Source organism: Streptomyces lothianensis (assembly GCF_047779955.1).
Lineage (GTDB): Bacteria > Actinomycetota > Actinomycetes > Streptomycetales > Streptomycetaceae > Streptomyces.
Genome location: NZ_JBLMKT010000038.1, coordinates 1 through 56,522, shown reverse-complemented (window position 1 = coordinate 56,522; position 56,522 = coordinate 1). Strand labels below are relative to the sequence as shown.

Below are 56,522 nucleotides of genomic sequence, written 5' to 3'. Positions count from 1 at the left end.
GGCCCTCGACCGCCGCGTACAGCCAGAGCCCGGCCGCGAGGGACGGGACGCAGACCGCGACGACCGTGAACACCGGGGCGTGCGTGCCGACCTGGTCCGCGCCCTCCTTGAGGGAGAGCACCACCATGAGGAGCGCGCCCAGGATCGCCGCGATCGCCCAGCGTTCGCGACCGCTGGTCCGCTCGCCGAGCAGCCGCGCCGAGAGGATCACGAGCAGCACCAGACCGGAGACGAAGATGCCCTGGGCCGCCGCGATGGGCAGCGTCCGGTAGACGAGGAGCTGCGCCCCGAACCCGGCGGCGAGCGCCACCGCACCGCCCACCCACAGCGGGTTGCCCAGGACGTGCGCGAGGAGGCGGAACGGCTGCTGGACGGAGAGGGACGGCATCGACGTCAGGGCGCGTTTCTCCAGGACGAAGCCCACGCTGTAGAGCGTGTTCGCGAGCAGAGCCGCAGCCACCCCCCACCACATCGCTAGCTCCCGGGGCCGGGTTTGCGGGCGTGGACGAGGAGGATCGAGGCGGCACCGGGGCGCAGGGATGCCGCCCGGTCGAGTGCCCGCAGCGGGCGCGGTACGCCGTGGAAGGGGGCGCCCGCCATGCGTACGACCTCGAAACCCGATGCCGTCAGGAACTCCCGCAGCGCACGGGCCGTGTACAGGCGCAGATGGCCGACGACCTCCTTGCCGGGGCGGCCGTGGATGCCGCGCAGACTGACCTCCGAGAACACCGGCTGGACGCCCGCGAGGAGCAGCGCGCGGTTGTACCAGGCGGCGAGGTTCGGGGTGGAGAGCATCAGATGGCCGCCGGGGCGCAGCACGCGGCGCAGTTCGTCGAGGGCCGCGTCCGGGTCGACGAGATGCTCGATGACCTCGCTGAAAAGGACCGCGTCTGCGCAGTTGTCCGCCAAGGGCAGCCCGCCATCGGTCAGTTCACCCCGTACGACATCTGACATCAGCGAACGCGCCCGGCGCAGGGCGTCCTGCGACCAGTCGACGCCGATCACCCGGTGGCCGGCCAGGACCGGCGCGGCGGTGCGGGCGGCCGAACCGTCGCCGCAGCCGATGTCGAGCACGGTCGAGGGCCCGGCGGCGGAGTCCGCCGGGCCGAGCGCGGCGGCGAGCATCCGCGCCTGACGCAGGCTGCGGGCATCGCCCGAGGCGACCGGGACGGCCGGATTCTCGTAGAAGTCCCGCAGGCCCGGGGGCTCGGGTGCCGCGGAGGTGGTGGAGGAGGCCGCGGTCGTCGTGGCGCTCGTGGTGTCGGTGGAGGCAGCCGGGGATGTTCCGGTGGAGGTCACGACGCATCACGCTTTCGCTCGCCGGCCGCGGGCCGCCCTCCCGGCTCCGTCGCCCGCAGACAGTGCTCGAACAGATCCCGCAGACGCTCCCCGTCCCCCGCGCCGAGCAGCGTCTTCGACCAGCGCAGCGCCACATGCAGCCGCCCCGCCGTGGACGCGGTGGTGACCGTCAGGCCGCGCGGGACGCGCGCGGGCGCCGAGAACCACACCGCGTGCGCCCGGCCCGCGTCGCCGAAGTCCAGGGCGTACGGGATGCGGCCGATGTTGCTGAGCAGGGTCGTCGAGGTCCACGGCCGGACCGCCTTGCGCAGCCCGCGGGTGAGAGCCGCCCGCCATGCCACGGGGACGACGGGCGCGGTCAGGAGCGCGGCGCCGTGGCCGAGTTGGGGCCGGGCGAGGGACTTCAGGGCGCGGGTGCGCTCCGAGGTGAGCCGCAGCAGCTCGTCCAGGCGGGAGGCGTCCAGCTCCTGGGCCGCGAAGGGGACTTCCACGAGCCGTGTCCCGTTCCCGATCGGCATCTCCGCGCCGCGCGGACGGTCGTCCACCGGCATGGTGATCCGCATGGGGCGCGGTGCCTTGCCGTGCTCGCGGTTCCACTGCGCGATCATCAGCGCCGTCGCCACCATCAGCTGGTCGTTGACGGTGTACGGGGCGCCCTCGGCGCGGCGCGGCACCGCAAGCTCGGTGACGAGCAGGCCGTTGCCGGGCGAGGGCTCGGGGCGGCCCGCGGCCACATGCGCGGGCGGCGACCAGCTGCTCGGCATGTCCACGGTGGGTGCCGCGGCGCTCTCCGTACGGACCGGGGGCGCCGCGGGCGTGTTGTCGCGGCCGCCGTACAGCTCGGCCGCCGTGGCCAGGACGCGCAGACAGGCCGGACCGTCGAGCGCGGTGTGGTTGACCGTCAGGAACAGCACGCTGCCGCCCGCCACCGCTGGATCCGCGACGAGTTCGAGGCGGACCGGTGGCGAGGCGGTCAGTGGAGGCGCGTCGGTCAGGGCCCGTACACGGGCGCGTACCAGCGCGTCGGGACCGGGCGGCGGGAAGCTCACCACCGGTACGTCGGGCGATTCGGTCAGCTCCCACTCGTAGCGCCGCCGGTACCAGCGCCCCGCCGCCTGCCGCATCAGGATCCGTGGATGCAGCCGCAGCGCCTCGCCGAAGGCCGCGCGCAGCCGCTCGGGGTCCGGGTGCCCGGGCAGGTGCACCTCGATGTGTACGGTCTCGGGCTCCTCCTCCTGCAGACAGTGCCGCGCGACCTCGTCGACCACCGGGAACGGCACCCGGCGCGGGACGGGAACGGGTCCGTCGGCGGAGCGCGAGGGAGGCTGCTGCACTGCGGTCATCGCTCCTCCGGGGGGTTGTACGGCTCCGGGGCCGCGGGCTTCGCGGTCCCCGGCTCCGGCGTGGCGGGCTTCGCCGTCCCCGGCCCGCGCGCCGAGAACGTGGGACTCGCCGCATACGGGGCTGGAGCGACCGGGGGCGCACCAGGGGCGGGGCCGAACGCGGGCGCACCCGGGTCAGGGCCGGCCGTGGGCGCACCCGGGTCCCCAGGCGCGGCCGGTGCGGCTCCCCGGCGCCGTAGGCCACCACCCGAGCCGATGCTCACGAGCGCCGCGAACAGCGCCGTCAGCGCGAGGAGTTGAGCCGCGGGCGAGAACGCGCCCTCGTCCGCCACCGCCGCCTGCCCGGCCCCGATGCTCGCCGCGATCCCGGCCCCCGCCATCGCGAGGAACGCGAGCGGTACGAGCAGGGCGTGCCGCCACCACGCGAGCAGTGCGAGCGCCGGTACGAGCAGCGCGAACGGGCCCGCGATCACCGCGCCCACCAGCGTGAGCACCACGACGCCGAGCACGGGACCGGCGTCCGGCGGGCCGGGGGGCGAGGTCTCCTGCGAACCGGCCTCACGGCGCCAGACCACCAGCCCGAGCAGCAGGAGCAGCATTCCGACACCGGCGGCGATGATCCCGATCTCGTAGGTCGCCGCGGGCTCGAACTCGAGGGTGATGGTGCCGCTCTTCCCCTCCGGCACCAGGAAGCCCTGCTGCCAGCCGTCGAGCCGTACGGGGGAGAGCTCCTCGCCGTCGAGGCTTGCCGTCCAGCCGTCGTTGAAGTTCTCGTACATCGTCAGATACGAGGCCTTGCCCGGCCCGACCGTCACCGAACGCCGGTCGCCCGCCCAGTCGTCGATGCTCAGCTCGCCCTGGCCGGAGTCCGGGGCGGACGGTGTGCCGCGGGTGAGCGCGATGTCGGTGATGGCGAGCGGACCCTCGTCACCGGCCTGCACCCGGTGCGTCCCCGTACTGAGATCCACGGCGGCAGCCGGAGCATCCTCCGAGCCCGCCGCGTCCTCCGCGCCCGGAGCATCCTCCGAGCCCGCCGCGCCCTCCGCGCCCGCCGTACCCCCACCGCCGCACAGCTCGACCTCGATCGGCCGCCGCTGGACCAGATCCCGTACCGTGCCCGCGGCGCGCGTCTGCTGCCGCACCCCGTCGACCGTGAGCTCCGGCCCCTCACCGCACGCCAGCTCGAAGCGCTCGTCGGCGTCGGGCTGCTCGGTGCGGTAGGCGTCGAGCGCCGGGATGTAGATCTCGGTCAGTCCGACGGGCAGCTGCAGCTTCGCGTCGGCGAGCGGGTTGTGGACGGTCACCGGCGCCGTCTCGGTGACGGTGATGTCGATGCGGTCGGTCTCGATGGTGTCGAAGCGGGCCCAGCCGTTCTCGTCGATGCTGACGGTCCGCGCGCCGTCCGGGGAGCTGATCTCCGCCTTGACCGGCCGGGTGGACAGGCCGCCGGCGGCCGCGAAGACGATCCGGTCGATCTCCTGCTTCCCGGGCCACTTCAGGTGCAGCACCGTGGAGTCCCCGGCGATCCACGCCGTGGTGAGATCGCCGTCGGTGAGGTTGCGCGGCGAGAGCCCGCGGCCGAGCGCCGCCGTCGAGTCGGCGCTCGCGATGATCTGCCGGGTCTGTTCGGGCGCTACCTTGTACAGCAGCTCGTCGTAGGCCTCGCCGGGCACGGCGAGCGCGCTCGCCCGCAGCGTGTACGCCCCGCCTTCGGTGACCTCGAACTGCCGGTTGAGGCCCGCCTCCGCGGACACCGGCGCGAGGCCGCCCGGGTCGGCCGAGCGGTGCAGCGCGTACGTGGTGGCGTCGGCCTCGACGTCCGCGGCGTCCGCGGGAAGCTGCAGCATCCGCGTGACCTCGACGCCGGGGATGCTCACCTCCGAGAAACCCGCACCGGCCAGTCCGGGACGTGCCCGCTCCACCGAGAGCACCGTGATCCGCAGCCACTTCGCCGCCCCCTCGGGCGCGGCGACTTTTTGTGTGCTGCCGTCCGGCCGCAGCGCGCTGATCTCCTCGCCGCGGTCGGTCTCGACCAGGACCCGGGTCGGGGCGGCCCGGACGCCGTGCTGCGCGAGCGGGGTCACCTCGATCGTGTCCGGGACGGTCTGCCCGCCGTCGAAGTCGATCCGTAGCCATTCGCCTTCCGGCACTCCCGCGCTGCCCTCGGCCCAGGCGGTCGAGGGGTCGCCGTCGAAGGCGTTCACCGGGTCGTACTGCGGCAGGTGGAAGAACCAGTTGCCGCTGGAGGAGGCGGTGACCTCCCGCGCGCCGCGCAGCACGGCCGTCGTCTGGTGCTCGATGCCCTCCTCGGGCAGGATCTGCCGCGGGTCCTGCCCGGGTTCCTGCAGGCTTCCGCTGTGGTTGCGCTCGTCTTTCGTGTACGTGTACGAGGTGTTGTTGTTGACGAGGCCGAAGCGGGTGTCCGCACGGCGCAGCCCGTCGCCGACGGCCTTGAGGCCCGGGGTGGCGAAGCCGGGGTGGTGGTCGCCGGCCAGGACGGCGGGCCGGTCCCGCATCGTCGGATCGGCCGACAGCGCAAGCAGAGCCTCCGGGCCGCCGCTGACCACCGTGGTGTCGGCGACCGGCTTGAGCCCGGCCTGCCCGGGCCGCTCGGTGCCGCCCGTCGGCTGGTAGATCTCCACGGCGCGGCTGCGCGGATACAGGCCCTCCACCTGCACGGGCGTGTCGTCCGCGATCCGCCCGCCGGTGGTCTGCGGCCCGTATCCGGTGACCCGCTCGTAGCCGGACTCCTCCAGGGTCCGTTTGACCGTCGCGGTGGGTACGTAGCCGATCTGGTCGGGGTCGAGATCGTTGCGTACGACCACGAAGTGCAGGCCGGAACGGCTCAGGAAGTCCCGTAGACCCCGCACCGCGCCACCGGTCATCAGGGCCTGCTCGACCGCGTCCATCGCGCGCCGGTTGCCGGGCTGGCCGAAGGGCACGAAGTCCCGTTGGGCGACCCGGGTCTCGGCGAGCACGTCGAGGGGCTGGTCGATGGGGGAGCCCCAGGTGTAGATGCCGTGCGCGGTGGCGGGCACGACCAGGGCGCGCGAGTCCGGGGAGTACTTCTTCAGCCAGTCGGCGGTCGCCTGCCAGTACTCGGGCAGCTGACGGAACGAACCCGGCTGCAGCACATGGCCGTTGAGATACGGAAGGGCCAGCCCCGGAAGCACGAGGACCGCCGCGAACGCGGGCGCGAGCCGCCTGCCGCGTACGGGACGGGCGCCCCGCGCCACCGAGGCGACCGCGACGAGATGCATCAGACCGAAGGCCAGCGCGAGCGCGAGACCCGTCTGGAACTTGTAGACGTTGCGGAAGGGCACGAGCCAGCCGTCCAGCCAGCCCTGGAACGTCTCCGAGAACGGAGCACCGAACGCGCCCCCGTACCCGGCCATCGTGACCAGGACGACCGAGACGACGGTCAGCAGCAGCCAGCGCCGCTCCGGCAGATCACGCCGCGCGAGACCCGCGAGCCCGAGCCCCGCGGCGAGCGCCGAGCCGACGATCACGAGCACCGAGCCGGACACGTCGGCGCCGGCCGGGAGCCAGGGTTCGCCGAAGTTCAGATACGCCACCCAGTTGCCGCCGCCGCGCAGCACCTCGGTGGCGGACATCGTGGCGGTGGTGGCCTCGGAGGTCTCCACGTACGGCAGGAAGTTCTCGCCGTGGATGCCGAGCAGCAGCAGCGGGATGATCCACCAGGCGGTGGCGAGGACGACGCCCGGCGTCCACCACAGGATCATGGCGCGCTTGCGCGGTCCGGGCGGGCGCGACAGGAGGTACAGGCCCACGGGCAGCAGCGAGGCGAGCACGGAGGCCGCGTTGACGCCGCCCATGAACGGGATGACCGCCGCCGAGCGCAGCGCCGCGAGCCGCGCACTGGAGCGGTCGTTGGTGAGCGGCAGCAGCACCCAGGGCAGTACGGCGCCGGGAAGCGCCGCCGCGGAGGTGGAGCCGACGACGATCGTGTACGTGGGCCACAGGGCGTAGACCATGGCGCCGAGCAGCCGCGACCTGCCGCTGCCGATGTCCAGGCGCTCGGCCAGACGCAGCGCGCCCCAGAACGCGGTGGCGACGATCAGCGAGAGCCAGAGCCGCTCGGTCAGCCAGACCGGTATCCGCAGCAGATGGCCGAGACCGTAGAACGGCAGCTGCGGGAAGACATAGCCGATGTACTGGTCGGCGATCCCGCCGAAGCCCGAGCGGTCATGCCACAGACCGCCGAGATCGCTGAGGAACTTCCCCGGATCGACGTTCACGCCCAGCTTCGTCTCGAACGTCATCCGGCCCGGCGCCGCCGCGACGAACAGGGCGAACACCACGGCCCAGAACCCGAGCAGCACGCGCCGCGAGCGCGGCCCGTCGGGCCCTCCCGCGGCCGGTGGCGCGCTGGGCGCCGGCGCCTGGGGCGGGAGCTGCGGGGACTGGACCGTGCTCGTCATGGACACCGCCGGAGAATGAGGAGGAGATTCCAGGTGGCCAACTCGCGCAGACCGGGCACCCTGGTGACGGCGTGGGCGAGGAACGGCCAGTAGCGGGAGCGGGCCGAGACGATCTCGACGTCCCTGCGGGCCCGTACCCGGCGCAGCGTCGTACCGATGTGGATGGCGTGCAGGTTCTCGCCGAGCGTGTGCTTCGCGGGCCGCCCGGTGCGCCGCTCGTAGCGCCGCCGGGCACGTTCGGCGCCGAAGTAGTGCCAGGGCGCCCATTCGTGGCCGCCCCAGGGGGAGTACCAGTTGGTGAACGAGACGTAGAGCAGCCCACCCGGCTTGGTGACCCGGACCATCTCGCTGAGGAAGGTGTCCGGATCGGCCACGTGCTCCAGGACGTTGGAGGAGAAGGCCACGTCCGCGACCGCGTCCGTGAGCGGCAGCAGATAGCCGTCCGCGAGCACCGTCCCGGTGGGCGGGCTGCTGCCCAGCTCGGCGGCATCGGGCTCGAAGAGATGGCTGCGCGCGCCGCGCCTGCGGAACTCCTCGGTGAAGTAGCCGCCACCGCCGCCGATGTCGAGCACCGTACGGCCCTCGATCCGGCCGTAGGCCTCCACCTGGTCGGCGGCATCGCGGGCGAGCAGCCGGTAGCAGTGCGCGGCGGCTTCGGGGCCCTGCTGCTCGCGCAGGAATGCGCGGAAGAGGGCAAGGGACCGCCGTAGGGAAGGATCTTTGGGGCTCTCGGGGCTCTTGGGTCTCCTGGCCTTCCGCGTACCCGTGGAACTCACCGCACCGCCCGCCCCACGGCGACGGCTTCGGCGGCGACGGCCTGGAACCGGCGCACCGTCTGCGACCAGCGGTAGCGCGCCGCGCGGCCGGCGGCCGCCTTGCCGTAGGCCCGGCGGCGCTCCGCGGACAGCGCGAGCGTGCACCAGGCCGCGGCGAAGGAGGACTCGCCGCGCGCGAGGATCCCGGTCACCCCGTCCTCGACGGAGTCCCTCAGCCCGGGGATGTCGAAACCGATTGTCGGAGTGCCTCGGGTGGCCGCCTCCGTGACCACCAGACCCCAGCCCTCGACCGCGGAGGGGTGCAGGAGCAGCCAGGATGCGCACAGCAGCCGGTGTTTCTCGGCCTCGGAGACCCGGCCCGCGAACTCGACGCCGGGACCCGCGAGTTGTTCGAGCCGCCCGCGCTCCGGGCCGTCGCCGACGATCACGAGCCGGCCGCCGGTCACGGGACGGACCCGCTCCCACAGCCTGAGCAGCAGATCGATCCGCTTGTACTCGACGAGCCGGCCCATCGCGAGGAACAGCGGCTCCTCGCTGCGTGGTTCGAGCGGACCCGGCTCCTCCACACCGTTGTGCACGACCCGGATGCGCTCGCGCGGCACCCCGATCTCCTGCAGTGCGCTCGCCGTCGAAGGGGAGACGGCGACCATGAGATTGCCGCGCTGGGCGCCGGAGAGCGCCCAGTGTTCGAGTCTTCGGCCGAGCTCGGCGGCCGGGCGCGGGAAGCGCATCGCCCACTGGTCGGTGTGGACGTGGTTGACCAGGCACAGCGTGGGACCGCGGTGCCACAGCGGGGAGAGGTACGGCATGCCGTTGCACACCTCGACCAGGAGGTCGCAGTTGCCGACCTGCCGGGCGAAGGCCGAGCGGGCCCGCAGATGGTGGGCGAGATCGCCGCCCGCGGAGACCACGCGGTAGTCGCGGTAGGCCGCGGGGCCCCCGCACAGGAGGGTGACCTGGTGGCCGGAGCGCGTCAGGCCCTCGGCGAGCTGGTCGACGAGGAGTTCGCTGCCGCCCGCGGCCGGGTTGCCGAGGTCGCGGCGGGCGAGGAAGACGATACGGCGTGGGTCCCTGGGGGCCGGGGCGGCCGCCGCCGCACCGCCGCCGAGGACGGCGCGCAGGGCGTCCTGCGGTGAGGTGCTGTGCAGGGAGGGGGGTACGTGCTGGGGCATTCGAGCTCCAACTCGTCTCGGGGTGCGGAACGGCTGTGGGGAGCGGGGAGGTGCCGGGAGGTGTGGGGAGGTGTGGGGAGGGTTGGGGGACTGTTTGCGACCGGAACCATGTGGGGGAGTTCCGGCCGCGGACCGGCTGTGCGCATTCGGTGGTGCGCTCAGGTGGGGAGACAGTTTTCGCCCCTGTGTTCGCTGTCGCTACTCACCGGGGTGACAATTTCCGGCCCGATTGAGTCCGACGGCTCATCACTTCATGAGGAAGCGCGGCATCGCGGCCGGACACCCCGGGGACCGGTCAGACCGGTGCCGATACGGGCGCGGGCGCCGGTGCCTGCGGGTCCGGGCCCGCGGGCGGGCCGGCGTCCGGCCGCTCGCGGCCGCGGACGACCAGGAAGGTGCCGGCCGCGAGCAGTACGAGGCCGAGCACCCCGGAACCGACCGGCAGGGTCCCGCTGACCAGCTTCAGCCGGTCGTTGTCGGCCCGGGCCAGCTCGATCTGCTCGGCGCGGGTCCTGTCGGTGAACACGAGCTTCTTGCTGTCGAGCAGCACCACCGCTTCCTTGCTGGAACCGGGCGCCCGCAGCGTCTTCTTCGGCCCGATCCGCGCGTCGAGGATCCGGCCCGTGCGCTCGTCGACGACCAGCTCGATGCCCTGGTTCTCGTACCACTCCTCGGCGAGCACCTGGTCCGCCTCCGAGCCGACGAGCGAGCCCGGCACCTGCCGCGTTCCGGTCCGCGTCTCGTCGACCTTCCCGGTGAAGAGCATGCCCTCGTGGCTCAGATCGACCGTGCCGTCGCGGTCCTTGTCCACCTCGATGGTTTTGCGCTCCTCGTACTCCAGCACCACCGTCGCCCCCAGCGTGCCGTCCCACCAGGTGTACGAGCGTTCCTGCACGTCGAAGGGGAACTTCAGGTAGGCCTCGCCCTCGAAATAGGGCTCCTCCTGGCAGCAGTGCACCGGCCGGTTCGTTCGCCGGTCGGTGACCCAGCGCTCCTGGGTCCACTGCAGTGCGTCGTGCGGCGAGGAGGCAGGCAGCGACTTGTCCGGGTCGATCGAGGTGACCACGTCCCAGGCGGCCAGCTTCTCGCTGCTGTCGGCCACATCGCCGCGTACCTGACGGGTGACCGTGAGATTGCCGTCCACGGGCCCCACCGGCACCTTCTCGGTGTCGAAGTACGAACCCGTTCCGGTGAGCACGGTCGTCGAGTCGATGTCGATCGGATTGACCTTGGCGCGCGGGGTGACAAACCACGCGAGCATCGGGGCCAGGACGAGCAGGAACACGCCCAGACCGAGGATGACCAGCGATAACGGGGAAGCAGTACGGCGCATCCGGGTACTCCGATGAGTCGGGGGGAGGGGAATCGAAGACCTGCGAGGCTCGTACAAGGCTCGTATGAGGCTCGTATGGGCCGGGAACCGTAGGCGGACTCTTGACGCACTGTCAATGTGCAACAGACACTGGCCACTTGCCGGGTGGGGCCGGCGAGGGACCGGTTGGGCGCTCTCATCGACCGAACAGTTGAGAGGCGGACCACCTCATGCACCGACTGCTCGCAGCCGCACTGACCGCGGCCGCGGCCGCGGCACTCGCCGTGGGCGCCGCGTTCGGCATCGTGGCACTCCTGAACGCCACACCCGAGCAGCCCAACACTCCACTGATCAGTTACGAGACGCCCCAGGACCGCTGATGTCGGCGGGCAACGGGGCGGGCACGGGTACAGGCGCAGGCGCAGGCGCAGGCGCAGGTTCGGGTACGGGTGCAGGCGCGGGGAGCGGGGGAATCGGCCCGGGAGACGGGGCGGGCTCCGGGAGCTCGGCCTGGCGTCAGGTACCGCGTCTGAAGGTCAAGGTCTTCGCCGAGCGCGCCCTCGAAGAGGTGCCGCAGCTCGCCGCCGACATCCTGCGCGAGATCCGCCGCGAATACCCGCAGCTGCAGCTCGTCCTCGATGAATCGGGCGAGCCGATGGCCCTCATCGGTATCCGGCGCGCCCTCGAAGGCTTCGTGCGCCGACTCGCCACCAGCGAGGACCGGCCGCGCTACCACCTGGAGATCTTCCAGGAGTTCGGCCGCGGCGAAGGCCTGCACGGCCGCACCCTCGACTCCCTGCAGGCCGTCTACCGCCTGGGCGTCCGCCTCGCCTGGCGCCGGCTCACCCAGATCGGCCAGGAGGTCGAGATCCCCCCGCCCGCCATGTACGAGCTCGCCGAGGCGGGCTTCGAGTATCTGGACGGCCTCGTGGACTTATCGGTACGCGGCTACGCCGAGGCAGCGGCCCGCGAGGCCGGCGAACGCCTGCGCCTGCAGCGCAAACTGATGGAACTGCTGCTCGCCGAACACACCGAACACGCCGAACACCGCGGCGACCCCCTGGCACCGGCACCGGGCCCCCGGCTCCGTACGGGCAGATCGGACCCCGTCGCCGACCGCGCCGCCCGCGTCGGCTGGGCGCTGCCCGGGACCGTCGCCGTGGGTGTGCTGCTGCGCCCGGCCCGGGAGGCCATGGCCCCGCCCGTCGGCCAGGGCGTGCTGCTCGACATGGAGAGCGAACAGCCCCGCATGATCGTCCCCGACCCGGACGCCGCCGGCCGCGCCGAGCATCTGCGGCGCGCGATGACCGGCTGGTCGGGCGCGATCGGACCGCCCGTACCGCTGCAGGACGCCGCCAAGTCCCTGCGCTGGGCGGAGGCCGCGGTCTCCCTGATGGAGAGCGGGCTGCTCCCCGCGGGCGACGTGCTCTTCTGCACGGAACACACCGAGGCGCTCGTCCTCCTCCAGCCCGCCGAACTCCTCGACGACCTGGCCCGCCGATGCCTCGCCCCGCTCGCCCACTGCGGCCCCTCGCACGCCCGCCGCCTGGCCGAGACCCTGCTCGCCTGGCTGGAGACCCGCGGCGGCGCACCGGAGGTCGCGGCCCGCCTCGGCGTCCACCCGCAGACGGTGCGCTACCGGCTGCGCCAGATACGGGAGCTGTGGGGCGACGAGGTCGACGATCCGGACCGCCGCTTCGAACTGGAGCTGGTGCTGCGGGCCCAGAGGTTACGGGGAGGGCTCGGTGGGTGAGCGGTCCGGTGGTTGAGCGGGTCCGGTGGTTTGGCGGGTCCGGTGGTTTGGCGGGTCCGGTGGTTTGGCGGGTCCGGTGGTTGAGCGGGCCCGGAGGCCCGGCGATGCCCCGGGCGCGTCCGGGGCCCGGGAGACGGCGCTCAGTCTTCGAGCAGACCGGCCAGGTCGATCTCCACCGGGAACGGGACATCGGTGATCAGACGGTCGGTGTGGACCGGGGTGCCGGGGCGCGGCACGAACACGCCGCTGGCCTCGTCGCGCCAGAACTCGTGCACCTCGGGCACATCCTTCTCGCCCCGCTCGACGCGCCAGTAGGCGGCGACCTCGGCCTCGGCGTAGAGCCCCGGCTTGCGGAAGCGGTCCTCGCTGCGGGATCCCGGGGAGACGACCTCGACGGCGAGGACGACGCTGCTCATCGGGGTGCAGTCGAGAGTTTTCACATTGAGACCGGTTTTGTCGTAGACGATCACATCCGGGTTCGGTGCGTCACTGGGGCCGATTTGGGTCCAGCGTTCGACACTGGCCTTGTACGGCGGACGTTCCGCAAGGCGCAGCGAGACGTACAGCTCGTTCCTGACCTGGTCGTGCCACCACGACGTCACTCCACGTACCACGATGTTCCCGTCCACGAGTTCCCAGTCGAAGGGGAGGTCCAGCTCCTTGACCTGGTCCCAGGTCCAGCCCTCCTCGGGCGGATACATCCAGGTCTCGGAGGTGGCCCGCATCGCCTGTTCTTCGGTGTGTGCCTCTGCGGCCGTGACTGCTCCCATGGAGGAGATCGTGAGTGGTGGCGTTCACATCTGTTCCCCTCATGACGGTAGCCTCACTCGCCCGAGTGAGGATGTGACGTTCCTGCATCGGGTGTCGGCAGGGCCGCGGGAGCCGTACGCCGGTCAGCCCAGCATCCGCGCCAGCAGATCCCGCAGCACCACCCGCTCCTCGTGCGAGAGCTCCGCCAGCGGTTCGCGGGCGAACGACAGTCCGTCCCGCAGCTTCCGCGCCGTGGCACGGCCCTCGGCGGTGACCGCCGCGAGCTTCACGCGCCGGTCCTGGGGGTCCGGGCGGCGCTCGACGAGCCCCCGTGCCTCGAGGCGGTCGACGATGCCCGTCACATTGGACGGCTCGCACTTCAGACGCACCGCGATCTGCCGCATCGGCAGCGCTTCGAGCGAGAGCAGGGCGAGGACCCGCGCCTGCGCGCCGGTCAGCGCGTGGGCGGAGGCCTCACGCTCGTACTCCTCGTGGTAGCGCGCCACCACGGTGCCGATCAGCTCGACGACCTCGATGGTCAGGGGGTCGATTCGGGGGCTTGGGGTCGTGGCCATGGACACCAGCGTACCCAGTTACTTGACAACATGAAATATTCAGTCGCATGGTTGTTTCATCAAGTGAAGTAATTCGCCCCGTCGGCGGACGCACACCGTCGGCGGATCGTTGAAGGGCAGGCCTCATGTCCGCACTCCCCACCACCTCCCGCGCCTGGCACCTCGTGGCCCGCCCGCACGGCTGGCCGAAGCCCGAGGACTTCGCGCTGCGTGAGATCCCGCTCACAGCGCCTGCCGAGGGCCGCATCCTGGTGAAGAACCTGCACTTCTCGGTGGACCCGTACATGCGCGGCCGGATGAACGACGTGAAGTCGTACACCCCGCCGTTCCAGCTCGACGAGCCGATGGACGGCGGCGCCGTGGGCGTCGTCATCGCCTCCAACGCGGAGGGGTTCGACGAGGGCGACCACGTCCTGCACGGCCTCGGCTGGCGTGACTACGCGGACGTACCGGCCCAGCACGCCAAGAAGGTCGACCCGGACGTGGCCCCCCTCTCCACGTACCTCGGCGTCCTCGGCATGCCCGGCCTCACCGCGTACTCCGGCCTGCTCGACGTCGCCTCCTTCAAGGAGGGTGACGCGGTCTTCGTCTCGGGTGCCGCGGGCGCCGTCGGCAGCCAGGTCGGCCAGATCGCCCGGCTCAAGGGCGCCTCGCGCGTCATCGGCTCGGCGGGCTCGGACGAGAAGGTGAAGCTGCTCGTCGAGGAGTACGGTTTCGACGCGGCCTTCAACTACAAGAACGGCCCGGTCGCCGAGCAGCTCAAGGAGGCTGCCCCCGACGGCATCGACGTCTACTTCGACAACGTCGGCGGCGAGCACCTCGAAGCGGCCATCGGCCGCCTCAACGTCCACGGCCGGATCACCGTCTGCGGCATGATCGCCCAGTACAACGCCACCGAGCCGCCGGCCGCCCCGCGCAACCTCGCGATGGTGATCGGCAAGCGCCTGCGCATGCAGGGCATGCTCGTCATGGACCACCAGGACCTCATGCCCGAGTTCATCCGGGAGACCGCGGGCTGGATCGCCTCGGGCGAGCTCAAGTACCGCGAGACCTTCGTCGAGGGCATCGAGAACGGCGTGGAGGCGTTCCTGGGCGTCCTGCGCGGCGACAACACCGGAAAGATGATCGTCAGCCCGGTCAAGTAATCTCAGGACCAGTAGTCCGTCAGGGTCGTGGGCGCGAGCCCGACGGGCACACAACAGGAGGAAACGCTCTTTCATGGCTATACAGCAGTCGGACGTCAAGTACACCGCCGTCGCCACCGCCGAGGGTGGCCGTGACGGCCGCGTCGCCGCCACCGACGGCCAGCTCGACGTCGTGGTCAACCCGCCCAAGGAGCTGGGCGGCAGCGGTGACGGCACCAACCCCGAGCAGCTCTTCGCCGCCGGTTACGCGGCCTGCTTCCAGGGCGCCCTCGGTGTCGTCGCGCGGACCGAGAAGGTCGACATCACGGGCTCGCTCGTGACCGCCGAGGTCGGCATCGGCCAGAACGACGAGGGCTTCGGCCTCATCGTCGCCATCAAGGCGACCATCCCGACCGTGGACGCCGCCAAGGCTCAGGAGCTCCTGGACAAGGCCCACCAGGTCTGCCCGTACTCCAAGGCCACCCGCGGCAACATCGACGTCACGGTCGCGGCCGCCTGACCAGCCCGGGCACCGCACCGCTTCGTACGGCGAAGGCCGCTCCCGTGTACCGGGGGCGGCCTTCGCCGTGCCCGGTGTCAGTGGCGCGTGGTCTCATATGCGTACGAGAGAAAGCCACTTGTGTACGTACATGAGCCGGCGACCTGAAGGGGGACCCATGACCACCTTGCGCATCAAGGCATTCGACCACCTGGTGCTCAACGTCTCGGACGTCGAGCGCTCCCTGGCCTTCTACACGGGCCCGCTCGGCCTGGAGCCCGTCCGGGTGGAGGAGTGGCGCGCGGGCAAGGTCCCGTTCCCCTCGGTCCGTATCGACTCCTCGACGATCATCGACCTCTTCGCCAAGCCGCGCGGAGAGTCGAACATCGACCACATCTGCCTGGTCGTGGACCCGCTGGACTGGCAGCAGGTCATCGACGAAGGCACCCTCAAGGTCCTCGAAGGCCCGGTCTCCCGCTTCGGCGCCCGCGGCACCGCCCAGTCCGTCTACATCGAGGACCCGGACGGCAACATGATCGAACTGCGCTGGTACCCCCAGGACAGGAAGGACTGACGCACCAGGCCCCGGGACCCGGCGCCGGAGCGGCCCCGGCCCCGTACGCTGTCCGCCATGCGTGATCTGGGGGCCGGGTTCGGCTATCTGCTCAAGGGCCAGCGGTGGGTGATGGGACACGGGCGCTGGTTCGGCTTCGGGCTGATCCCGGGGGTCATCACCCTCGTCCTGTACGTTGCCGCGCTGGTCGGCCTGGCCTACGGGGCCGATGACTTCGTGGCCTGGGCGACACCGTTCGCCGACGGCTGGTCGGAGGCCTGGCTCGCCGTCTTCCGCGGTTTCCTGGTCTTCCTGGTGTTCGCCCTCGGCCTGTTCCTCGCCGTGATCACCTTCACGGCCATGACGCTCCTGATCGGACAGCCCTTCTACGAGGCACTCTCCGAGCAGGTCGACAAGGACATGTCGCCGGACGGGACCGCGCCCGAGTCGGGGCTGCCGCTCCTGCGCGAGCTGTGGATCTCCGCGCGCGACAGCCTGCGCGTGCTCGTACGGGCCCTGGGCTGGGCGGTGCTGCTCTTCGCGCTCGGCTTCGTCCCCGTCCTCGGCCAGACCGTCGTGCCCGCGCTCGGCATCGCCGTCACGGGCTTCTTCGTCACCCAGGAACTGACCTCGGTCGCCCTGCAGCGCCGCCGCGTCGAGGTACGCGAGCAACTCGCCATGATGCGCGGCCGCAGAATGCTGATCTGGGGCTTCGGCACCCCGCTCGCGCTGTGCTTCCTCGTGCCGTTCCTGGCGGTGTTCCTGATGCCGGGCGCGGTGGCGGGGGCGACGCTGATGGTGCGGGACCTGCGGGGTGAGACCGAGGCGGCGGACGAGGCCGAGCAGGCCGAGGGGAGCGACAGGTGGCCGGCCGGTTGAGCTGAGCGGAGGGGCGCCGGCGTTCTCACCGGCAGAGCTGCGCGCCGGACTCCCGCAGCAGCCGTACGAAAGCCCCTGCGGCCGCCGGAGCGGAACGGCCGCGCAGGGTCGCCGCGTACACGGCGCGCGGCGGGATGTCATCGCCGTGCACCGGGAGCAGCCGGATGTCCGGCCGTACTCCGTCGGCCGCCAGCGCGGGGATGAGCGCGACCGCGAGCCCGGCGGCCACGTATCCCTGCTTGGCGATCCACTCGCCGGCGACGTAGGCGACCCGCGGACGGAAGTCCTCGCGCACGGCCGGGTGCAGCAGGCTGCGCTCGGTGCTCGCACTGCCCGACACCCAAGCGTCCCCGGCCAGTTCGGCCAGGCGCACCAGCCGCCGGCGGGCGAGCGGGTGACCGGCGGGGACGGCCACGTACATGGCTTCGTCGAGGACCTTCGTCAGCTCGTATGCCTCCGGCAGCGCACCGGCCGTCGACGATACGACCGCCAGGTCGAGTTCGTCGCGGTCCAGCCGTCCGAGCAGCGCATCCGTCAGCCCTTCCGCACAGTTCAACTCGACGGACGGATGACGCTCCTGGAACGCCGCGACCGTCCGCGGCAGGAGCGCGGCCCCGGCGGTCGGGAACGCCCCTACGCGCAGCCGTCCGCCCGTCATCTCCCGCAGCGCCACCAGATCGCCGCGTACGGCGTCCAGCTGTGCCAGCACGGCCTCGGCGCGCGGCCGCAGCACCCGTCCGCGCTCGGTCGGCGTGACCCCGCGCGCCAACCGGTCGAACAGCGCACCCTCGCCGAGCGCCGACTCCAGCGCCTGGATCTGCCGTGACACGGCGGACTGGGTGTATCCGAGGGCGCGCGCGGCTTCGGTGAAGGAGCCGAGCCGGGCGACCTCCAGGAAGACGCGCAGCCAGGCGGTGGAGAGGTCCCGGGCGTCCGAGGGCGTGCGCGAGGACTGCGGGGGCGAAGGGGGCGTGTTCGACGGCATCATCGGCATCATCATCCATGCCAGTTTCGCATGGATGCCATGCTGGACATTCGCTTGTCGCATCCCAGGCCCACGCCTAGCGTCGAGGCATGGAACAGATCGACTGCAGGGAACAGGTCGCCTTTCTCGGCCTCGGCCGCATGGGTGCACCCATGGCCACCCGACTCCTGGGCGCGGGCCACCCGTTGACCGTCTGGAACCGCACTCCGGCCCGCGCCGACCCGCTCGTCGCCAAGGGGGCCCGCCTCGCCGCCTCGCCCGCCGACGCGGTGCGCGACGCCGGCATCGTCCTGACGATGCTCGCCACGCCCGATGCCGTACGGGACATGGCCCGGCGGATCGGTCCCGCACTCCGGCCGGGGGCGCACTGGGTGGAGATGTCGACCGTCGGTCCCGATGTCGTACGGGAGGTGGCGGCCGTCCTGCCGAAGGAGGTCACGCTCGTCGACGCCCCCGTGCTGGGCAGCACCGACAAGGCGGAGGCCGGCACGCTCGGCATCCTCGCGGGCGGCGAAGCAGAGGCCGTCGAGCCGCTGCTCGGCGAACTCGGCACGGTCACGCGCACCGGCCCGCCGGGGACGGGCGCCGCCCTGAAACTCGTCGTCAACACGGCCGTGCTCGGGGGAGCCGCCCTGGTCGGCGAGGCGATGCGGCTCGCCGACGCGCTCGGCGTCCCTGAGGGGACGGCCAAGGCCGCGCTGGGCCGCAGCGCCCTCGGCGGCGCGGTGCCGAGGGCCTTCGCCGAGGGCGTCCACTTCGCCACCGGGCTGGCGGTCAAGGACATCGAGCTGGCCACCGCCGTCACCCGGCTCCCCGCCATGGAGGTGATCCGCGGCCACTACGCGGCGCACCCCGACCTCGCCCAGGAGGACATCGCGGCCGCGGTGGCCCGGATCCGACGCAACGATCCCGCAACGCCGCCCCTGTAGCGCCGCCCCCGTGACGCCGATCGCGCAGCACTGATCGTCGCGCAGTACTGATCGCGCAGTACTGATCGCACAACACCCGTCCCGCAGCACCTGTCCCGCAGCACCCGAAGGAGCCTTGTCCCATGCGCATCAGCCTCGGCAGTCCGCCTTCCGCGCCCGCCCCGCTCAGCCCGGCCTACTCGCAGGTCGCCCGCGTCGAACTGCCCGGTGGCGGAGCGCTGTTGCAGCTGTCCGGCCAGGTGGCCGAGGGCGAGGACCTCGCGACCCAGAGCCGGGGGATCTTCGAGGCGATCGCCGCGATCCTCGAAGCGCACGGCGCGAGCCTCGCGGACGTGATCAACGTCCGTACGTATCTCACGGACATCTCCCGTCTGAGCGAATACGGCGCGGTCCGCCGCGCGTGCTTCCCCGGCACACCGCCGACGAGTACGACGGTCGAGGTCTCGAAGCTCTTCCTGCCGTGGGCGCAGATCGAGGTGGAGGTGGTGGCGGCGGTTCCGGCGGGACGGGGGTCACTCCCCGAGCAGAGTGACGAAGTCCCGGAAAGCGCCCGGCATGTCGATGCTCTCCGGGTCCAGGAGCCACTGGTACTGCAGGCCGTCGAGCACGGCCACGAGCAGGGGTGCGGCGCGCTCGGGGGTGAGCCCGGACGGGAGGCGGTCGCCGTACTCGGCGCGCAGGAGGGCCGCCAGGTCCTCCCGTACGTCCGTGTAGCGCCGGGTGAAGTACGGGCCCGCCGGGTGCCCTTCCGTGACCGCCTCGCCGAGCAGCGCCGAGAAGGTCTGCACGATGCCGCGGCGCATCGCGTTGTACTCGACCAGGGACGTGAGCAGTTCGAGCCGCCAGTCGCGGCTGGGGACGGCAGCGTCCCACCGGTCGCGGTCCTCCAGGACGGCGATGAGCAGCGCCTCCTTGGTGGGGAAGTGGTGCAGCAGGCCCTGCTGGGTGAGCCCCACGCGTTCGGCCACCGCCGCGAGGGAGGTGCCGCGGTAGCCGCGCTCGGCGATCACTTCGAGCGCGGCCCGCAGGATCTCCGCGCGCCGCTGGACGCTTCTGGTTTTCGCCGTCATGCCGTCACCGTACGGCGTCCCTCCCGCCTGATGGTTACTAAAGGGTAACGAAACCTACCGTGTTACAGGTGATCGTGCAGGATGGGGAGAGGGCTCGGGCGGGGGCAGGCAGGAGCACGTCGATGCGGAGGCGCACAGTGACCGATCAGCACAGCGACGGATACGAAGCGGTCGTCGAGGCCGCGCTCGGCAGGCTCGACCTCGACACCAAGGCCCGCCTCCTCGCGGGCCGGAACATGTGGACACTGCCCGCGCTGCCGGAGATCGGGCTGGCCTCCCTGGTCATGTCCGACGGCCCGATCGGGGTACGGGGGGTGCGCTGGAGCGCCGACGACCCGTCCGTCGCCCTGCCCTCCCCGACCGCGCTGGCCGCCGCCTGGGATCCGGAACTCGCCCACCGGGCCGGTCGGTTGCTGGCCCAGGAGGCCCGCCGCGAGGGCGTGCACGTCCTGCTGGCCCCGACCGTCAACCTCCAGCGCAGCCCGCGCGGCGGCCGGCACTTCGAGGCGTACAGCGAGGACCCGTATCTGACCGGCGAGATCGGCAGCGGCTATGTGCGCGGTGTGCAGTCGGGCGGGGTGGGCACCACGGTCAAGCACTTCGTCGCCAACGACGCCGAGACCGACCGCTTCACCGTCGACAACCGGGTCTCCGGGCGCGCCCTGCGCGAGCTGTACCTGGCGCCCTTCGAGGCGATCGTCCGCCAGGCCGCGCCCTGGGGCATCATGACCGCCTACAACGCGGTCAACGGCATCACGATGACCGAGAACGCCGCCCTCGTGAACGGCGTCCTGCGCGGCGAATGGGGCTTCGACGGGTTCAACGTCTCCGACTGGATGGCCGCCCGCGACACCGTGGGCGCCATCGACGGCGGCCTGGACGTGGCGATGCCCGGCCCGATGACCGTGTACGGACCGGCGCTCGCCGCGGCCGTACGGGAGGGCCGGGTCGACGAGCCGACCCTCGACCGGGCCGTACGCAGGGTCCTGCACCTCGCCGCCCGCGTCGGCGCGCTCGAAGGCGCCGAGCCCGCCGTCACGCGGCTGCCCGAACCGGTCGACGGCGAGGCCCTGGCCCGCGAGATCGCCCACCGCTCCTTCGTCCTCGTACGCAACGAGAACGGCATCCTGCCGCTCGCCCCCGGGCGCGGCGACGCACCCTCCACCGGTCGCCTCGCCCTCATCGGCGCCGCCGCCCGCGATGCCCGCGTGCTCGGCGGCGGCTCCGCCACCGTCTTCCCGCGCCGGATCGTCTCCCCGCTCGACGGGCTCACCGCCGCGCTCGGCAAGGAGGCGGTCTCGTACGCGGTGGGCGCCGAGCCGAGCGAGGAACTGGGCGTCGCCACGGCCGGGTTCGCGCTGCGTGCCCGCTGCCGTGACGCCGAGGGGCGGCTGCTCGGCGAGGTGCCGCTGGCCGACGGCGCGATCCAGTGGTTCGGCGGCGGCTTCCCCGAGGGCGTCGGTTTCGACGCGCTCAGCCGCGTAGAGATCACCGGCACCTTCACCCCGCGCGTCACCGGCGCGCACCGCTTCGGCACCCGCGGCCTCGGCGACCTCAGGCTCACGGTCGACGGGCGCCGACTCTTCGACGGCGAACAGCGGATGGCGGCCGGCGGCGACCCCTTCGAGGCCTTCCTCGGCGCGCCCGTGGAGCGCGGCAGCGTCGACCTGGCGGCCGGGGTGCCCGTCGAGGTCTCCCTCGACGTGGCCGTGCCGAAGATCGAGGGCATGCCGATCGAGGTCGTCGCGCTCAGCCTCGCCCACGCCGAACCCCGCCGCGACCCGGATGAACTGATCGCCGAGGCCGTGCGCGCGGCACGCGAGGCCGATACCGCGGTGGTCGTGGTCGCCACCACCGACCGGGTGGAATCCGAGGGCTTCGACCGCCGCGACCTACGGCTGCCCGGCCGCCAGGACGACCTCGTACGGGCGGTCGCGGCCGCCAACCCGCGCACCGTCGTGGTCGTCAACTCGGGTTCCCCCGTCGAACTTCCCTGGCGCGAGGACGTGGCCGCGGTACTGCTCAGCTGGTTCCCGGGGCAGGAGGGCGGGGCCGCGCTCGCCGACGTCCTCACCGGAGCCGAGGAGCCCGGCGGCCGGCTCCCCACCACCTGGGGTTCGCTCGCCGACGCCCCCGTCACCGAGGTCGCCCCGGACGCCGAGGGCCGACTCACGTACGGCGAAGGCGTGTTCATCGGCTACCGCGCCTGGGACAAGGCCGGCGCCACCCCCGCGTACCCCTTCGGGCACGGCCTCGGCTACACCGACTGGGCGTACGAGAGCCTGCAGGCCACGCCCGAAGAGGCGAGCGTCCGCATCCGCAACACCGGCGCACGGACCGGCCGCGAGACCGTCCAGCTCTACCTGACCCCGCCCGCCGACGGCACGGTCGAACGCCCGGCCCGCGCGCTCGCCGCCTTCGCGAGCGTCACGGCGGCGCCCGGCGAGAGCACCGAGGTACGGATCCCGCTGCCGCGCCGGGCCTTCGAGACCTGGGACGAGGACGCGGGGCAGTGGGTGCACCACAAGGGCCAGTACGCGCTCGTGGCGGGGCGCTCGCTCACGGACGGCAGGCTGCGGGTGACGTTCGAGGCCTGAGGGCGCCTCGGGGCCGCGGTCGGGGGTCGTGCTCGGCTGCGGTGAGGGGCGCGCTCGGTTGTGGTCGGGGAGCGCGCCCCGAGGTGCGTTCAGGGGGCGGGTGACTTCTCCGCCGTGACGGCCGTGAAGGCCAGCTCGGCCAGGCGGGCCTGCCCGTCCCTGCTCGGGTGGAACCAGTCCCACCTGCTCAGCTGGTTCCGCCCGAACTCGTACGCGAAGACCGAACCGCCGTCGTGACGGCAGTAGTCGTCCTGCGCGCACACCTCCTTGAGAACCTTGTTGTACTCCGTGACCCGGGCGGCCACGCGCTCGCGCCGGCCGACGGTCGCGGCGTCCATGGCCTCGGGCTCGGCCAGCATCGACGGGCAGATGCCCAGACTCCAGATCCGCCGGGCCATCGCACTGCCCTTGCCCTGCGACCACAGCCGTGACAGGTCCGGGATGCTCGCCACGAACACCTGGGCTTTGGGCCGCTCCTTGCGCAGGACGCGCAGGGACTTCTCGAAGTCCGCGCGGAACGAGGCGACGGAGGTCATCGACGAGGCCGCGGGGCGGCAGGCGTCATTGGCACCCATCAGGACCGTCACCAGGTCGGGTGACTTCCCGGCCGCCTGCTCCATCTGGCCGGGCAGCGCGCTCATCCGCGCGCCCGTCCGGGCGAAGTTCCAACTGCGCGCCGCCGCCTCCTCCTTGCCGAGCAGCCGCACCGCCAGGCTGTTCACCTCCGGATCGGTGCCCGTCGCCCAGGAGGCCTCCGGGCAGTCCGAGAGCACCGTGCAGGCGTCGAAGCCGCGGGTGATCGAATCGCCCACGGCGGCCACGGACTGCGGGCTGGTGTCCCAGGAGGGCGTGGGGGAGGGGCTCGGGCGTGCGCCGGCCGGGGCGCCCTTCGGGGCCGGGGCGTTGCCGCCGGTGGCATCGCAGGCGAGCAGCGCGGCCGCCAGGGCCGCGGCGGCGGCCGAAGCGGCGGTGGTGCGGCGACGGCTTGTCCGAATCCGGGCCATGGTCGTTGCCCCCTCCCTCGTCCTGTGCCGCGCAGGATTCCGTGCTCTCCCGCGCACGGACCGGCGCTCGGCGGGGTGAATGCCCGCCGTTTGTCGGACCTGGACCCGACCGTACGTCACACTCGGGCCCGCACCGCACGGTAGTTTTGCAGCGGTCGACCCGGACGCAGGACGCTGTCCCGGTTCCGGTAAATTACATCACGTCAGAAATGTCCCCTTTCGGGGAGTTTCATCGATCCCGTGGATGTCCTGGATTTCCTCGGGAATCTTGGCGAAACTCCCGCCAACAGCCCGGCCAGGCGCGAGGCCCCATCCCTCGCCCGACCCTGGAGGTCCCGGTGACGACACGTGGAGTCCTGTACGTGCACTCAGCACCGCGCGCGCTGTGCCCGCATGTGGAGTGGGCGGTCGCGGGGGTGCTGGGGGGCAGGATCACACTCGACTGGATCAGGCAGCCCGTGGCGCCGGGGGCCTGGCGGTCGGAGTTCTCCTGGCAGGGCGAGGCGGGGACCGGATCCAAGCTGGCCTCGGCGCTGCGCGGATGGCAGCAACTGCGCTTCGAGGTCACGGCGGAGCCGTGTGCCGCGGCGGAGGGCGAGCGGTACAGCTCCACGCCCGCGCTCGGGCTGTTCCACGCGGTGACCGGTATGCACGGGGACATTCTGATCCCCGAGGACCGGCTGCGGGCGGCGCTCGCGCGCTCGCGCGGCGGCGAGAGCGACCTGGAGGCCGAGCTCGCCCGGCTCCTGGGCAAGCCCTGGGACGACGAACTGGAACCGTTCAGGCACGCGGGCGAGGGTGCCCCGGTTCGCTGGCTCCACCAGGTCGTCTGACCCCACCCCACCCCACCCCCCACCCAGCTGTGGGCAGTCGTGCCGCAGGGCGGCACGGGTGGGCACAGCGGCACCCCGGCCGGACGGCACTCTGAAACCCGACCCGCACCCCCACCCACCCCGCACACACGCGAGGGCCCACCCGGACGAACCGGGTGGGCCCTCGACGTACGAGCTGAAGAACTCAGACCGTGCGGAACGCGAGCACGACGTTGTGCCCACCGAACCCGAACGAATTGTTGATCGCGGCGATCGTCCCGCCCGGCAGTTCCCGGGCCTCTCCCCGGACGATGTCCGCACCGTCCGCGACGACATCCTCGTCGAGCTCGTCGACGTTGATGGTCGGCGGTGCGACCCGGTGCTTGAGCGCGAGCACGGTCGCCACCGTCTCGATACCGCCGGCCCCACCGAGCAGATGCCCGGTCATCGACTTCGTGGCGGAGATCGCGACATGGTCGAGATCCTCGCCGAGCACCTTCCGCAGCGCCTTGATCTCCGCGATGTCACCCTGCGGCGTCGAGGTCGCGTGAGCGTTGAGGTGCACGAGCTCGGTCGGCTTGAGGTCCGTGGTGTCGAGCAGGTTCTGCACGGCCGCCGCGACACCCCGCCCGGTGGGCTCGGGCTGCGCGATGTGGTGGCTGTCGGCGGACAGACCCTGGCCGAGCACCTCGCAGTAGATGTTCGCCCCGCGCGCCTTGGCGTGCTCCTCGGATTCGAGGATGACGACACCCGCGCCCTCACCGAGCACGAAGCCGTCACGGCCCTTGTCGTAGGGGCGGGAGGCCTGCTCGGGCGCGTCGTTGTTCTTGGACATCGCCATCATGTTGGCGAAGGCGGCGATGGGCAGCGGGTGGATCGCCGCCTCGGTGCCGCCGGCGACGACGACGTCGGCACGGCCCGCGCGGATCATCTCGACCGCGTAGCCGATCGCCTCGGCGCCGGAGGCGCAGGCCGAGACCGGGGTGTGCACGCCCGCCTGGGCGCCCACTTCGAGGCCGACGTTGGCCGAGGGGCCGTTGGGCATGAGCATGGGAACGGTGTGCGGGGAGACGCGGCGTACGCCCTTCTCCTTGAGCACGTCGTACTGGTCGAGCAGTGTGGTCACACCGCCGATACCGGAGGCGATGACGGTGCCCAGACGCTCGGGGGCGATGCTCGCGTCCTCACCGGCCGGGCCCTCGTAACCTGCGTCCGCCCAGGCTTCCCTGGCCGCGATCAGCGCGAACTGCGCCGAGCGGTCGAGCTTGCGGGCCAGCGGGCGGGGCAGGACCTCGCCCGGGTCGACCGCGACGGGCGCGGCGATACGGACCGGCAGTTCGGCGTAGCGCTCCTCCTCGAGGGGCTTGACCCCGGAACGGCCCGCCACGAGGCCCTCCCAGGTCGAGGATGCGTCGCCACCCAGCGGTGTGGTTGCGCCGATACCGGTGACGACCACGGTGCGATTGGTCGGGCTCACAGGAATTCTTTCTCCACGTGTAGACGGTCGTGAATCAGCGCGCCACCGGTCGGATGGCGGCAGACCCCTGACGGGGCGGCCCGCGACGGGCCGCCCCGGGGGCACAGGAGGTCAGTCCTGGTGCTTCAGGATGTAGTCCGCGGCGTCGCCGACGGTCTTCAGGTTCTTGACGTCGTCGTCCGGGATCTTGACGTCGAAGCGCTCTTCGGCGGCGACGACGACCTCGACCATGGACAGCGAGTCGACGTCCAGGTCATCGGTGAAGGACTTGTCCAGCTGGACGTCCTCGACCGGGATACCGGCGATCTCGTTCACGATCTCGGCGAGACCGGCGACGATCTCTTCCTGAGTGGCGGCCATGTTGGCGCTCCTTCTTGTGTATCAGTGAAATGGCAGGGTCCCGTACGGAATGTTCCGCGCGGACTGCCTAGGGGAGGGTAACGACGGTGGCTGCGTAGACGAGACCCGCCCCGAAGCCGATGACGAGCGCGGTGTCGCCGCTCTTCGCTTCCCCGGTCGCCAGAAGCCGCTCCATCGCGAGCGGAATCGAGGCGGCCGAGGTGTTGCCGGTGGTCTCGACGTCACGCGCGACCGTGACATGCTCCGGCAGTTTGAGGGTCTTCACCATCGAGTCGATGATCCGCATGTTGGCCTGGTGCGGGATGAAGACATCCAGGTCGTCCGCGGTGATGCCGGAGGCGTCCAGGGCCTCCTTGGCGACCTTGGCCATCTCGAAGACGGCCCAGCGGAACACCGCCTGGCCCTCCTGCGTGATCGCCGGGAACCGCTCGACGGCGCCGTCGCGGTAGTCCGTCCACGGCACGGTCTGCTTGATCGTCTCGGACTTGTCGCCCTCCGAGCCCCAGACCGTCGGGCCGATGGCCGGAACATCGGAGGGGCCGACGACGACGGCGCCCGCGCCGTCACCGAACAGGAAGGCCGTGGCACGGTCCTCACGGTCGGTCAGGTCGCTCAGCCGCTCCACGCCGATGACGAGGACGTGCTGCGCACTGCCCTCCACGATCATGCCCTTGGCGAGCGTGAGCGCGTAGCCGAAGCCCGCGCAGCCGGCCGAGATGTCGAAGGCGGCGGCCTTCTGCGTGCCCAGCCTGTCGGCGATCTCGGTCGCGACGGCCGGGGTCTGCTTGAAGTGCGAGACGGTCGAGACGATCACCGCGCCGATCTTGTCGGCGGTCAGTCCGGCATCGGCGATCGCCTTGCCGGAGGCCTCGATGGACATCGCGGCGACGGTCTCCTCGTCGCTCGCCCAGTGCCGGGTGGCGATGCCCGAGCGCGAACGGATCCATTCGTCGGACGAGTCGATCGTCTCCAGGATCACGTCGTTGGGCACGACCCGGGTGGGCCGGTAGCCGCCGACGCCCATGATCCTGGCGTACGGCGCGCCCTTGCTGGGCTGGATCTTCGACATTGCTCGGGGGCTCCTTCGTCAGGCAGCATGCTCGGCGATGAGCTCGCGAGCAGCGTCGAGGTCGTCGGGGGTCTTCAGGGCGAGGGTCTTGACGCCGGGCAGCGCCCGCTTGGCCAGGCCCGTGAGGGTGCCGCCCGGGCACACCTCGATGAGTGCCGTGACACCGAGCTCCTTGAAGGTCTCCATGCACAGGTCCCAGCGGACCGGGTTCGCGACCTGGCCGACCAGGCGCGCGATGACCTCGTCACCGGAGGCGACCGCGCGGCCGTCCTTGTTGGAGACGTACGTGACGGCGGGCTCGGCCGGGGTGAGCTCACCGGCGGCCTTGCGCAGGGTTTCGACCGCGGGCGCCATATGGTGCGTGTGGAAGGCGCCGGCCACCTTCAGCGGGACGACCCGCCGGGTGCCCTCGGGCTTGTCGGCCTCCAGGTCGGCGATCTGCTCCAGGGTGCCGGCGGCGACGATCTGGCCCGCGCCGTTGACGTTGGCCGGGGTCAGGCCGAGCTTCTCCAGGTGCGGAAGCACGACGTCCGGGTCGCCGCCGAGCAGCGCCGCCATGCCGGTCTCGGTGACCGCCGCGGCATCGGCCATGGCCAGACCCCGCTTGCGTACGAGCTGCAGGGCGGCGGTGTCGTCGAGCACGCCCGCGAAGGCGGCGGCGGTGAACTCGCCGACGCTGTGACCGGCGACGGCGGCGGGCTTCACCTCGCCGAGCGCCGAGGCGGACAGCAGTCCGGCCGCGACGAGCAGCGGCTGCGCGACAGCCGTGTCACGGATCGCGTCCGCTTCGGCCTGGGTGCCGAAGTGGGCGAGATCGAGGCCGATGGACTCGGACCAGGCGGCCAGCTTGTCGGCGGCGCCGGGAAGGTCGAGCCAGGGAGTCAGGAAGCCGGGCGTCTGAGCGCCTTGGCCGGGAGCGACGAGTACGAGCACTCTCACACTCTCTCTTGTGGACGGTGGGCGACGCCCGTGGGGACAGGGACGAAGAACAGTCGGGGTAATTGTCGAGGATCGACAAAAGTCTAGGACTGCGGATCTCCGTCGGCCAGGCGCCCCAGGATCAGGGCGATCCGCAGCGTGAAGGCCGAACGGACATCCGAGGGGGACCAGCCGGTGACGTCCGTCACACGTCGCAGCCGGTAGCGGACGGTGTTGGGGTGCACAAAAAGCATCCGCGCCGCGCCTTCGAGACTGCTCGCCTGTTCCAGATAGACGCTCAGCGTCTCCAGAAGCGCCGAGCCCGCCTCCTCCAGCGGTCTGTAGATCTCCTCCACCAGCTGCTCCCGCGCGGCCGGGTCGCCGGCGATCGCGCGCTCCGGCAGGAGATCGTCCGCGAGCGCGGGCCGCGGGGCGTCCTGCCAGGCCGAACAGGCCTTGAGCCCGGCGGCCGCGGCCTGCGCGGACCGCGTCGCGGCGAGCAGGTCGGGCACCACGGGCCCGGCGACCACGGGACCGGCCGCGTACGGGCCGATCAGCGCCTTCGCCACGCCCAGCGGATTGTCGCTGCCGCCCGCGATGACGACCAGACGGTTGCCGAGCACACCGGTCAGGACCTGCAGTTTCGCGTGCCGGGCGGCGCGCCGGATGGCCTCCACGGTCAGCTCGCTGTCCCCGTCGGGCGCGGTGCCGAGGACCACGCAGACATGGTCCGGGGAGTTCCAGCCGAGCGCCGCGGCCCGGCTGACCGCGCCCTCGTCCGCCTCACCGGACAGCACGGCGTTGACGACCAGCGATTCGAGCCGCGCGTCCCACGCACCGCGCGCCTCCGCGGCCTGCGCGTACACCTGGGCGGTCGCGAAGGCGATCTCGCGGGCGTACACGAGCAGCGCCTCGCGCAGCACCGACTCGTCGCCCGGCGCCGCGACCTCGTCGATCGCTGACTCCATCACCTCGATCGTGGTGCGCACCATCTCCACGGTCTGCCGCAGCGTGATCGCCCGCGTCAGCTCGCGCGGTGCCGTGCCGAAGACGTCCGTGGAGATCGCCTGCGGCGCGTCCGGATGCCGGAACCACTCGGTGAACGCGGCGATACCGGCCTGCGCCACGAGCCCGATCCACGACCGGTTCTCCGGCGGCATCGCCCGGTACCAGGGCAGCGTCTCGTCCATCCGCGCGATGGCCTGCGCGGCCAGGCTGCCGGAGGACTTCTCCAGCCGCTTGAGCGTGGCGGGATGCGGATGCGGCGGGGTCGCCCCGGCGCCTGGATTCGGGTTCGCTGCGGATTCGGGCACGGGACAAGACTGCCTTATCGGGGCGGCCCGGCTGAGTGGCGGGTCCGAAGGACCCGAAACGTCCAGGTGCCGGACGGTCCGCCCTACACGGCCCTGCCCGTGCTCCCGGCCGTCTACGGTGGGGGTGTGATGGATGTAAGACGCTCAGGCGACCGGTACCGCGGCGGGGAACCGGCCGACGGCATCGAGTCGCTGCACGCGTTCTCCTTCGGGCCGCACTACGACCCGGACAACCTCCGCTTCGGACCGGTCATCGCCTGCAACGAGGAGCGCCTCGCGCCCGGCGCCGGATTCGAGGAGCACACCCACAGCCATACGGAACTGGTGACCTGGGTCGTCGAGGGTACCCTGACCCACCGCGATTCGACGGGCCACGAGTCCGCCGTGCACGCCGGCGATCTGCAGAGGCTCAGCGCGGGCGGCGGAGTGCGGCACGTCGAACGCAACGACGGCACATCGCCCCTGGTCTTCGTCCAGATGTGGCTCGCCCCCACGGCCGCGGGCGGCGCACCCTCGTACGAGATCGTCCGCGGGATCGCCGACTCGACGCCCTACGCCGTACCGGCGGCCGGCGCCCTGCTGCACATCCGCCGCCTGCGCCCCACGGAACGCGCCGCGCTGCCGGAGGCCTCCTTCGTCTATGTCCATGTCGTACGGGGCGAAGTCACCCTCGGCGACACGGAACTGTCGGCCGGCGACTCGGCACGGCTCACCGCGGAGGCCTCCCTGGAGGTGGTCGCGATCCGGGGTCCTGCCGAGGTGCTGGTGTGGGAGTTCGCGGCGGTGGGCTAGGGGGTGCCCGGGGTGGCTTCGCGCCACATCCGCCACATCGGAGGGCTCGACCGGTAGGTCATCTCCTCCTGCACGGTGAAGCCGTGCCGCTTGTAGAACGTCAGGTTCCGCTCGTTGCTCGACTCCAGATACACGGGCTTGCCCGACGCGTCCGCCTGCTCCAGGAGCGCCCCGAGCACCGCCGAACCGTGCCCGGTGCCACGGGCCTTGGAATGCGTGCCGATGAACTCCAGGTACCAGTGGCCGGGTTCGACGGGATGCTTCTGCTCCATGCGCTGCAACATCCCGAGCAGCAGCGGCAGCCGGGCCCGCCCGGTCCGTACGAGCACCGGCATGTTCCGCACGATGTCGCCCGCCCCGACCTTCCACTGGCCGGGCGGACACCACACGGCGGCCACGGTCCGGTCGATATCGGTCCAGACCCGCCCACGCCCGGCCTGCATGGCCAGCAGATCCCGGAACAGCACACGCAGCCTCGTCACCCGCTCCCGCGGCACGAGCCACTCCCAGACCGGATCGTCCTCGTAGGCATCGGCCAGTACATCGGCCAGCGCATGAACATCGGCCCGGGCGGCACGCACTATGTCAGCCATGCCGGCCAACGTACCGCCGGGGCCCCTCGGCGCGTGGGGCAACTTTCAGCCTGGCCGGCGTTCGAGGCCGAGGTCTCAGCGAACCTCACCCAGCACCGCATCCGTGAACGGCGGCCACGCCGCGACGGCCCACGGCCCGAAGTCCCGGTCCGTCAGAGCGACGCAAGCGACCCCCGCGTCCGGATCGATCCACAGGAACGTGCCCGACTGGCCGAAGTGCCCGAAGGTCCGCGGCGAGGAGGAACTCCCCGTCCAGTGCGGCGCCTTGGAGCCCCGGATCTCGAAGCCGAGCCCCCAGTCGTTGGGCTTCTGCTGCCCGTACCCGGGCAGAATCCCGCCGAGCCCGGGGTGCACCACCGACATCGCTTCGAGCACGGTCCGCGGATCGAGCAGGCGCGGCGCCTGCACCTCGGCCGCGAAGCGCAGCAGATCCCCGACCGTCGACACCCCGTCCTTCGCGGGCGAGCCCTCCAGCGAGGTTTCCGTCATCCCGAGCGGTTCGAGCACGGCCTGGCGCAGATACTCCGCGAAGTCAATGTCCGTCGCCTTCGCGATGTGGTCCCCGAGCACCTCGAAGCCGGCGTTGGAGTACAGCCGCCGCGTTCCGGGCGGCGCCATCACCTTGTGCTCGTCGAAGGCGAGGCCGCTGGTGTGCGCGAGCAGATGCCGCACGGTCGACCCCTCGGGCCCGGCCGGCTCGTCGAGCTCGACCGCCCCCTCCTCGTACGCGATCAGCGCGGCGTACGCGGCGAGCGGCTTGGTCACGGAGGCGAGCGGGAACCGCCGCGTCACGGGCCCGTGCGTCCCCAGGACGCTCCCGTCCGCGCGCACGACTCCGGCGGCCGCGGTGGGAACGGGCCAGTTCTCGATGAGGCTGAGGCTGTGCATGCCCCGACCCTACAAGCGCCCGCGCGGCGCGCCCGATTTCGCTTGCCTGGAGTGCACTCGAAGCACTTAGCGTGGAGGACATGACGGTGATGGACAGCAATCCCGTACCCACACTTGACCCCGCACTCCCGCAGCACGTCTGCACCACCGAGCCCCGCCCGCACCCGCGCCCCGACGGCCAGGACCGCTACACGATCAGCGAGGTCGCGGCGTACACCGGACTCACCGCACACACGCTGCGCTGGTACGAGCGGATCGGTCTGATGCCGCACATCGACCGCTCCCACACGGGCCAGCGCCGCTTCACCAACCGCGATCTGGACTGGCTCGACTTCGTCGGCAAGCTCCGCCTGACCGGGATGCCGGTCGCGGACATGATCCGCTACGCCGAACTGGTCCGCGAGGGCGACAGCACCTTCGAGGAGCGCCAGGCCCTGCTGACCAGCACCCGGCGCGATGTCCTCGCACGGATCGCGGAACTCCAGGGGACCCTCGCCGTCCTCGACTACAAGATCGCCTTCTACGGGGGCGCGCACGACGCGCCGGAGAGGTCCTGAACCTGATGAGCAGCATCGCGAAGGCACAGCTCGGCACCGAAGGACCCGAGGTCTCCGTCCAGGGACTCGGCTGCATGGGCATGAGCTTCGCCTACGGGCCCACGGACGCCGACGAGGCACGGGCCACCCTCGACCACGCCCTCGACCTGGGCGTCAGCTTCTTCGACACCGCGGACATGTACGGCTTCGGCGAGAACGAGACATTCCTCGCGCCGTTCGTGCACAAGCACCGCGAGGAGATCGTCCTCGCCACCAAGTTCGGCATCGTGCTCGACCCCGAAGACCCGTCGAAGCGCGGCATCGACAACTCGCCTGCGTACATCCGCAAGTGCATCGAAGGCAGCCTCACCCGCCTCGGCGTGGACAGCATCGACCTGTACTACATGCACCGCAGGGACGTGAACGTTCCCATCGAGGAGTCCGTCGGCACCATGGCCGAACTGGTCGCCGAGGGCAAGGTCAAGCACCTGGGGCTCAGCGAGGTCACCGCCGAGGAGCTGCGGGCCGCGCACGCCGTGCACCCCATCGCCGCCGTGCAGTCGGAATGGTCGCTGTTCAGTCGGGACATCGAGGCGCGGGTGGTGCCCGCGGCCGCCGAACTCGGCATCGCCCTCGTCCCGTACTCGCCGCTCGGCCGCGGCTTCCTGACCGGCGCGTTCGCCGATGCCGACAGTGACCTCGGCAAGGACGACTTCCGCCGTACGATGCCGCGCTTCACCGGTGAGAACGCCGCCGCCAACGCGGAACTCCTCGCCCCGATCCGCACGGTCGCCGCATCCCGCGGGGTGAGCCTGGGGCAGGTCGCCCTCGCATGGGTGCAGCAGCAGGCGCAGGTGCACGGCCTGACCGTGGTGCCGATCCCCGGCACCCGCAGGCGCAGCCGCATCGAGGAGAACACGGCGGCGACCCGGCTGCTCCTCACCGAGGCAGAGCTGGAACTGCTCGAACCGATCGCCGCGCAGGTCGCGGGCGGCCGGTACGCGGACATGTCGTTCACGTCGGCGGGCCGCGAGTAGGCCGCAGGGCCGTACGGCCGAAGGCTCCGCGCCGTACGACCGAAGCGCCGTACGGCCGAAGGCGCCGCCCCGCCGGCTGCGGGACGGCGCCTTCGGCTTGGTGGGGCGCGGGGGCGGCCCGGCGCGGACCGCAGGCGAGGCCGGTGGTGGCCGCCGCCACCGGACCCCGGCTCCTCGGAGGCGCTCACGCCAGTCCGAGCGCGAACACCGCGAATGCAGCCGCGAGCAGCCCGGCGAGGGCCCTTCGCGCCCGGGCGGCGCGGGTGCCCGTCTGCCACGGCGTCTCGAAGCGCCGCGTCCAGCGGCCGAGCACGATCAGGAGCGCGGCGAAGACCGGCAGCCAGGCGAACCGGGCCGCGATCCAGCCGAAGGTCTCCGGCGCGGTGGTCAGACCCCCGATCTGCCCGAGGAACGAGGCGGGCGCCGCCGCCGCGAACATCGCCGTCTGGTGCCAGCACAGGATCGTCATGGCCGACAGGTTGATGACGACGACCGGCGCCCACAGGGCGGGCCGCCGCAGGATCCGCCCGAGCCGCTCGCGCAGCAGGATCGCGGCGCCGCTCTGCGCCGCGGCGAGCGCGAGGACCAGCAGCGACGGCGGGTGCGAGTTGGTCCGGGCCTCACCGGGGACACCGACCATCGACGACGGGTAGGCGAAGACGACAAGCAGCAGCGCGAACAGTGCCGCACCGCCGACGAGCAGCAGCCACGCGCCCCGCCTGCCGAGCCTCTTCTCGCCCCAGCTGACGCCCAGTTGGTAGGCGAACATCCAGCCCGGCAGGATGTTCAGCACGCTCAGCCAGGACGGCATCTCCGCGGCGAAGGGTCCGTAGCGCAGGAAGTCCACGACCGCGACCGAGGCGAGCAGCGGAGCCGCCGCCCAGGCGCCGAGCCGCTCGGCGGCGCGTACGCAGTACGGGGTGAGCGCGGTGATCACCGTGTACACACCCACGAACCACAGCGGCTGGATCACCAGCGTCGCCCCGGTGCGCAGACTCGTCTCCGGCACGCCCATCGCGTACAGGACCGGGACCGCCAGCGCCCACACCGCCGTCACCCCGAGCACGGGACGGCCAAGCCGCGCCACCCGGCCGCGCAGCCAGCCGCCTTTTGATGCGCCGCGCGCCATCGAGCGGCGGTAGGAGAGCACCGAGGCGTAGCCGCCGACCAGGAAGAAGATGCCGAGCATCTGCAGCACCCAGCTCACGGGCGCGAAGAAGCCGAACGCGGAGAGCGGGCTCGCATTGTGCAGCGCACCTTCGCCGTCGAGGCGGAAACCACCGAGCAGCCAGTGCCCGACCGGCACGGCGAGCAGCGCGAGCGCGCGCAGCCCGTCGATGGCACGGTCCCGGTGCGCGGGGGTGCGGGCCTCGATGCTCGCGGCGGCCTTGCGCAGGCCGCCGAGGGCGTTGGCTGGTCGGGGGGCGAGTGCCGTGCTGGTCATGGTGGGGTCCTCGAATCCTGGAGAGGTACGGGATGCAGGCGGGCGCGGTGTGCGGGCGCGGCGCCCGCGGAGGTGGTGTGCGCGAGAGCGCCGCGAGGGCGGCGGCGCGTATGCGGCGACGGGGTGTGCGCCGGCTCAGGGACGCTCGCCCAGGGCGATCCGTGCGAAGGCGCGCAGGGAGTCGGTGCCGGGTTCGAAGTAGCCCGTGTGGCCCTCGACTCCGCCGGTCGGCACGGAACGGGCGCCGAAATCCGGGTCCGCCGGATCGGCGCCATGGCCGAGCCCGAGGAACTCCACGTTCGGTACGTCGTCGATCCAGTCGCCGGGCGCCTTGGCCGCCCAGACCCGCGCCCCGGTGCCCAGGTCCGCCACGTCGTCGGCCCGCATCCCGGGCGAGCCGGCCACCACCAGATCGGCGGCGGGCATCTCCGGCGCGGCCTCGCCGCAGACCACCGAGCCATAGCTGTGGCAGAACACCGAGGGCTCGGGTGCGCCGGTCGCCGTCAGCCCCCGGACGAAACGGGCCAGCCGGGGAGCGCCCGCCTCGGCCAGACGCCCGGTCGCCGCGTCCGGTCCGATCCCGACCGGTGTGGTGTACCCGGCCCAGGCGATGACCGCGGTGCGCCGGTCGGTGGCCGCGTACAGGGAACGGGCCATGCCGGCGGGGGTGCCGTACCGGTCTCTCGTACGGTCGAAGCTCTCCAGATCGATATCGGAACCGGGCACGATCACCGAGACGTGCTCCGTCCTCGCCAAGTCCCCGTAGACCTCGGCGACCTGACCGCGGCCGCGCGGATCGAAGGCGAGGATCTGCCGCCCCGGCGCGAGCAGGGCCTCGTACCGCCCGGCGCGCTCCCGGGCGGCCGCACGATCGCGCCCGGGCAGCGACTCGTCCTGCGACCGCCTCAGCTCCTCGGCGCGCGCGGCCTGCAGTGCCCGGGCGTTGGCCTCGTAGCGCAGCGCGACCGGGGCGCCGTCGAGATTCCCGAGAACGAGCGGATGCCGCCGAAGCAGCTCCTGCTGCTCATGCCCATCCAACGCGGCGAAGAACGCGGCCACTTCGGCGGGCCTCGCCCCCGCCGGATCCGGCAGCCGCTCCCCGAGCGACAGATTCTCGCGCCACGCGCCGACGCCCGGCACGGGGCCGGTGACCGGCGTCTGCTGATTCCCCGCGGCCCAGCCCGCGGTACCGGCGACGACCGTCACCCCGAGCATGGCCCCCACGAGGGCCCTTTTCCCCCGCGCCTTCCAACCCCGACCCCGCATACCGGCCACACCTCGACTTCCATCCGCCGCCTCACTGACGGAGGGAAGTTAGAAAGCCGGCTTGCGAAGGCACGTCACACCACAGAGCCAACCTGCAGGTGATACCTGGGTATTACGACAGCTGAACGCAGGCGCACGGAGCCCACCCACCCAGCTGTGGGCAGTTGCGCGGACCCCACCCACCCCCTCCCCCCACCAAGCTGTGGGCAGTCGTGCCGCAGGGCGAGTGGGGTATCCCCTGTTCGAGCGGAGTCGAGAGCTTGGGGAAGGGTGGGCACAGCGGCACCCCCACCGGCGGTGAGCCGACTGAACCACCCGCACCACCCGCACCACCCACCCACCGGTGCACCCGGTCGCACCTCGCCCCGGCTCAGCCCAGCCGGAAGGCTTACTGGTCCCCGGGGACCACAACCCCCGCCTCGTACGCAAAGATCACCAACTGGGCCCGGTCCCGCAGCCCCAACTTCGCCAGCACCCGCCCCACATGCGTCTTCACCGTCTGCTCGGCCAGCACGAGCTCCCCGGCGATCTCCTGATTCGACAGCCCACGCGCGATCAGCGAAAGCACCTCCGCCTCCCGCGGCGTCAGCCCCTTCAGGCGCAGCGCCGGATCCTTCCGCCGGGCCGGCCGCCGCTCGGCGAAGTCCGCGATGAGCCGCCGCGTCACGGAGGGCGCGAGAAGCGCCTCCCCGGCCGCCACCACCCGCACCGCCGAGATCAGATCCGCGGGCGGCGCGTCCTTGAGGAGGAAGCCGGACGCCCCGGCCCGCAGCGCCTCGTACACGTAGTCGTCCACATCGAAGGTGGTCAGCATCAGCACCTTTGGCACATGCGTCACCCCCGGCGGCGGATCGAGCAGCTGCCGCGCCGCCTCCAGACCGTCCATCACGGGCATCCGCACATCCATCAGCACGACATCGGGATGCGTGGAACGCCCCTGCTCCACCCCCTGCTTGCCGTCCTCGGCCTGCCCCACCACATCGATATCGCTCTGCGCCGAGAGCAGCGCGGCGAACCCCGCGCGCACCATGGCCTGGTCGTCGACGATGAGCACACGGATGGTCACGAGCTGCCTTCCCAGGACTATGGAGCGCCGTCTTCGGACAGCGGTATCCGGGCCGAGACCCGGAAGCCGCCGTCGTCCCGCGGACCCGCGTCGAGCGAGCCACCGGTCAACCGTACGCGTTCGCGCATGCCGACCAGGCCGTGTCCGGTCCCGGAGCTCTCGAGCACCGAAAGCGGCTTGCGCGCGGGACCGTTGGTGACGCTCACCCGTAGCTCCTCGTCCGCACGCGCCACGTCGATCCGCGCATGCGCTCCCGGCGCATGCCGGATCACGTTGGACAGGGCTTCCTGCACGATGCGGTACGCCGACAGGTCCACGGCCTGCGGCAGCCCGCCGACCAGCCGCGCGAGCTGTTCCTCTCCGACCGCGAGTTCGACCTCCACCCCGGCCCGCCGGGTCGCCTCGGCCAGCTGGCCGAGCCGGCCGAGCCCGGGCTGAGGGGCGCGCTCGGCCTGCGTGTCCTCGTTGCGCAGCACCTTGAGCAGCCGGCGCATCTCGGTGAGCGATTCCCGCGCGGCCGAGGCGATTTCGGCGAACTCTTCGGTGACCTCGGGGGAGAGGCCGTGCAGCCGGTACTGCGCGGTGTCCGCCTGCACGCTGATCACCGACATGTGGTGGGCGACGACATCGTGCAACTCGCGGGCGATCCGGGCCCGTTCCTCAAGGAGGGTGCGCTGTGCGCGCTCGGCCTCGCTGATCGTCTCCTGCTCGGCGAGCTTCGCCTGAGCCTCGCCGCGCAGCCGCAGGGTGTACGTGACGACGAGGCTCACACCCGCGAGTACGAGCATCAGCACCCACGAGCCGTCGCTGTCCTCCTGCGAGAGCTGTTCGAAGAACACCCCGGCCGCCGCGGTGACCAGGAAGACCGCGATGAGCGTACGGCGGCTCTCGCGCAGGCCCAGCAGCACCATCAACAGCACGTAGCCCACGACGGCCATGGGGGTCCACGGCCACGGCCGCCCGTCGACCTGGCCGTCCGCGTACAGCGCGAACGCGCCGATCACATGCGCGGGGAAGATCACCCACCAGGCGTGCAGCGGGCGGATCAGGGCGAGCAGCAGCGGTACGGTCTGGGCCACGGCGAGCCCGCCCGCCAGACCGCCGCCCAGCCCGTAGTCCTTGACGAGCACGGTGACGGTGACCGGCAGGAGCGAGGCCACGAAGGCGAGCACGAGCACATACGGGGCGGCCCGTACCCAGAGCCGGTCCGCCTGGGCGAGGGGCGGCCGGCCGGCCGCCGCCGGGGTGGTCAGGGCCCGGCCGAACTCCCTGAGCCCCTCCCGGAGCCCCTCCCGCAGGGCACTCCGGCGACCGCCCGGGGCCTCGGGGGCCGCTTTCCGTTCGGGCGGGGGTGCCGGTGTGGGCTGTGTCTCGTTCATGGCCTGGCCAGCGTAGACAGCCGACCACGCCTGCCGCGTCATACTGCGGGTGCGTACGCGGATTCATACCCCGGTATGACTCCCCGGCCGAAGGACAGAGCCGCCCGCCCCCGCCCCCGCCGCTCGCCCACGGCCGCATCTGCCCACACCCGTGCCCAGATCTGCCCGCACCGCGCCTGCCCGCGGCCGGATCTGCCCGCACCGCGCCCTCCCACGGCCGCAGCTGCCCGCAGCCGCGCCCGCCCGCACGCTCACAACTGCGCCAGCAGCTCCGCCTTCTTCGCGGAGAACTCCTCGTCGGTCAGCAGTCCCGCCCCGTGCAGCTCGCCGAGGTGCCGGATCCGTTCCGCGATATCCGCCGGATCGCGCCGCCCCGGGAGGACCGCCTCCTGGGCCGCCGGGGCACCCTGCGCCCGCGCGGCCGTGAGCACCGCCGCTGCGAACGGCAGCGATTCATGCACCGGCCCGTAGCCGAGCCCGAAGACCACCGCGGCCGGATCCTGGTCGGCCTGCGCGGGCTGGATGCCCGCCCCGGGGCGCCGCAGCAGCCGCAGATACCCGTCGAAGACCTCCGGCGAGCGCCACTCCACCCCGCTGAGACCGCCCACGGGGAACGTCTGGTCGCCGGCCTTCCACTTCGCGGAGGAGGCTCCCGTCCAGAACCAGCGGAAGCTAACCGCCTTGCCGTCGAACGAGGCCTTGCCGTCGTAGGCCTTGAACTGCCGTGGGCCCTCGGGCGCGGCGACCAGGAAACGCTCGGCGGGTCCGGCCGCGGCGGGCAGCAGGGCGCGCAGCTCGTCGCGGTAGTACTCGGCGAGCGTGGCGCGCTCGGCGGAGAGCACCAGGCGGTAAGGATCGGAGCCTTCCTTGAGCTGTCCGGCCGCGGCCTCCAACAGCGGATCCGCGCCGGGTCTGGGCACGGCGCGCAGGACCACCGTGCCCCGCTTGCCGGGGGTCAGGGTCGCATCCGCCAACGCGGCATGCGGGATGCGCCGTTCACCGAGCGCCTGGAACAACTTCGGTGTTCTGATCCCCCGTTCGAAGCGGATGAGCACGGAGTCCGAGTCGAACTCCCAGGTGGCATGAAAACCGGCCAGTACGTCACCCATGCGGCTCATCGTATGCGGCATGCGCCCGTACGTCCCCCCTCGATACATTCCGGCATCATCCGGTGACGGCGGGCGTCTACGCGCGTCGGACGGTCGGCGGACCGCAACCTTTGCGCCTGGAACCGCTTACACCTGTTACACCTGGCCCCGGGAACGGCAGCCCTCCCCGCCGTCCGCGCAGCTGACCTCGTCGACACGCCCGAGTCCGATGCGCGCGAGATTGCGCACGCTCTCGGTGCCCGGCTCGAAATAGCCGGTGTGTCCCTGTGCGTCCGCGGCGGAGAGCACCCGTGCGCCGAAGCCTTCCGAGACGGGGTCGGCGCCGAGACCGAAACCGCCCACCTCCAGATGCGGGACATCCCCGATCCAGTCGTCCGCATCGCGCATCGCCCACACCCGCGCCGCGGTGCCGAGGCCGGAGGCCGTGTCGGCGCGCATCCCGGGGCTGCCGGCGACCGCTATGTCCCGGACCCGGGAGGGAAGTTCGGGCGCCGCGAGCCCGCAGACGACCGAGCCGTAGCTGTGGCAGTACAGGGCGACGGGGGCCTGCCCGGGCAGGGCGCGGATCAGGGAGGTGAGCCGCAGCGCGCCGTCCTCGGCGCGCCGTACGGTGAAGGCGTCCATGCCCACACCGGCGGGCGCCGTGTAGTCGGCCCAGGCGATCACCGCGGTCCGGGTGTCGCGGCTCTCCTCGCGCTGGGCGCGGTACAGGGAGCGGGACATGCCCGAGGTGGCGCCGTACTTCCCCCAGGTCTTCTGGAAGGTGAGCAGATCGGTGTCCACGCCGGGCACCACGACCGAGACCCGCTCGGCCTTGCGCAGATCGCCGAGCACCTCGGCGACCCGCCCGCGCCCCGTGGGGTCGAAGGCGAGGATGCGGCGGTTCGGCCGCAGGAGCGACTCGAAGCGGTTCACCAGGCGACCGGCCACGCGTCTGCCCGAGCGGGACAGGCGGGCGTCGTCCATCCGCTCGCGTTCATGGGCGATCGCGTCCCGCAGGGAGTGCCGGTTCGCCTCGTAACGCAAAGTGAGCGGCGCTCCGTTGAGATTTCCGACCACGAGGGAGTGGCGTTCGGCCAAATGCTGTTGCTGAGCGTCACTGAGGGTGGCGAAGAAGCGGGCGATCCGGTGCGCCGACGCGTCCGGATCGGGCAGCTCCCGGCCGTCGATCCTGCCGCGGTCCCAGGCCGTGAGCGCGGCCTCCATGGGCGTGGACCTGCCCTTGTCGCGGATGGCGGTCCAGCCGGTCAACGTCAGCATGACGAAGACGACGGCAAGGGCGAGCAGCGCGCGCCAGACATTGACCGAGGGCGAGGAGTCGAAGGAAATCACGATTCGGCCACCCTAGGAGACCCGGAGTACCCACTGCACCCTCCGTGGCGCGGATCACGTTACATAGGGGGCGAATCAGTCAACGCGGGCACTTTACGGGGTGGTTGGTCACCGAGTGTAAGCGGAAGTTCCGGTTACACGACAGGCTGCGCAGCCGGCTGGTCAACTCCCCGGCTCCGCGGGCCCGCTACGTGTTCGGCACAGGCTCAGAGGGCGTCGGCACCCCGGCCGCCACGGCACCGGAAGAACCGGAAGAGCCGGCGGAGACGCCGGAGTCGCCGGAGACCTGCGTGCCGTTCGCGCCGCCCGACAGTGCCGCCATCTCAGCCCGCAGCGACCTGACCTCCTCGGCGAGCTCCTGGATCGCCGCCGTCTGCCGCTTCTCCTCCGCGTCGTCCTGCTCGAAGCGCGAGATGAACCAGGCGGCGATGTTCGCCGTCACCACACCGAGCAGCGCGATCCCGGAGAGCATCAGCCCGACCGCGAGCGCCCGGCCCGCACCGGTGGTCGGTGCCATGTCGCCGTAGCCCACGGTGGTCATCGTGGTGAACGCCCACCAGACCGCGTCGCCGAACGTCTGGATGGTGGCCCCGTCGCTCTTCCGCTCCACTTCGAGCACCGCCAGTGCGCCGAAGATGAGCAGCCCCAGACAGGAGCCCGCGACATACGTGGTGATCCTCACCTGGGTGGCCATCCGCGCCCGCTGCCCCACGAGCAGCAGCAGGGAGACCAGCCTGAGCAGGCGCAGCGGCTGCAGCAGCGGCAGGATCACCGCGAGCAGGGCGAGGGGGTTGTCCCGCACGTAGCGGGCCCGGTGCTCGGTGAGGAACAGGCGGATCGCGTAGTCGGCGGCGAACGCGGCCCACACGGCCCAGTTGACGATGTGGCAGGCCGATTTCAGGGCTTCGGAAGCGTGCGCGTCCACGATCGGCACGGCGTACGCGAGGGCGAAGAGCACGGCGAGGAGCAGCAGCGGCCCCTGGGTGCGCCGCTCCCAGCGTGCGAGCGCGGGCTGGTCAGTCATACGGGCCATCGTAGGGAACGGCCGCTGTCACGAAGAATCGCGTCGGGGGCGGCGGGACCACCAAGGGTCCCGCCGCCCCCGACGCGCGGTGGCGGTACTACGCGTCGCCGCCCGCGGCTCCCGGGTCGGCGGCCGAGACGTCGAGCAGCTGGTAGCGGTCGATGGCCTGCTTCAGGACCGAGCGGTCGATCCTGCCGTCCTTGGCGAGCTCGGTGAGCACACCGAGGACGATCGACTGCGCGTCGATGTGGAAGAAGCGCCGGGCCGCACCACGCGTGTCCGCGAAGCCGAAGCCGTCCGCGCCGAGCGAGGTGTAGCGGCCGGGCACCCAGCGGGCGATCTGGTCGGGAACCGAGCGCATCCAGTCGGAAACGGCCACGAACGGTCCCTCGGCGGCGGACAGCTTCCGCGTCACATACGGGACGCGCTGCTCCTCCTCCGGGTTGAGCAGGTTGTGCTCCTCGGCGTCCACGGCCTCGCGGCGCAGCTCGTTCCAGGAGGTCGCGGACCAGACATCGGCCTTGACGTTCCAGTCCCGGGCGAGGATCTCCTGCGCCTCAAGGGCCCACGGCACCGCGACGCCGGAGGCGAGGATCTGCGCCGGGATGCTGCCCGACTCGCCGCGCCGGAACAGGTGGATGCCCTTGAGGATGCCCTCCACGTCCACGTCGGCCGGCTCGGCCGGGTGCTGGATCGGCTCGTTGTAGACGGTGAGGTAGTAGAAGACGTCCTCGCCCGGCCTGCCGTCCGCCGTCTCGCCGTACATCCGGCGCAGACCGTCCTTGACGATATGCGCGATCTCGAAGCCGTACGCCGGGTCGTAGGCGACGCAGGCCGGGTTGGTCGAGGCGAGCAGCTGCGAATGGCCGTCCGCGTGCTGCAGACCCTCGCCGGTCAGGGTCGTGCGCCCGGCGGTCGCGCCGAGCACGAATCCGCGCGCCAGCTGGTCGGCCATCTGCCAGAACTGGTCACCGGTGCGCTGGAATCCGAACATCGAATAGAAGACGTACACCGGGATCAGCGGCTCGCCGTGCGTGGCGTAGGCCGAGCCCGCCGCGATCAGCGAGGCCGTGCAGCCCGCCTCGGTGATGCCGTCGTGCAGCATCTGACCGGTCGGCGATTCCTTGTACGCGAGGAGCAGCTGGCGGTCCACGGACTCGTACTGCTGGCCGAGCGGGTTGTAGATCTTGGCGCTCGGGAAGAAGGCGTCCATGCCGAACGTGCGGTACTCGTCCGGGGCGATCGGCACGAACCGCTTGCCGATCTCCTTGTCCCGCATCAGCTCCTTGAGCACGCGGACGAACGCCATGGTCGTGGCGATCGACTGCTGCCCCGAGCCCTTCCTGGCGGCCGCGTAGGCCTTGTCGTCCGGCAGCTGCAGCGGCTTCGCCCGCACCACCCGCGTCGGCACGAAGCCGCCGTGGCTCCTGCGGCGGTCGTGCATGTACTGGATCTCCTCGGAATCGGGCCCCGGGTGGTAGTACGGCGGGAGCCCGGACTCGAGGTCCTTGTCGGCGATCGGCAGGTGCAGCCGGTCGCGGAAGTGCTTGAGGTCGTCGACCGTCAGCTTCTTCATCTGGTGGGTGGCGTTGCGGCCCTCGAAGTTCGGTCCGAGGGTCCAGCCCTTGACGGTCTGCGCCAGGATCACCGTCGGCTGGCCCTTGTGCTCCAGGGCCGCCTTGTACGCCGCGTAGATCTTCTTGTGGTCGTGACCGCCGCGGCCCAGGTGGAGCAGCTGCTGATCCGTCATGCCCTCGACCATGGCGCGCAGCCGCTGGTCGTCGCCGAAGAAGTGCTCACGGATGTACGCGCCCGACTCGGTGGCGTACGTCTGGAACTGGCCGTCCGGCGTCGAGTTCATCTTGTTGACGAGGAGCCCGTCGCGGTCCTGGGCGAGCAGCGGGTCCCAGCTGCGGTCCCAGATCAGCTTGATGACATTCCAGCCGGCGCCGCGGAACTGTGACTCCAGCTCCTGGATGATCTTGCCGTTGCCGCGCACCGGGCCGTCGAGCCGCTGCAGATTGCAGTTCACGACGAAGGTCAGGTTGTCCAGGCCCTCACGGGCGGCGAGCGAGAGCTGCCCGAGCGACTCCGGCTCGTCCATCTCGCCGTCGCCGAGATACGCCCACACGTGCGACTTGGAGGTGTCCGCGATGCCGCGGGCCTCCATGTAGCGGTTCATCCGCGCCTGGTAGATCGCACCGAGCGGGCCGAGGCCCATCGACACGGTCGGGAACTCCCAGAAGTCCGGCATGAGCCGCGGGTGCGGATACGAGGAGAGCCCGTACGGCTCCTTCGACTTCTCCTGCCGGAACGCGTCGAGCTGCTGCTCGGAGAGCCGGTCGAGGAGGTACGCGCGGGCGTAGACGCCCGGCGAGGCGTGGCCCTGGAAGAAGATCTGGTCGCCGCCGTCACCGGCGTCCTTGCCGCGGAAGAAGTGGTTGAAGCCCACGTCGTACAGCGAGGCGGAGGAGGCGAAGGTCGCGATGTGACCGCCGACGCCGATGCCGGGGCGCTGGGCACGCGAGACCATGACGGCCGCGTTCCAGCGGGTGGCGTTGAGGATCTTGCGCTCGATCTCCTCGTTGCCCGGGAAGAACGGCTCGTCCTTGGTGGCGATGGTGTTCACGTAGTCCGTGCTGCGCATCTCCGGCACGGCCACGCGCTTCTCACGGGCGCGCTCGATCAGCCGGAGCATCAGGTAGCGGGCCCGTTCGCGGCCGCGCTCGTCGACCGCCGCGTCCAGCGAGTCGAGCCATTCCTGAGTCTCTTCGGGATCGAAGTCCGGGACCTGGCTGGGCAGGCCGCCAATGATGATCGGGTTGCGATCTGATCCGGAAGCCACGCTGTTCCTTCGCTGTCGGTTGTCTCGATGTGTCGTTATCGCAACGATACGCCCGCGCCGGTGACGCGGCCCCCGGTGGTCTTCGGGGTGTGCTGCCGGGAGAAGCGGAGGGCCGGACCCTGTATTTTTCCCGTACGTACTTCACACGGCGGTGTCATGTGGTTCACATGGAAGCTGTGGGGTGAATCGCTGATGCCGGGCAAAACGGGCATTGGTTGCTGTGGCGCGGTCGGGAACGTCACCGTTTCGGCGGTCTCGGCGGCCGGGTACTTGCGCGATCCGCCCCGCCCGTGTGGACTACGGCCAACGCTTCGCGCCCGCGCGAAGCGCAAGAAGACATCCGAAAACATGATCAGGAGGCAATCCGTGAGCGCGACCGCGGACCACGCGGAGACGAACCTGGCCGTAAGGCTGGGATTCCAGCCCGAGATGGTGGTCCAGGAGATCGGCTACGACGACGACGCCGACCAGGAGCTCCGCGAGGCCATCGAGAAGGCCATCGGCAGTGAGCTCGTCGACGAGGAATACGACGATGTGGCCGATGGCGTGGTGCTCTGGTTCCGTGAGGACGACGGGGACCTGACCGATGCGCTGGTGGATGCCATCGCGTACATGGAGGAAGGCGGATCCATCCTCCTTCTGACGCCGAAGACCGGCCGTGACGGTTATGTCGAGCCGAGCGAGATCGGCGAGGCCTCGACCACCGCAGGGCTCTCCGCCGCCAAGAGCATCAGCGCCGGCAAGGACTGGACGGCGAGCCGGCTGAGCACCCCGAAGGCCGCCAAGAAGCGCTGAGGACGGGAAACGCCGCACGAGGACCCCTGCCGACCGACTGGCCGGCAGGGGTCTTCGTGCGCACAGGACCGGTTGTCGGCGGCGGGGCATAGGGTGGCCCTCACCCGATCGGACCCATGAGGCCCTTTGGAGGGACAGGGATGACTTCCGCCACCATCGCCGCCGTTGCCATCGGCACGATGGCCCCGGACTTCGCACTCCGGACCCAGCACGGCGAGCTGCTCCGCCTGTCCGACCTCCACGGCGAGCGGAACGTGGTGCTCGTCTTCTACCCGTACGCCTTCACCGGAGTCTGCACGGGCGAGCTCGCCGCGCTCCGCGACGACGTGGACACGTTCGTCAACGACGAGACGCAACTGCTCGCCGTGTCCTGCGATGCGCCGTTCAGTCAGCGGGTCTTCGCCGAGCAGGAAGGCCTCGACTTCCCGCTCCTGTCCGACTTCTGGCCGCACGGCGAGGCCGCGCGGGCCTACGGGGTCTTCGACGAGGAGAAGGGCTGCGCCCTGCGGGGGACCTTCATCATCGACAAGACGGGGCTCGTGCGCTGGAGCGTGGTCAACGCGCTGCCGGACGCGCGCGATCCCGAGGAGTACGTGAAGGTGCTGGAAAGCCTCGGGAACCCGTCACTAGGATCCAGTCGTTGATCCGATGCCAATGCACCACGGGGGCGCTGCCCCTGGAAACTATTTGGAGGACTCGTGGGAGTCAGCCTCAGCAAGGGCGGCAACGTCTCGCTGACCAAGGAGGCCCCGGGCCTGACCGCGATCACGGTCGGTCTCGGCTGGGATGTCCGCACCACCACCGGTACGGACTTCGACCTGGACGCCAGCGCCATTCTGACCGGCGAGGACGGCAAGGTCTCGAGCGACGCCAACTTCGTCTTCTTCAACAACCTCAAGAGCCCCGACGGCTCCGTCGAGCACACCGGTGACAACATCACCGGTGAGGGCGAGGGCGACGACGAGCAGATCAAGGTGAACCTGGCCGCCGTTCCGGCCGAGATCGCCAAGATCGTCTTCCCGGTGTCGATCTATGACGCCGAGAACCGCCAGCAGTCCTTCGGCCAGGTGCGCAACGCGTTCATCCGCGTCGTCAACCAGGCCGGAGAGACGGAGATCGCGCGCTACGACCTCTCGGAGGACGCGTCCACCGAGACCGCCATGGTCTTCGGCGAGCTCTACCGGCACGGTGCGGAGTGGAAGTTCCGCGCCATCGGCCAGGGCTACGCCTCGGGTCTGCGCGGCATCGCGCAGGACTTCGGCGTGAACGTCTGACGTTCGACCCGGTTTCCTTCCGTACGTCGCGCGTGTACACCGGTTTCCTTCGTACGTCGCGTACGTACACCGGCGCGCACCACCACGCGCCGGAACCCCGCGCCCGCACGGGCCCGGGGCAGCGTCCGGCGCCGCACGGGAAGTGCGGCGCCGGACGCCCTTGACCAGCAGCATCGATCGACTGCGACCAGCAGCATCGCGCACGAAATCCGGGGAGGACACGAAATGGGCGTCACGCTCGCCAAGGGAGGCAATGTCTCCCTCTCCAAGGCCGCACCCAATCTCACGCAGGTGATGATCGGGCTCGGCTGGGATGCGCGCTCCACCACAGGAGCCGACTTCGACCTCGACGCCAGCGCCCTGCTGTGCAGCGGGGGGCGGGTGCTCGGCGACGAGTGGTTCATCTTCTACAACCAGCTCAAGAGCCCCGACGGCTCGGTGGAGCACACCGGTGACAACCTCACCGGTGAGGGCGATGGTGACGACGAGTCGCTGCTCATCGACCTCTCCAAGGTCCCGGCCGGGGTCGACAAGATCGTCTTCCCGGTCTCGATCCACGACGCGGACAACCGCGGCCAGACGTTCGGCCAGGTCAGCAACGCGTTCATCCGCGTCGTCAACCAGGCCGACGGCGTGGAGCTGGCGCGCTACGACCTCACCGAGGACGCCTCCACCGAGACGGCGATGATCTTCGGCGAGGTGTACCGCTATGGCGGCGAGTGGAAGTTCCGTGCCGTGGGACAGGGGTACGCGTCGGGGCTGCGCGGCATCGCTCTAGACTTCGGGGTCAATGTTTCGTAAAGCCGCGCGCGGCTCGGGGGAGCCCCGTACTCGGCGCGGGGGAGCCCGTACACAGATTGGGTAGCCAGTGGTACTGAAAACCTTCGGGTGGTCCTTCGCCGTCACGGCGGTGGGACTCGCCTTCGCCGCGTGGCAATGGGGATGGGAGGCCTTCGGTCTCGTCCTCATCCTGTCGATCCTGGAGATCTCGCTCTCCTTCGACAATGCGGTGGTCAACGCCGGAATCCTGAAGAAGATGAATGCCTTCTGGCAGAAGATCTTCCTCACCATCGGCATCCTGATCGCAGTGTTCGGTATGCGGCTCGTCTTCCCGGTCGTCATCGTGGCGATCAGCGCCAAGGTCGGGCCCATCGAAGCCGTCCAGCTGGCGCTCGACGATCCGACCCAGTACGAGGCGCTGGTCACCGACGCCCACCCGGCGATCGCGGCCTTCGGTGGCATGTTCCTGCTGATGATCTTCCTCGACTTCATCTTCGAGGAGCGGGACATCCACTGGCTGCGCTGGCTCGAGCGCCCGCTGGCCAAGCTCGGCAAGGTCGACATGCTGTCGGTCTGCATCGCGCTGATCGTTCTGCTCGGCGCCACCATGGCCTTCGCCACCCACGCGCACACCAGCACCGGTCACGCGGACAAGTCCGCCACCGTACTGCTCGCGGGTGTCGCCGGTCTGATCACGTATCTCATCGTCGGCGGCCTCTCCGGCTACTTCGAGGACAAACTCGAAGAGGAAGAGGAGCGCGAACACGAGGAGGAGGAGAAGGCCAAGGCGGAGGGCAAGCAGGTCTCCGCGGTCGGCCTGGCCGGCAAGGCGGCGTTCTTCCTCTTCCTGTACCTGGAGGTGCTCGACGCCTCGTTCTCCTTCGACGGTGTCATCGGCGCCTTCGCCATCACGAACCACATCTTCTGGATGGCGCTCGGCCTCGGCATCGGCGCCATGTACGTACGATCGCTCACGGTCTACCTGGTACGCCAGGGCACCCTGGACGACTACGTGTACCTGGAGCACGGCGCGCACTACGCGATCGGTGCGCTCGCGGCCATCCTGCTCGTCACCATCGAGCACGAGATCAGCGAGATCATCACCGGCCTGGTCGGAGTGTTCCTGATCGCCGCCTCGTTCTGGTCCTCGGTCCTGCGCAACCGCCGGCTCGAGGCGGCCGAAGGGGGATCGGGAGCGGGCTCGGACGAGAAGCCGGAAGTCTCCTCCGGGGTGTGACCTACCGGTAGAGAAGGGAACGCTCTGAAGCGGGGCGGCCACGAGGTGCTGAACCTCGCGGCCGCCCCGCTGTCGTTGACCAGGCGTACGGGAACGAGGGGGCGGGATGTCCTTCTGGGACGATCTGTGGCGAGGGCTGCGGGGGAGCGGGGGACACTTCGAATCGGGGAGCGCGGCGACCAACGCGATCGCACTCACCAAACGGCACCCCGTGGTCTCCCTCAGCAAACAAGGGGCGGCCACCAGCAATCTGCGCGTCAACCTGTCCTGGCGGATGCGCACCTCCGACATCGAAGGACGCTCACGGCAGAGCGGGCTGCTGCGGCACCCCTTCAAGATGTTCAAGCCCGATGTGGTGCAGGCGCACACGCGGGGCGTGGTCAACGTCGACCTGGACATCGGCTGCCTCTACGAGCTGACCGACGGCGCGAAGGGCGTGGTCCAGCCGCTCGGCGGCTTCTTCGGGAACCTCAACGCGCCGCCGTATGTGAAGCTCAGCGGCGACGACCGCTTCGGATCGCCCTCGGGTGAGACGCTCTACGTCAATCTCGACCACCGGGAGTCCATCAAGCGGCTGCTTGTCTTCGTCTACATCTACGACCAGACGCCGGCCTTCGACCGGACGCACGCCAAGGTCACCCTGTACCCCAGCAACGGGCCGCGGATCGAGATCGAACTCGACGAACGCGCACCACAGGCCCGGTCCTGCGCCGTGGTCTCGCTGGAGAACGTCAAGGGCGAGCTGATGGTGCGGCGCGAGGTGAAGTTCGTCTACGGCTTCCAGGCCGAGCTGGACCGGATGTACGGCTGGGGGCTGCACTGGGGGCGCGGCTACAAGACGAAGGTGGGCGGGGGCAGGTGAGCGGACGGGGCAGGTGAGCGGGCCGGTGCGCGGTGGGCGGACGGGGCCGGTGGGCAGCCACTCCCGGCCGCCCGCCGCGGTCAGCGGCCGATGAACTGAGGGCCCTGGGGCGGCAGCTTGAAGTGCGGGTCCGGCGCGGGTGCCGGCTGGGCGGGCGGCATGGCCGGTGCCGGCTGGGGATAGCCGTAGGCGGGCTGCGGCGAGGCCGGCTGCGGATAGCCGTACGTGGTGGGCTGCGTCGCGGGCGCCGGGGCAGGGGGTGCCGGAGGCTGCTGCGGGTAGCCGTGGGTGGGTTGTGGCTGTGGCTGTGGCTGTGGCTGTGAGGGAGTGGGAGCTGGCTGGGCGTCCGATGCGGGTGCGGTGGTCCGGGCGGCGGCAGGGGCCGGCTGTGCCGCGGCCGGGTCCTCCGCCCGGTTCCCGGCGCTCTCGTCGTTCCCGGAGCTGTCGGAGCCCCCGGAGCCCTCGGAGCCGTCGGGATCGGGGGAGTCGTCGGAGTCGTCGACCGAGATGCCGAAGTCGGTGGCGAGGCCCACCAGGCCGTTCAGGTACCCCTCGCCGACCGCGCGGAACTTCCAGCCCTCCTTGCGGCGGTACAGCTCCCCGCAGATCAGCGCCGTCTCGTTGCCGGTCTCCGGCTTCACGTCGAAGACCGCATACGGCTCGTCATCGCCGCGCGTGGCGTCGTACAGCGAAATACGCAGCGACCGTACGTGTCCGAACGGCACGTCCTCGGCCGAGGCGACGACGAGGATCCTGGAAACGGCCGGATCGATCCCCGCCAGATCTGCCTGGATGGTGTCGGTGAGCCCCTCGGCGAGGCGCTTCTTGCCCAGCCGCCAGACCTTGCCCGAGGGGTGGCGGGGCTGGTTGAAGAAGACGAAGTCCTCGTCGGAGCGGACCCGGCCGTCCGCGCCGAGCAGCAGCGCCGAGGCGTCGACGTCGGGCACATCGGAGCTCGGGGCCCAGCGCAGCACCGCGCGCACCGCTGTCGCCTCCAGCGGGACGTTCGACCCCTTCACCATCGTGTGCGTCATGACGGTCATCCTGCCTGCTGCGTCCGTGCCGGGACAACGTGGGGGGCCGCGCCGAGCCCCCGGGCTGCGGCGCGGAGGTACTCAGGCCAGGGCGTGCGGCGACCCGGCCCATTGCGTGGAGCCCGACTCGTGCAAGAGTGTCTGTCATGGCCGGGAAACCGGAAATTCATGCGTGAAGGGAACCGTCGACACACGCCCGTACGTACTATTACCGGCCACATCAGCGGTCGCCATTGTCCTTACGGGGGAGTCTCATGCGTCATTTCGGGCATATTGCGCCTGAGAACCGGAAGGCCTTGTTCCATCAGGAGCCCGGCGAGTTCGACGCGGACTCGCCCGCCGGACTGCTCTCGGTGGCACTCGGCGCGACCCTGTACAGCCCGGCCACCCGCCCGCAGTTGGCCGAGGACATCCTGAAGCAGGCCGGCCGCGGAGTCGTCTCGATGGTCCTCTGCCTGGAGGACTCCATCGACGACGCCGAGGTGGAGGCCGCCGAGACCAACCTCGTCACCCAGTTCGCCCGGCTCGCCGCCACGGTCGAGGCCGGCGGCCACCCGGCCACCGATCTTCCGCTGCTCTTCATACGTATACGCACCCCGGACCAGATCACCGACCTCGCGCGCCGCCTCGGCCCCCGCACAGAGCTCCTGTCCGGATTCGTACTGCCGAAGTTCACCGAGGAAAGCGGAGTCCCCTTCCTCGAAGCACTGGCCGCGGCAGAGCAGGACAGCGGGCGGCGGCTCTTCGCGATGCCGGTCCTCGAATCGCCCTCCCTGCTGCACCTGGAATCCCGCGCGGAGACCCTCGCCGGGATCTCCCGCACCGTCGACAAGTACCGCGACCGCGTACTGGCCCTGCGCCTCGGCGTCACCGACTTCTGCTCCGCGTACGGGCTGCGCAGGCCGCCGGACCTGACCGCCTACGACGTGCACCTCGTCGCCTCCGTCATCGCCGACGTGGTCAACGTCCTCGGCCGCGCCGACGGCACCGGCTTCACCGTGACCGGGCCGGTCTGGGAGTACTTCCGCCACCAGGAGCGCATGTTCAAGCCGCAGCTGCGCGCGAGCCCCTTCCTCGGCCGCGCGGAGGAACTGCGTGCCGCGCTCATCGAGCACGACATGGACGGGCTGCTCCGCGAGATCGCCCTCGACCGCGCCAACGGTCTGCTCGGCAAGACCTGCATCCACCCCTCCCACGTCCTGCCCGTGCACGCGATGTCCGTCGTCAGCCACGAGGAGTTCAGCGACGCCCAGGACATCCTGCGGCCCGAGCGCGACGGCGGCGGGGTGATGCGCTCCGCGTACACGAACAAGATGAACGAGGTGAAGCCGCACCGCGCCTGGGCCGAACGCACCCTGCAACGCGCCCAGGCCTTCGGCGTCGCCCGCGTCGACGTCGGCTTCGTGGAACTGCTCGCCGCCGGACTCCCCGGCTGACCGTGACGAACCTGAGAGGAATGACAGAGAACGTGGTGTGGTCGGGTACCTGGGTCGCCGAACGGCTCGGCGTCGAGCTGATCGGCGATGCGCAACTGAACGACATGCTGGGACTCGCCCTGCGCCGCAACCCCAAGCGCGCGCATCTCCTGGTCTCCCAGGTGCTCGGCAAGCACGTGCCGCAGAGCCCGCGGGTGGTGTGGCGCTCCGGACACGACCTCGGCCTGCGCGTCAGGGAACTGCTCGGCGAACGGGACGCAGCGCGCGCGGTGGTCCTCGGCTACGCGGAGACCGCGACAGGCCTGGGCCACGCCGTGGCGGACGGACTCGCCCTCGCCCCCTATCTGCACTCCACCCGCCGCCCCGTCGCCACCGTCACCGCCGCGGGCGGCTTCGAGGAATCCCACTCGCACGCCACCTCCCATCTGCTGCTGCCCGAGGACCCCGCGCTGCTCGCCGGCGAGGGTCCGCTGGTGCTCGTCGACGACGAGTTCTCCACCGGCAACACCGTCCTCAACACGATCCGCGCGCTCCACGAGCGCTATCCGCGCGAGCGGTACGTCATCGTGGCGCTCGTCGACATGCGCTCGGCCGAGGACCGCGGGCGGCTGACGCAGTTCGCCGCGGAGCTCGGGGCGCGTGTCGACCTCGTGGCAGCGGCCTCCGGGACGGTACGGCTGCCCGAAGGAGTCCTCGCCAAGGGCCAGGCGCTTGTGACCGAGCACGAGCAGAGCTTTGCCGGTGAGCCGTCCGTGCCGGGCCAGGCGCAGCCCAATCCGGTACGACGGGTCGAGCTGGGCTGGCCCGAGAGCGTCCCCGACGGCGGCCGCCACGGCTTCCTGCCCGGTCACCGGGCCGAGCTCGACGCCGCGCTGCCCGCGATGGCCGCACGCATCGAACGGGAGCTGGACGGCGCGCGGCGCGTCCTCGTGCTCGGTTTCGAGGAACTGATGTACGCCCCGCTCGCACTCGCCGTCGCACTGGAGGAGCGGACCGACGCCGAGGTCCGCTTCTCGACCACCACTCGCTCGCCTGTCCTGGCCGTCGACGACCCCGGCTACGCGATACGCACCCGGCTCACCTTCCCCGCCCACGACGCCCCCGCCGACGGGCCCGGCCCCCGCTTCGCGTACAACGTGGCCGGCGGCGGCTTCGACACCGTCGTCGCCGTCATCGACTCCGTCGCCGACACCCCCGAACTGCACGCACCCGACGGCCTCCTCGCCCGGCTCGGCACGCACGCCGGGCAGGTGCTGCTTGCCGTCGTTCCCTCGTACGTCCCCGCCGCGCCGGACGCGGCCGCACCGACCCGTACCTCCGCGGCCGCACCGACCCGTACCTCCGCGGCCGTATCGACGCCCCGTACCCCCGAGGCCGTGTCGACGCCCCGTACCCCCGAGGATCACCTGATGCTGCCCGAGCCCCTCCGCGGCCCCGCCTTCTCCTCCTACGCACCGGACGAGGTCGGCTGGCTGCTGCAGGACCTGTCGGCCGTGGAGCTTGAGGCCCCCACGGAGGAACGCGAGGAGGCGATCCAGAGCGGTGGCGCCCACTACGCCGAATCGCTGCCCGTGGAATACCAGCCGAGCGCCCGGTACCAGGAGCTGTTCAAGACGGCCCTGGACACCTCGGCGGACCGGATCGCGCAGGCCGTCGGCGTCGTCACCGAGACGGTGCTCGCGGAGCGTCCCCAGCGTCCCGGGCGGCCGGACGCCCGCCCCGTCCTCGTCTCGCTGGCCCGCGCCGGCACACCCGTCGGCGTGCTGATGCGCCGCTGGGCCCAGCACCGGCACGGCCTCGAACTGCCCCACTACGCGGTCTCGATCGTGCGCGGCCGCGGCATCGACGCCAACGCCCTGCGCTGGCTCGCCGCCCACCACGACCCCGCCGACGTGGTCTTCGTCGACGGCTGGACCGGCAAGGGCGCCATCACCCGCGAACTCGCCCAGGCCATCGAGGAGTTCGAAGCACGCGGTGGGGCCACGGGCTTCTCCCCGGAGATCGCCGTACTCGCCGACCCGGGCTCCTGCGTCGCCACCTACGGCACCCGCGAGGACTTCCTCATCCCCTCCGCCTGCCTCAACTCCACGGTGTCCGGCCTGATATCGCGCACGGTGCTCCGCTCCGACCTGGTCGGAGCACACGACTTCCACGGCGCGAAGTACTACCGCGAACTGTCCGACGCGGACGTCTCGCGCTTCTTCCTCGACACCGTGTGCGACCGCTTCGACGCCGTGACCGAAGCGGTGGACCTTCAGGTCAAGGAACTCCTCTCCGCCGACCGCGCACCCACCTGGGAAGGCTGGGCCGCCGTGGAGCGGATCAGCGAGGAGTACGGCATCCATGACGTGAACCTCGTCAAGCCGGGCGTCGGTGAGACGACCCGGGTTCTGCTGCGCCGCGTCCCCTGGAAGGTGCTCGCCCGGCGCGGAGCCGGTACGGACCTCGACCACGTCCGCCTCCTCGCCGAACAGCGCGGTGTACCCGTCGAGGAGGTCGACGGACTCCCCTACACCTGTGTCGGCCTCATCCACCCCCGCTTCACCCGCGGCGCGACCGGCGCCGACGGCAAGGCGGTGGACACCAAGTGAACACGCAACCCACGCCCATCGGCGCATCCGTACCGGGCAGCGCACCCGCTCCCGTCGGGGCAGCTGCTCCCGTCGGCGCCCCCACCCTCGTCGCCAGCGACCTCGACCGCACCCTGATCTACTCCGCGGCGGCCCTCCAGCTGCCCATGCCGGACGCGCAGGCACCCCGCCTCCTCTGCGTCGAGGTCTACGAGGGCAAACCGCTCTCCTACGTCACCGAGACCGCCGCGGAGCTCCTCGCCGAACTGGCCCGCAGCACCGTCTTCGTGCCCACCACCACCCGCACCCGCGAGCAGTACGGCCGTATCCATCTCCCCGGCCCCGCGCCGGAGTTCGCCATCTGCGCCAACGGCGGCCACCTCCTGGTCGACGGTGTCTCCGACCCCGACTGGCAGCGAGCGGTCGCCGCCCGCCTGGCCGAGGAATCCGCCCCCCTCGACGAGATACGCGGCCACCTGCTGCGTACGGCCGACGAGGCCTGGCTCCTGAAGGAGCGGGTCGCCGAAGACCTGTTCGCCTATCTCGTGGTCGAGCGCGCCCTCCTGCCCGAGGACTGGGTCAAGGAACTCGGCGAGTGGGCCGAGGGCCGCGGCTGGACCGTGTCCCTGCAGGGCCGCAAGATCTACGCCGTGCCCAAGCCGCTCACCAAGAGCGCCGCCATGCGCGAAGTGGCCCGCCGCACGGGAGCCGGCCGCACACTCGCCGCGGGCGACTCGCTCCTGGACGCCGACCTGCTCAGCGCCGCGGACCACGCCTGGCGCCCCGGCCACGGCGAACTCGCGGACTCCGGCTGGCAGGCCCCTCAGCTCACCGTCCTCGCCGAACGGGGAGCCGGCGCGGGCGAGGAGATCCTCCGCCGCTTCCTCGCGGCAGGCCGGACCGGAGCCTGAACACGCTCCGGAGCGCGCGGTGCCTGAACACGCTCCGGAGCGCGCGGTAGGTTCGGGCATCGGCAGTCATCCCGGCAAAGCGAGGTCCGATGTCCAGCGGTAAGCGCACCCGACTCACCGACGAACTCCACGCCTACATGCTGGACCACAATCCGCCGCCGGGCCCCGCGCAGCGCAAGTTGATCGAGCTGACCCACAGCAGGCTCCCGCAGGCCGCGGGTATGCAGGTGGCACAGGAGCAAGGGCCCCTCCTCGCGTTCCTCGTGCGGCTCACGCAGGCGCGTTTTGTCGTGGAGGTGGGCACGTTCACGGGGTTGTCCTCGCTGTCGATGGCGCAGTCGCTGCCGGCGGACGGTGCGCTGCTCACCTGCGATGTCTCCGAGGAGTGGACGGCGTACGCGCGGGAGGCATGGGAGGAGGCAGGCGTGGCCGACCGGATCGAGCTGCGGATCGCACCGGCCACCGAGACACTCGCCGGTCTGCCGAAGGAGCCGCACATCGATCTGGCGTTCGTCGACGCGGACAAGGAGAACTACATCCCGTACTGGGAGGAGCTGGTGCCCAGGATGCGGCCGGGCGGTCTGCTTGTGGTGGACAACGTGTTCATGGGCGGCGGGGTCACCGACGAACAGCCGACTGGAGCCGCGGCGGCGATCAAGGAGTTCAACGAGCACGTACGGGCGGACGACCGCGTGGAGAGCGTGATGCTGCCCGTCGCGGACGGGGTGACCCTGGCACGCAAGCGCTGAGCGCGGCCGCGCCGGGCACCGCCCGTGTCAGCCGCAGCACCCCCCGCCACAGCAGCCACCCCCACCGGAACCCGGCGCCGGAGCAGGCGAGGCGGAGGCGCCGCCGACGGCGACGGTGGACAGCAGCTTCACGGTGTCCGCGTGCCCGGCCGGGCAGTCGGCGGGGGCGGAGGACTCGGACATGGGGCGGCTGACCTCGAAGGTGTCGCCGCAGGTCCGGCAGCGGAATTCATAGCGGGGCATGCGGGACAGGTTACTGGGCCGCATGCCCGGGAACAGGCGGTGGACAACGCCGGCACATCGCGGCGCGCGATCAGGATCCCCCGTCAGCCGTGCCGGGCGAAGAGCTCGCGGAGGGTGAGCAGGTCCGTTTGGCGTTGCTGCTCGTCCTCGTAGAGGCCCTCGTCGTGTCGGGCCTGCGCCAAGGCCTCGGGGGTTCTCGGGGCGGTCGCGCACCTTCCGGTCCGGCCGTCTGCGGCGCTGGTCCGCGCTAGGGGGTGTCCGGCGGATCATGCCGCTGACGCGGGGGTCTGGCACGCCCACCTGCTGCGT

The 56,522-nt window shown here is 71.4% G+C and carries 50 protein-coding genes and 2 pseudogenes (1 of these 52 running past the window's edge); 23 read left to right on the top strand and 29 right to left on the bottom strand.

Annotated elements, in window-relative coordinates:
- From ACLF6P_RS13960 to ACLF6P_RS13930, 7 genes and pseudogenes are all read right to left on the bottom strand, one after another.
- Window positions 1-460, bottom strand: a pseudogene (locus ACLF6P_RS13960) (hypothetical protein) (its annotated part extends 413 nt beyond the left edge of the window); the annotation flags it as partial.
- 14 nt (window positions 461-474) lie between these two features.
- The gene (locus ACLF6P_RS13955) at window positions 475-1,197 is read right to left on the bottom strand and encodes a class I SAM-dependent methyltransferase (protein WP_415950577.1); all 723 of its coding nucleotides are present in this window, start codon (window positions 1,195-1,197) and stop codon (window positions 475-477) included.
- A gap of 98 nt (window positions 1,198-1,295) precedes the next feature.
- Window positions 1,296-2,642, bottom strand: coding sequence for a condensation protein (locus tag ACLF6P_RS13950; RefSeq protein ID WP_415950553.1), 1,347 nt, complete (start codon window positions 2,640-2,642; stop codon window positions 1,296-1,298).
- Window positions 2,639-7,084 carry an alpha-(1->3)-arabinofuranosyltransferase domain-containing protein gene (locus ACLF6P_RS13945; RefSeq protein ID WP_415950576.1) on the bottom strand — a complete coding sequence of 1,482 codons (4,446 nt, stop codon included), beginning with the start codon at window positions 7,082-7,084 and terminating at the stop codon, window positions 2,639-2,641. Before ACLF6P_RS13945 ends, ACLF6P_RS13950 begins: the two co-directional genes overlap by 4 nt.
- Complete coding sequence (locus ACLF6P_RS13940) at window positions 7,081-7,860, bottom strand: class I SAM-dependent methyltransferase (RefSeq protein ID WP_415950552.1); 780 nt, start codon at window positions 7,858-7,860, stop codon at window positions 7,081-7,083. Before ACLF6P_RS13940 ends, ACLF6P_RS13945 begins: the two co-directional genes overlap by 4 nt.
- Window positions 7,857-9,032 carry a glycosyltransferase family 4 protein gene (locus ACLF6P_RS13935; protein ID WP_415950551.1) on the bottom strand — a complete coding sequence of 392 codons (1,176 nt, stop codon included), beginning with the start codon at window positions 9,030-9,032 and terminating at the stop codon, window positions 7,857-7,859. The genes ACLF6P_RS13940 and ACLF6P_RS13935 overlap by 4 nt, the downstream gene beginning before the upstream one ends.
- Before the next feature lie 295 nt (window positions 9,033-9,327).
- Window positions 9,328-10,365, bottom strand: coding sequence for a cell envelope lipid trafficking protein PgfA (locus ACLF6P_RS13930; RefSeq protein WP_415950550.1), 1,038 nt, complete (start codon window positions 10,363-10,365; stop codon window positions 9,328-9,330).
- Between the two features lie 209 nt (window positions 10,366-10,574).
- Here ACLF6P_RS13930 and ACLF6P_RS13925 point away from each other — a divergent pair, with 209 nt between their 5' ends.
- Together ACLF6P_RS13925 and ACLF6P_RS13920 are read left to right on the top strand one after the other, a co-directional pair.
- Entirely contained in the window at window positions 10,575-10,724 is a 150-nt protein-coding gene (locus ACLF6P_RS13925) for a hypothetical protein (protein ID WP_415950549.1), read from the top strand.
- On the top strand, window positions 10,724-12,097 hold the full coding sequence (locus tag ACLF6P_RS13920; protein WP_415950548.1) for a helix-turn-helix domain-containing protein: 1,374 nt from the start codon (window positions 10,724-10,726) through the stop codon (window positions 12,095-12,097). The genes ACLF6P_RS13925 and ACLF6P_RS13920 overlap by 1 nt, the downstream gene beginning before the upstream one ends.
- 140 nt (window positions 12,098-12,237) lie before the next feature.
- Here the strand turns inward: ACLF6P_RS13920 and ACLF6P_RS13915 are convergent, their stop codons facing one another.
- Both ACLF6P_RS13915 and ACLF6P_RS13910 read right to left on the bottom strand, forming a co-directional pair.
- On the bottom strand, window positions 12,238-12,867 hold the full coding sequence (locus tag ACLF6P_RS13915) for a Uma2 family endonuclease (RefSeq protein ID WP_415950547.1): 630 nt from the start codon (window positions 12,865-12,867) through the stop codon (window positions 12,238-12,240).
- A 123-nt stretch (window positions 12,868-12,990) separates the two neighbouring features.
- Window positions 12,991-13,422, bottom strand: coding sequence for a MarR family winged helix-turn-helix transcriptional regulator (locus ACLF6P_RS13910; RefSeq protein WP_415950546.1), 432 nt, complete (start codon window positions 13,420-13,422; stop codon window positions 12,991-12,993).
- Between the two features lie 125 nt (window positions 13,423-13,547).
- Here ACLF6P_RS13910 and ACLF6P_RS13905 point away from each other — a divergent pair, with 125 nt between their 5' ends.
- The 4 genes from ACLF6P_RS13905 (at window position 13,548) to ACLF6P_RS13890 (ending at window position 16,477) form a co-directional block, all read left to right on the top strand.
- Window positions 13,548-14,567, top strand: a complete 1,020-nt coding sequence (locus ACLF6P_RS13905) for an NADP-dependent oxidoreductase (RefSeq protein ID WP_415950545.1) — start codon at window positions 13,548-13,550, stop codon at window positions 14,565-14,567.
- A gap of 73 nt (window positions 14,568-14,640) precedes the next feature.
- Window positions 14,641-15,066 carry an organic hydroperoxide resistance protein gene (locus ACLF6P_RS13900; RefSeq protein WP_415950544.1) on the top strand — a complete coding sequence of 142 codons (426 nt, stop codon included), beginning with the start codon at window positions 14,641-14,643 and terminating at the stop codon, window positions 15,064-15,066.
- Between the two features lie 157 nt (window positions 15,067-15,223).
- Window positions 15,224-15,619 carry a VOC family protein gene (locus tag ACLF6P_RS13895; protein WP_415950543.1) on the top strand — a complete coding sequence of 132 codons (396 nt, stop codon included), beginning with the start codon at window positions 15,224-15,226 and terminating at the stop codon, window positions 15,617-15,619.
- A 57-nt stretch (window positions 15,620-15,676) separates the two neighbouring features.
- Entirely contained in the window at window positions 15,677-16,477 is an 801-nt protein-coding gene (locus tag ACLF6P_RS13890; protein ID WP_415950542.1) for an EI24 domain-containing protein, read from the top strand.
- Between the two features lie 25 nt (window positions 16,478-16,502).
- Here the strand turns inward: ACLF6P_RS13890 and ACLF6P_RS13885 are convergent, their stop codons facing one another.
- Entirely contained in the window at window positions 16,503-17,477 is a 975-nt protein-coding gene (locus tag ACLF6P_RS13885) for a LysR family transcriptional regulator (protein WP_415950541.1), read from the bottom strand.
- Between the two features lie 74 nt (window positions 17,478-17,551).
- Between ACLF6P_RS13885 and ACLF6P_RS13880 the strand changes: the two genes are divergently transcribed.
- Together ACLF6P_RS13880 and ACLF6P_RS13875 are read left to right on the top strand one after the other, a co-directional pair.
- Window positions 17,552-18,391, top strand: a complete 840-nt coding sequence (locus ACLF6P_RS13880; RefSeq protein ID WP_415950540.1) for an NAD(P)-dependent oxidoreductase — start codon at window positions 17,552-17,554, stop codon at window positions 18,389-18,391.
- Between the two features lie 122 nt (window positions 18,392-18,513).
- Window positions 18,514-18,876: pseudogene (locus ACLF6P_RS13875) on the top strand (RidA family protein); the annotation flags it as partial.
- Between the two features lie 27 nt (window positions 18,877-18,903).
- Here ACLF6P_RS13875 and ACLF6P_RS13870 read toward each other — a convergent pair.
- Window positions 18,904-19,461 (bottom strand): TetR/AcrR family transcriptional regulator, encoded by a 558-nt coding sequence (locus ACLF6P_RS13870; RefSeq protein ID WP_415950539.1) that lies wholly within the window; start codon window positions 19,459-19,461, stop codon window positions 18,904-18,906.
- 122 nt (window positions 19,462-19,583) lie between these two features.
- On the opposite strand from ACLF6P_RS13870, the gene ACLF6P_RS13865 reads away from it, so the two are divergent.
- Window positions 19,584-22,058 (top strand): beta-glucosidase H, encoded by a 2,475-nt coding sequence (locus tag ACLF6P_RS13865; protein WP_415950538.1) that lies wholly within the window; start codon window positions 19,584-19,586, stop codon window positions 22,056-22,058.
- 89 nt (window positions 22,059-22,147) lie between these two features.
- Here ACLF6P_RS13865 and ACLF6P_RS13860 read toward each other — a convergent pair whose 3' ends face one another.
- Window positions 22,148-23,062, bottom strand: a complete 915-nt coding sequence (locus ACLF6P_RS13860; protein ID WP_415950537.1) for an SGNH/GDSL hydrolase family protein — start codon at window positions 23,060-23,062, stop codon at window positions 22,148-22,150.
- Between the two features lie 338 nt (window positions 23,063-23,400).
- Between ACLF6P_RS13860 and ACLF6P_RS13855 the strand changes: the two genes are divergently transcribed.
- Window positions 23,401-23,895, top strand: a complete 495-nt coding sequence (locus ACLF6P_RS13855; RefSeq protein ID WP_415950536.1) for a DUF3145 domain-containing protein — start codon at window positions 23,401-23,403, stop codon at window positions 23,893-23,895.
- A gap of 184 nt (window positions 23,896-24,079) precedes the next feature.
- Here ACLF6P_RS13855 and fabF read toward each other — a convergent pair whose 3' ends face one another.
- The 5 genes from fabF to ACLF6P_RS13830 all read right to left on the bottom strand — a co-directional run bounded on the left by fabF (window position 24,080) and on the right by ACLF6P_RS13830 (window position 29,011).
- Window positions 24,080-25,351: a beta-ketoacyl-ACP synthase II gene (gene fabF, locus ACLF6P_RS13850; RefSeq protein ID WP_415950535.1), complete on the bottom strand. Its 1,272-nt coding sequence runs from the start codon at window positions 25,349-25,351 to the stop codon at window positions 24,080-24,082.
- Between the two features lie 111 nt (window positions 25,352-25,462).
- Complete coding sequence (locus tag ACLF6P_RS13845; protein WP_093617374.1) at window positions 25,463-25,711, bottom strand: acyl carrier protein; 249 nt, start codon at window positions 25,709-25,711, stop codon at window positions 25,463-25,465.
- A gap of 67 nt (window positions 25,712-25,778) precedes the next feature.
- On the bottom strand, window positions 25,779-26,780 hold the full coding sequence (locus ACLF6P_RS13840) for a ketoacyl-ACP synthase III (RefSeq protein WP_415950534.1): 1,002 nt from the start codon (window positions 26,778-26,780) through the stop codon (window positions 25,779-25,781).
- 18 nt (window positions 26,781-26,798) lie between these two features.
- A complete protein-coding gene (locus ACLF6P_RS13835; protein WP_415950575.1) occupies window positions 26,799-27,713 on the bottom strand; it encodes an ACP S-malonyltransferase in 915 nt (304 codons plus the stop codon).
- 89 nt (window positions 27,714-27,802) lie between these two features.
- Entirely contained in the window at window positions 27,803-29,011 is a 1,209-nt protein-coding gene (locus tag ACLF6P_RS13830; RefSeq protein ID WP_415950533.1) for a PucR family transcriptional regulator, read from the bottom strand.
- A 129-nt stretch (window positions 29,012-29,140) separates the two neighbouring features.
- Between ACLF6P_RS13830 and ACLF6P_RS13825 the strand changes: the two genes are divergently transcribed.
- Window positions 29,141-29,803 (top strand): pirin family protein, encoded by a 663-nt coding sequence (locus tag ACLF6P_RS13825; RefSeq protein WP_415950574.1) that lies wholly within the window; start codon window positions 29,141-29,143, stop codon window positions 29,801-29,803.
- Here ACLF6P_RS13825 and ACLF6P_RS13820 read toward each other — a convergent pair.
- Together ACLF6P_RS13820 and ACLF6P_RS13815 are read right to left on the bottom strand one after the other, a co-directional pair.
- On the bottom strand, window positions 29,800-30,396 hold the full coding sequence (locus ACLF6P_RS13820) for a GNAT family N-acetyltransferase (RefSeq protein ID WP_415950532.1): 597 nt from the start codon (window positions 30,394-30,396) through the stop codon (window positions 29,800-29,802). The genes ACLF6P_RS13825 and ACLF6P_RS13820 overlap by 4 nt on opposite strands.
- A gap of 75 nt (window positions 30,397-30,471) precedes the next feature.
- Window positions 30,472-31,284, bottom strand: coding sequence for a serine hydrolase domain-containing protein (locus tag ACLF6P_RS13815; RefSeq protein ID WP_415950531.1), 813 nt, complete (start codon window positions 31,282-31,284; stop codon window positions 30,472-30,474).
- Between the two features lie 80 nt (window positions 31,285-31,364).
- Here ACLF6P_RS13815 and ACLF6P_RS13810 point away from each other — a divergent pair, with 80 nt between their 5' ends.
- Together ACLF6P_RS13810 and ACLF6P_RS13805 are read left to right on the top strand one after the other, a co-directional pair.
- Window positions 31,365-31,841 (top strand): MerR family transcriptional regulator, encoded by a 477-nt coding sequence (locus tag ACLF6P_RS13810; RefSeq protein WP_415950530.1) that lies wholly within the window; start codon window positions 31,365-31,367, stop codon window positions 31,839-31,841.
- Window positions 31,842-31,846: 5 nt separating this feature from the next.
- Window positions 31,847-32,857, top strand: a complete 1,011-nt coding sequence (locus tag ACLF6P_RS13805; RefSeq protein ID WP_415950529.1) for an aldo/keto reductase — start codon at window positions 31,847-31,849, stop codon at window positions 32,855-32,857.
- A 184-nt stretch (window positions 32,858-33,041) separates the two neighbouring features.
- Here the strand turns inward: ACLF6P_RS13805 and ACLF6P_RS13800 are convergent, their stop codons facing one another.
- The 8 genes from ACLF6P_RS13800 to aceE form a co-directional block, all read right to left on the bottom strand.
- Window positions 33,042-34,301, bottom strand: coding sequence for an acyltransferase family protein (locus ACLF6P_RS13800; protein ID WP_415950528.1), 1,260 nt, complete (start codon window positions 34,299-34,301; stop codon window positions 33,042-33,044).
- Window positions 34,302-34,436: 135 nt separating this feature from the next.
- Entirely contained in the window at window positions 34,437-35,516 is a 1,080-nt protein-coding gene (locus ACLF6P_RS13795) for an alpha/beta hydrolase (RefSeq protein ID WP_415950573.1), read from the bottom strand.
- Between the two features lie 439 nt (window positions 35,517-35,955).
- The gene (locus ACLF6P_RS13790) at window positions 35,956-36,633 is read right to left on the bottom strand and encodes a response regulator (protein WP_415950527.1); all 678 of its coding nucleotides are present in this window, start codon (window positions 36,631-36,633) and stop codon (window positions 35,956-35,958) included.
- Between the two features lie 17 nt (window positions 36,634-36,650).
- Entirely contained in the window at window positions 36,651-38,012 is a 1,362-nt protein-coding gene (locus tag ACLF6P_RS13785; RefSeq protein ID WP_415950526.1) for a sensor histidine kinase, read from the bottom strand.
- 251 nt (window positions 38,013-38,263) lie between these two features.
- Complete coding sequence (locus ACLF6P_RS13780) at window positions 38,264-39,121, bottom strand: DUF4429 domain-containing protein (RefSeq protein ID WP_415950525.1); 858 nt, start codon at window positions 39,119-39,121, stop codon at window positions 38,264-38,266.
- 135 nt (window positions 39,122-39,256) lie between these two features.
- The gene (locus ACLF6P_RS13775; RefSeq protein ID WP_415950524.1) at window positions 39,257-40,453 is read right to left on the bottom strand and encodes an alpha/beta hydrolase; all 1,197 of its coding nucleotides are present in this window, start codon (window positions 40,451-40,453) and stop codon (window positions 39,257-39,259) included.
- A gap of 187 nt (window positions 40,454-40,640) precedes the next feature.
- Window positions 40,641-41,477: a potassium channel family protein gene (locus tag ACLF6P_RS13770; RefSeq protein ID WP_415950523.1), complete on the bottom strand. Its 837-nt coding sequence runs from the start codon at window positions 41,475-41,477 to the stop codon at window positions 40,641-40,643.
- A 97-nt stretch (window positions 41,478-41,574) separates the two neighbouring features.
- Complete coding sequence (gene aceE / locus ACLF6P_RS13765) at window positions 41,575-44,322, bottom strand: pyruvate dehydrogenase (acetyl-transferring), homodimeric type (RefSeq protein ID WP_415950522.1); 2,748 nt, start codon at window positions 44,320-44,322, stop codon at window positions 41,575-41,577.
- Window positions 44,323-44,688: 366 nt separating this feature from the next.
- Between aceE and ACLF6P_RS13760 the strand changes: the two genes are divergently transcribed.
- The 6 genes from ACLF6P_RS13760 to ACLF6P_RS13735 all read left to right on the top strand — a co-directional run bounded on the left by ACLF6P_RS13760 (window position 44,689) and on the right by ACLF6P_RS13735 (window position 49,270).
- Window positions 44,689-45,117: a DUF3052 domain-containing protein gene (locus tag ACLF6P_RS13760; RefSeq protein ID WP_415950521.1), complete on the top strand. Its 429-nt coding sequence runs from the start codon at window positions 44,689-44,691 to the stop codon at window positions 45,115-45,117.
- Between the two features lie 140 nt (window positions 45,118-45,257).
- Entirely contained in the window at window positions 45,258-45,761 is a 504-nt protein-coding gene (locus ACLF6P_RS13755; protein WP_415950520.1) for a peroxiredoxin, read from the top strand.
- 54 nt (window positions 45,762-45,815) lie between these two features.
- The gene (locus ACLF6P_RS13750) at window positions 45,816-46,391 is read left to right on the top strand and encodes a TerD family protein (RefSeq protein ID WP_415950519.1); all 576 of its coding nucleotides are present in this window, start codon (window positions 45,816-45,818) and stop codon (window positions 46,389-46,391) included.
- A gap of 225 nt (window positions 46,392-46,616) precedes the next feature.
- Window positions 46,617-47,192: a TerD family protein gene (locus ACLF6P_RS13745; RefSeq protein ID WP_415950518.1), complete on the top strand. Its 576-nt coding sequence runs from the start codon at window positions 46,617-46,619 to the stop codon at window positions 47,190-47,192.
- 67 nt (window positions 47,193-47,259) lie between these two features.
- A complete protein-coding gene (locus ACLF6P_RS13740; RefSeq protein WP_415950517.1) occupies window positions 47,260-48,408 on the top strand; it encodes a DUF475 domain-containing protein in 1,149 nt (382 codons plus the stop codon).
- Between the two features lie 106 nt (window positions 48,409-48,514).
- Window positions 48,515-49,270, top strand: a complete 756-nt coding sequence (locus tag ACLF6P_RS13735; protein ID WP_415950516.1) for a TerD family protein — start codon at window positions 48,515-48,517, stop codon at window positions 49,268-49,270.
- A gap of 80 nt (window positions 49,271-49,350) precedes the next feature.
- Here the strand turns inward: ACLF6P_RS13735 and ACLF6P_RS13730 are convergent, their stop codons facing one another.
- Window positions 49,351-50,304, bottom strand: coding sequence for a TerD family protein (locus ACLF6P_RS13730; RefSeq protein ID WP_415950515.1), 954 nt, complete (start codon window positions 50,302-50,304; stop codon window positions 49,351-49,353).
- 254 nt (window positions 50,305-50,558) lie between these two features.
- On the opposite strand from ACLF6P_RS13730, the gene ACLF6P_RS13725 reads away from it, so the two are divergent.
- The 4 genes from ACLF6P_RS13725 (at window position 50,559) to ACLF6P_RS13710 (ending at window position 55,970) form a co-directional block, all read left to right on the top strand.
- Window positions 50,559-51,740, top strand: coding sequence for an HpcH/HpaI aldolase/citrate lyase family protein (locus tag ACLF6P_RS13725; protein ID WP_415950514.1), 1,182 nt, complete (start codon window positions 50,559-50,561; stop codon window positions 51,738-51,740).
- Between the two features lie 20 nt (window positions 51,741-51,760).
- A complete protein-coding gene (locus tag ACLF6P_RS13720; protein ID WP_415950513.1) occupies window positions 51,761-54,331 on the top strand; it encodes a phosphoribosyltransferase in 2,571 nt (856 codons plus the stop codon).
- Window positions 54,328-55,221: an HAD family hydrolase gene (locus tag ACLF6P_RS13715; RefSeq protein WP_415950512.1), complete on the top strand. Its 894-nt coding sequence runs from the start codon at window positions 54,328-54,330 to the stop codon at window positions 55,219-55,221. Before ACLF6P_RS13720 ends, ACLF6P_RS13715 begins: the two co-directional genes overlap by 4 nt.
- A gap of 89 nt (window positions 55,222-55,310) precedes the next feature.
- A complete protein-coding gene (locus tag ACLF6P_RS13710; protein ID WP_415950511.1) occupies window positions 55,311-55,970 on the top strand; it encodes an O-methyltransferase in 660 nt (219 codons plus the stop codon).
- A gap of 27 nt (window positions 55,971-55,997) precedes the next feature.
- Here the strand turns inward: ACLF6P_RS13710 and ACLF6P_RS13705 are convergent, their stop codons facing one another.
- The gene (locus tag ACLF6P_RS13705; protein WP_415950510.1) at window positions 55,998-56,213 is read right to left on the bottom strand and encodes an FmdB family zinc ribbon protein; all 216 of its coding nucleotides are present in this window, start codon (window positions 56,211-56,213) and stop codon (window positions 55,998-56,000) included.
- Window positions 56,214-56,522 lie beyond the last annotated feature (309 nt).

Bases quoted from the DNA above. Each gene is read 5' to 3' on its own strand.
- ACLF6P_RS13950 (WP_415950553.1), bottom strand. From the start codon at position 2,642: ATGACCGCAGTGCAGCAGCCTCCCTCGCGCTCCGCCGACGGACCCGTT.
- ACLF6P_RS13945 (WP_415950576.1), bottom strand. From the start codon at position 7,084: ATGACGAGCACGGTCCAGTCCCCGCAGCTCCCGCCCCAGGCGCCGGCG.
- ACLF6P_RS13935 (WP_415950551.1), bottom strand. From the start codon at position 9,032: ATGCCCCAGCACGTACCCCCCTCCCTGCACAGCACCTCACCGCAGGAC.
- ACLF6P_RS13930 (WP_415950550.1), bottom strand. From the start codon at position 10,365: ATGCGCCGTACTGCTTCCCCGTTATCGCTGGTCATCCTCGGTCTGGGC.
- ACLF6P_RS13925 (WP_415950549.1), top strand. From the start codon at position 10,575: ATGCACCGACTGCTCGCAGCCGCACTGACCGCGGCCGCGGCCGCGGCA.
- ACLF6P_RS13920 (WP_415950548.1), top strand. From the start codon at position 10,724: ATGTCGGCGGGCAACGGGGCGGGCACGGGTACAGGCGCAGGCGCAGGC.
- ACLF6P_RS13915 (WP_415950547.1), bottom strand. From the start codon at position 12,867: ATGGGAGCAGTCACGGCCGCAGAGGCACACACCGAAGAACAGGCGATG.
- ACLF6P_RS13910 (WP_415950546.1), bottom strand. From the start codon at position 13,422: ATGGCCACGACCCCAAGCCCCCGAATCGACCCCCTGACCATCGAGGTC.
- ACLF6P_RS13905 (WP_415950545.1), top strand. From the start codon at position 13,548: ATGTCCGCACTCCCCACCACCTCCCGCGCCTGGCACCTCGTGGCCCGC.
- ACLF6P_RS13900 (WP_415950544.1), top strand. From the start codon at position 14,641: ATGGCTATACAGCAGTCGGACGTCAAGTACACCGCCGTCGCCACCGCC.
- ACLF6P_RS13895 (WP_415950543.1), top strand. From the start codon at position 15,224: ATGACCACCTTGCGCATCAAGGCATTCGACCACCTGGTGCTCAACGTC.
- ACLF6P_RS13890 (WP_415950542.1), top strand. From the start codon at position 15,677: ATGCGTGATCTGGGGGCCGGGTTCGGCTATCTGCTCAAGGGCCAGCGG.
- ACLF6P_RS13885 (WP_415950541.1), bottom strand. From the start codon at position 17,477: ATGATGATGCCGATGATGCCGTCGAACACGCCCCCTTCGCCCCCGCAG.
- ACLF6P_RS13880 (WP_415950540.1), top strand. From the start codon at position 17,552: ATGGAACAGATCGACTGCAGGGAACAGGTCGCCTTTCTCGGCCTCGGC.
- ACLF6P_RS13870 (WP_415950539.1), bottom strand. From the start codon at position 19,461: ATGACGGCGAAAACCAGAAGCGTCCAGCGGCGCGCGGAGATCCTGCGG.
- ACLF6P_RS13865 (WP_415950538.1), top strand. From the start codon at position 19,584: ATGCGGAGGCGCACAGTGACCGATCAGCACAGCGACGGATACGAAGCG.
- ACLF6P_RS13860 (WP_415950537.1), bottom strand. From the start codon at position 23,062: ATGGCCCGGATTCGGACAAGCCGTCGCCGCACCACCGCCGCTTCGGCC.
- ACLF6P_RS13845 (WP_093617374.1), bottom strand. From the start codon at position 25,711: ATGGCCGCCACTCAGGAAGAGATCGTCGCCGGTCTCGCCGAGATCGTG.
- ACLF6P_RS13840 (WP_415950534.1), bottom strand. From the start codon at position 26,780: ATGTCGAAGATCCAGCCCAGCAAGGGCGCGCCGTACGCCAGGATCATG.
- ACLF6P_RS13825 (WP_415950574.1), top strand. From the start codon at position 29,141: ATGGATGTAAGACGCTCAGGCGACCGGTACCGCGGCGGGGAACCGGCC.
- ACLF6P_RS13820 (WP_415950532.1), bottom strand. From the start codon at position 30,396: ATGGCTGACATAGTGCGTGCCGCCCGGGCCGATGTTCATGCGCTGGCC.
- ACLF6P_RS13815 (WP_415950531.1), bottom strand. From the start codon at position 31,284: ATGCACAGCCTCAGCCTCATCGAGAACTGGCCCGTTCCCACCGCGGCC.
- ACLF6P_RS13810 (WP_415950530.1), top strand. From the start codon at position 31,365: ATGACGGTGATGGACAGCAATCCCGTACCCACACTTGACCCCGCACTC.
- ACLF6P_RS13805 (WP_415950529.1), top strand. From the start codon at position 31,847: ATGAGCAGCATCGCGAAGGCACAGCTCGGCACCGAAGGACCCGAGGTC.
- ACLF6P_RS13800 (WP_415950528.1), bottom strand. From the start codon at position 34,301: ATGACCAGCACGGCACTCGCCCCCCGACCAGCCAACGCCCTCGGCGGC.
- ACLF6P_RS13795 (WP_415950573.1), bottom strand. From the start codon at position 35,516: ATGCTCGGGGTGACGGTCGTCGCCGGTACCGCGGGCTGGGCCGCGGGG.
- ACLF6P_RS13785 (WP_415950526.1), bottom strand. From the start codon at position 38,012: ATGAACGAGACACAGCCCACACCGGCACCCCCGCCCGAACGGAAAGCG.
- ACLF6P_RS13780 (WP_415950525.1), bottom strand. From the start codon at position 39,121: ATGGGTGACGTACTGGCCGGTTTTCATGCCACCTGGGAGTTCGACTCG.
- ACLF6P_RS13770 (WP_415950523.1), bottom strand. From the start codon at position 41,477: ATGACTGACCAGCCCGCGCTCGCACGCTGGGAGCGGCGCACCCAGGGG.
- ACLF6P_RS13755 (WP_415950520.1), top strand. From the start codon at position 45,258: ATGACTTCCGCCACCATCGCCGCCGTTGCCATCGGCACGATGGCCCCG.
- ACLF6P_RS13745 (WP_415950518.1), top strand. From the start codon at position 46,617: ATGGGCGTCACGCTCGCCAAGGGAGGCAATGTCTCCCTCTCCAAGGCC.
- ACLF6P_RS13735 (WP_415950516.1), top strand. From the start codon at position 48,515: ATGTCCTTCTGGGACGATCTGTGGCGAGGGCTGCGGGGGAGCGGGGGA.
- ACLF6P_RS13730 (WP_415950515.1), bottom strand. From the start codon at position 50,304: ATGACGCACACGATGGTGAAGGGGTCGAACGTCCCGCTGGAGGCGACA.
- ACLF6P_RS13725 (WP_415950514.1), top strand. From the start codon at position 50,559: ATGCGTCATTTCGGGCATATTGCGCCTGAGAACCGGAAGGCCTTGTTC.
- ACLF6P_RS13720 (WP_415950513.1), top strand. From the start codon at position 51,761: ATGACAGAGAACGTGGTGTGGTCGGGTACCTGGGTCGCCGAACGGCTC.
- ACLF6P_RS13710 (WP_415950511.1), top strand. From the start codon at position 55,311: ATGTCCAGCGGTAAGCGCACCCGACTCACCGACGAACTCCACGCCTAC.
- ACLF6P_RS13705 (WP_415950510.1), bottom strand. From the start codon at position 56,213: ATGCCCCGCTATGAATTCCGCTGCCGGACCTGCGGCGACACCTTCGAG.